The organism is Microbacterium sp. CH-015 (assembly GCF_049707015.1).
Taxonomy (GTDB): Bacteria; Actinomycetota; Actinomycetes; order Actinomycetales; family Microbacteriaceae; genus Microbacterium; species Microbacterium aurum.
In genome coordinates this window covers 1-41,900 of record NZ_JBNAFJ010000015.1, presented here as the reverse complement: position 1 = coordinate 41,900, position 41,900 = coordinate 1, and the positions used below count along the sequence as shown (strand labels likewise).

Genomic DNA, 41,900 nt, shown 5'->3' with positions numbered 1-41,900 from the left:
AGGCCGCGGGCGCAGGCGCCGTGGGCGCAGTCGCCGGGGGCGAGGCCACCGCGGGCGCCGCCGCGGGAGCCGCCGCCGCACCGGGCGCCGCCGTCGCCGTAGCCGCGGGAGCGACCGCGTCGGTGTGCGCGAGGACGCGCGCCACGAGCAGCTCGAGCTGCAGTCGGGGCGAGGTCGCTCCGGTCATGTCGTCGAGCGTGCCGACGACGAGGTCCGCGATGCGGGAGAGGCGGTCGGTGCCGAACGCCGAGGCCTGGCGCCCCATACGCTCGAGCTCATCGGCGGGGATGCCGCGCAGCACCGCACCCGCACCGGCACCGGTCGCCGCGACGATGATGAGGTCGCGGAGGCGCTCGAGCAGGTCGTCGACGAAACGGCGCGGGTCCTGTCCGGTCTGCACGACCCGGTCGACGGCGGCGAACGCCGCCGCGGCGTCGTGCGCGGAGAACGCCGTCACGACCTCGTCGAGGAGTTCGGCGTGGGTGTACCCGAGCAGCGACACCGCTCGCTCATACTTCACGATCGCCTGGTCGGAGCCGGTCGCCGGGTCGGAGCCGGCGATCAGCTGGTCGAGGAGGGACAGCGTGTCACGCGGCGAGCCGCCGCCGGCGCGGACCACGAGCGGCAGTACGCCGGCCTCGACCTGCACGCCCTCCTGGGCGCACAGCTGCTCGACGTACTCGAGCATGGCGGCGGGAGCGACGAGCCGGAACGGATAGTGGTGCGTGCGCGAGCGGATCGTGCCGATGACCTTCTCGGGCTCGGTCGTCGCGAAGATGAACTTGACGTGCTCCGGGGGCTCTTCGACGAGCTTCAGCAGAGCATTGAAGCCCTGCGCCGTGACCATGTGCGCTTCGTCGAGGATGAAGATCTTGAACCGGTCGCGCGCGGGAGCGAAGATGGCGCGTTCGCGCAGGTCGCGGGCGTCGTCGACGCCGTTGTGGGATGCCGCGTCGATCTCGACCACGTCGAGGGACCCCCCGCCGCCACGGCTCAACTCGACACAGCTGTCGCACACGCCGCAGGGGGTGTCGGTGGGGCCCTCGGCGCAGTTCAGGCAGCGGGCGAGGATGCGTGCCGACGTCGTCTTGCCGCAACCGCGCGGCCCGCTGAACAGGTACGCATGACCGACCCGGTCACTGCGCAGCGCCGTCATCAGCGGCTCGGTGACCTGGGCCTGCCCGATCATCTCGCCGAACGTCTCGGGACGGTAGCGGCGGTACAGGGCGGTGGTCACCAGAACAGACTACGGTGTGCTCCCGACATCGCGCCCTGGCATCCCACCCCTCCGCTCCCCGCCCCCTGCGCGCTCCCCCTCGCCCTGTCGCCGACCGGGCCTGTTCTCGCCGAGATCACCACCTGCAGACCGTCCGCAACGGGCGCGCTCGGCGAGAACGGGCGCACTCGGCGGGTGGGCGGGGCGGGGCGGGGGCGGGCTGGCGAGGCGAGGCGGGGCGAGGCGGGAACAGCGGGCGGGCGCGGGCGTTGCACAGGGTGTGGAAGCGCAGCCGGTCGACGTCGTCGTGATCGGCGCGGGGCAAGCGGGGCTGTCAGCGGCCTATCATCTGCGCCGACGCGGCTTCGTGCCGCGTCCCGCGCTCGACGGCGCGCCGGCATCGTCCGCGCGCGACGCGGATTCGCCCTCGTTCGTGGTGCTCGACGCGGAGGCGGCGCCGGGCGGCGCGTGGCAGCACCGGTGGGCGTCGCTGCGGATGGCGACGGTCAACGGCATCCACGAGCTCCCCGGTTTCCCGGTGCCGCCGGCCGATCCGGCCGCGCCGGCGCGCGAGGTGCTCCCCGCCTACTTCGCCGCGTACGAGCGCCGGTTCGACCTGCAGGTGCTGCGTCCCGTCCAGGTGCGGGCGGTCCGCCGCGCGCACGACGACCCGCACGGTCGGTTGACGGTCGAGACCGATCAGGGCGACTGGGCCGCGCACGATGTCATCAACGCGACCGGAACGTGGCGCCGGCCGTTCTGGCCGCATGTCAGCGGCGCGGAACGGTTCCGGGGACGTCAGCTGCACGTGCACGACTACGTCTCCGCCGACGAGTTCGCCGGTCAGCGCGTCGTCATCGTCGGCGCGGGCATCTCGGCGGTGCAGCTGCTCGAGGAGATCTCCCACGTCGCCGACACGTTCTGGGTGACCCGCCGCGAGGTGCGGTGGGATGCCGCGGAGTTCGACACGGCGGCGCGCGTCGCCGCCATCGCGGGCGTCGAGGAGCGCGTCCGCCGCGGTGAGCCGCCGGGGAGCGTCATCTCGGTCACCGGCCAGCACTGGACGCCGTGGGCGCGCGCCGCGCAGGCGCGCGGCGTTCTCGTCCGGCATCCGATGTTCACCGCCGTCGAGGAGCACGGGGTGCGCATGCCCGACGGCACGTTCGAGCCCGCCGACGTCATCCTGTGGGCCACCGGCTTCCGCGCCGACATCGCCCACCTCGCGCCGTTGCGGCTGCGGACGGCGGCCGGCGGCATCCGCGTCGCGAACGGCCGCGCGACCGACGAACCGCGACTGTTCCTCATCGGCTACGGGCCGTCGCAGTCCACCGTCGGCGCGAACCGTGCCGGCCGCGACGCCGTGCGCGCGATCGTCGCGGACCGTTCAGGTGGCGCAACACGCGGTCTCCCGACGGCGGATGCCGCGGAACGCGCCACCTGAACGCGCCACCTGAACGCGCGAGGGCGCCCCGCGGCCCCGGGTCAGGTGTCGATGCCCAGCACGGAATCGTCCCCGCCGACGACCGGCTGGCTGCCGGTGATGACCGGGATGCTGGTGGTCATCGTCGGGACCGACGCCGACAGCAGCGTGCCGTCCTCGCGCAGCGACTCGCCGATGTCGCTCAGCGTCGGCCGGCCGCTGAGCCGGGGGCCCTGGCCGTCCAGCGGCACCGTGACCGATCCGCCGGGCTCGACCGTCACGGACGCGCCCCGCACCGAGAAGGTCACCGGATCGCCACCGGCGGCATCCACCGTCATCGCGTCGCGCGTGATGCGGACCTTCAGCTCCGTCCCCCGCCAGTGCAGCGTGTACGACAGTGACGGCCAGGCCTCGGGCAGACGCGGGTCGAAGCTCAGTTCACCGTAGTGGTCGCGCATGCCGCCGAAGCCCGCGACCAGCGCGGTCCACACCCCGCCCGCGGAGGCGACGTGCACACCGTCGGCGGCGTTGTGGTGCAGATCGCCGAGGTCGACGAAGATCGACTGCGCGAAGTACTGCAGCGCCAGGTCCTGGTACCCGACCTCCGCCGCGAGGATCGCCTGCACGACCGCCGACAGGGTCGAATCCCCCGTCGTCAGCGGGTCGTAGTACTCGAAATCGGCGAGTTTCTCCTCGTCGGTGAAGTGGTTGCCCTGCAGGTACAGCGCGAGCACGACGTCGGCCTGCTTGAGCACCTGGTAGCGGTAGATGACGAGCGGATGGAAGTGCAGCAGCAGAGGGCGCTGCTCGGGCGGCGTGGACTCGAGGTCCCACACCTCCCGCTCCAGGAACACCGCGTCCTGGGGGTGGATGCCGAGACCCTCGCTGTAGGGGATGTGCATGGCCTCGGCCGCGGCATCCCACGCGTCGGGCTCGGCGGGGTCGAGGTCGAGCCGCTCCGCCATGAGGGCGTACGCCTCCGGCGCCGCCTCGGCCATCTCGCGCACCACCCGCGCCGCGAAGCGCAGGTTGAACCGGGCCATCACGTTCGTGAACAGGTTGTCGTTGACGACCGTCGTGTACTCGTCCGGGCCGGTCACGCCGTGGATGTGGAACACCTCGGGCTGACCGTCCTCGTTGTACCGCCAGAAGCCGAGCGTCGCCCACAGTCGCGCGGTCTCCACGGCGATGTCCACGCCCTCCCGGTAGAGGAAGTCGTCGTCGCCGGTCGCGCGCACGTACTTGCCGAGCGCGAAGCTCACGTCGGCGTTGATGTGGTACTGCGCGGTGCCGGCGGCGTAATACGCCGACGCCTCCTCGCCGCTGATCGTCCGCCACGGGAACAGGGCGCCCGCTTCGTTCAGCTGCGCCGCGCGCCGACGGGCGGCCGGCAGCATGAGGTACCGCATCCGCAGCGCGTTGCGCGCCCACTGCGGCGTCGTGTAGGTGAGGAACGGGAGCACGTAGATCTCGGTGTCCCAGAAGTAGTGGCCGCTGTAGCCCGACCCGGACACGCCCTTGGCCGGCACACCGAGGCCGTCGGCGCGGGCGGCGGCCTGCGCGAGCTGGAAGAGGCACCAGCGCGTCGCCTGCTGCAGATCGGCGTGACCTTCGATGACGACGTCGGAGCGGCGCCAGAATCCGTCGAGCCACTCCGCCTGCCGGTCGTACGCGGACTGCACGCCCTCCGCGGCGACCCGGTCGAGCGTCCGGCGCCCCCGGTCGACCAGTTCGCGCGTGGGGACCCCGCGGGAGGTGTGGTAGCTGACGAGCTTGGTGACGGTGACCGGCACGCCGGCCTTCGCCTGCACGCGGAACACGTTCTTCGCGATGTCCGGCTCCACCGAGGTGCGCGCCGAGTACTCGTTCTCGGTGTCGATGAGGTGGTCGGCCACGACGGCGATCGTCATGCCCGACTCGGTCACGCGGTACGACAGGGCGGTGCGTCCGCCGTCCTGCCAGTACTCCTGCGGTGCCAGCACGCGCTCGGCGATCTTCTCGGCCTTGCGCGGGTCGAAGCCGGCGCGCTGCTTGCCGGGGGCCGTGCCGCCGTACACGTCCTCGCCATCCTGCCGGTTCACCAGCTGGCAGACGATCGTGACCGGGGCGTCGGAGTTCAGCACCGTCACCGTCAGCCGCATCACCGCGAGGTGCTTCTCGTCGAACGAGACGAGCCGATCGACATCGATCTGGACGTCCTTGCCGGAGGGGGTCACCCACCGCAGATGACGCGTCAACACGCCGCGGCGCATGTCGAGCACCCGCTCGTACTCGCGGATGTCCGCGGTGTCGAAGTCGAGCGGCTCATCGTCGACGTACACGCGCATGACCTTGGCGTCCGGTGCGTTGATGATCGTCTGCCCGACCTCGGCGAACCCGTACGCCTGCTCGGCGTGACGGATCGGGAAGGTCTCGTGGAAGCCGTTGATGAACGTGCCGTGCTCGTGCGCGTGGCCACCCTCGGGGTGGTTGCCCCGCAGCCCCAGGTAGCCGTTGCCGAGCGTGAACAGCGTCTCGGTGACGCCGACGTCGTCGAGCGAGAACCTCTTCTCGATCAGACGCCACTCGTCGACGGGGAAACGGTCGCGATCCATCCTGTCCATCCCTTCGGTCGTGCCGTTCTCGGAGGTGCCGCGCATCATCGGACGAACGCCGCGAGGTCGTCCACGACGAGGGTCGCACCGAGATCGAGGAGTGCCTGGGCCCCCGCGCCGCGATCGACGCCGACGACGAGCGCGAAACCCGCCGCGGCAGCAGAGGCGACGCCCGAGTGCGCGTCCTCGACGGCGGCGCTGCGGGCCGGGTCGACGCCGAGCATCCGCGCCCCCTCGGCGAACATGTCGGGTGCCGGCTTGGAACGCAGCCGCTCGCGCTCGGCGACGACGCCGTCCATCACGACGGGGAAGAAGTCGCGGATGCCGGCGGCGCGCAGGACCTCGTCGGCGTTCTTCGAGCTCGAGACGACGCCGATCGGCGTGCCGGCCGCGCGGAGCTGCTCGATCAGGGCGAGCGACCCGGGGTAGGGCGCGATCCCCTCGCTGCGCAGGACGCGCGCGAACACCTCGTTCTTGCGGTTGCCGATGCCGCACACCGTGTCTGCCGTCGGCGGATCGGACGGATCGCCCCACGGGATCTCGACGTCACGCGAGCGCAGCAGGCTCGCGACGCCGTCGTAGCGCTGCTTGCCGTCGAGCCAGCGGAAGTAGTCGTCCTCGGTGTATGCCGGTTCGATCCCCCATGCCGTGAACAGCTCAGTGAACATCGTCTGCCACGCGTGCATGTGCACCTCGGCGGTCGGCGTGAGGACGCCGTCGAGGTCGAAGAGGACGCCGTCGAAGGTCGCGAGATCGGGAAGCTCGTTCGTCACTGTGCCAGCGTAGTCGCGGGGTGTGTCCGGCGCGTGACGTTCTCAGTCGCGCGCTCCGGCGGGGCTCGCGACCTCGAGCGTCTGGCGCGCGATCTCGAGCTCCTCGTTGGTGGGCACGACGAGGACCGTGACGGCGGAGTCATCGGTGGAGATGACGCGGATGCCGCGTTCCCGGCGCTCGTTGCGCTCGGGGTCGAGGCGGATGCCGAGGAACCCCAGCGTCGCCAGCGCCTGCGCCCGCACGAGGGGCGAGTTCTCGCCCACACCCGCCGTGAACGAGATGACGTCCACGCCGCCGAGCTGCGCGATGTACGCGCCGATGTAGGCGCGGATCCGGTGGATGTACACGTCGAAGGCGAGCATCGCGCCGCCGTCGCCCGCCTCGCGGCGCTGCTCGATGTCGCGCATGTCGCTGACGCCCGCGAGGCCCAGCAGGCCGCTGCGCTTGTTCAGCAGGGTGTCGAGCTCGCCCGGAGTCATCTCTTCGCGGCGCGCCAGCACGAGGAGCACCGAGGGGTCGAGGTCACCGGAGCGCGTCCCCATCACGAGGCCCTCTAGCGGAGTGAGCCCCATCGAGGTCTCGACCGAGTGCCCGCCGTCGATCGCCGTGATCGATGCGCCGTTGCCGAGGTGCAGGACGATCTGCGTGAGCTCGCGCAGCGGCTGGTCGACGAACCGGGCCGCCGCTTCGCTCACGAATTTGTGGCTCGTGCCGTGGAAGCCGTAGCGGCGGATGCGGTGCTTTCGCGCGAGGTTGCGATCGATCGCGTACGTGTAGGCCGCGGGCGGCAGCGTCTGGTGGAACGCGGTGTCGAAGACGGCGACATGCGGGATGTCGGGGAACGCGGCGCGGGCGGCGCGGATGCCCTGCACGGCGCCCGGGTTGTGCAGGGGCGCCAGCAGCGACAGTTCGTCGATGTTGATCTCGACGAGGTCGGTGATCAGGGTGGGGTGGAAGAAGCGCGCCCCGCCCTGCACGACGCGGTGGCCGACGGCGGCGAGCTGCGCCTCCGCGAGCGACGGACCGACGTCCTCGAAGGCCTGCAGCATGAGATCGAAACCCACCGCGTGATCCGGGATCGGCAGCTCGATCACGGTCTTGACGCCGCCGACCTCGTGCGTCGCGGCTCCAAGCGGCTCGCCGATGCGCTCGACGAGACCGGATGCCAGCGCCTCCTGCGTCTCGACATCGATGAGCTGGTACTTGAACGACGACGAGCCGCTGTTGATGACGAGGACGACGCTCATGCGGTGGGGTCCGTTCCCGCAGGCTGCGCCTGCGCCTGGATGGCGGTGATCGCGATGGTGTTGACGATGTCGTCCACGAGCGCGCCGCGGGAGAGATCGTTGATCGGCTTGTTGAGGCCCTGCAGCACCGGTCCCATGGCGATCGCGCCGGCGGAGCGCTGCACCGCCTTGTAGGTGTTGTTGCCGGTGTTCAGGTCGGGGAAGACGAAGACGGTGGCGCGCCCGGCGACCTGCGACTCGGGCATCTTGGTGCGCGCGACGGCGGCGTCGGCGGCCGCGTCGTACTGGATCGGGCCTTCCACCAGCAGCTCGGGCGCCCGTTCCCGCACGAGCGCGGTGGCCGCGCGGACCTTGTCGACGTCCTCGCCCGAGCCCGACTCGCCGGTCGAGTACGACAGCATCGCGATGCGCGGCTCGATGCCGAACTGGCGGGCGGTGGCGGCTGAGGAGATCGCGATGTCGGCGAGCTGCTCGGCCCGCGGGTCGGGGATGACGGCGCAGTCGCCGTAGACGAGGACGCGGTCGGCGAGCGCCATGAGGAAGACGCTCGAGACGACCGAGACACCGGGACGCGTCTTGATGATCTCGAACGCGGGCCGGATGGTGTGCGCCGTGGTGTGCGCGGCGCCGGAGACCATGCCGTCGGCGAGGCCCAGGTGCACCATCATCGTCCCGAAGTACGACACATCGGTGACCGTGTCGGCGGCCTTCTCGTACGTGACGCCCTTGTGCTTGCGCAGCTCGGCGTATTCGACGGCGAACCGGTCGACGGTGGCCGGGTCGAAGGGGCTCAGGACGTCGGCGGCGCTGAGGTCGAGGCCGAGTTCGACGGCGCGGCCGCGGACCTCGGCTTCGTCCCCCAGGATCGTGAGGTCGGCGATGCCGCGGGCGAGCACCGTGGCGGCGGCCTTCAGGACCCGGTCGTCCTTGCCCTCGGGCAGGACGATGCGCTTGCGCTCGGTGCGGGCGCGCTCCAGCAGCTGGTACTCGAACATCAACGGCGTGACGACGCCGGAGTGGGCGAGACCCAGCGCCCGGGTGAACTCCTCGGTGTCGACGTGCTGCTCGAAGAGGGCCAGCGCCGTGTCGAAGCGCCGCTGCGAGCCCGCGGCGAGCCGCCCGCGCGTGCCCATGACGCGCACCGCGGTGTCGTAGGTGTCGAGGTCGGTCTGGACGATCGGCAGCGACGAGTCCAAGCCCGCCATGAGGTCCTGCACGGCCGGCGGGAGGGGGAAGGGACCGTTGAGGATGATGCCGGCGATGGAGGGGAACGTGCCCGACGAATTGGCCAGCAGAAGGCCCAGCAGCACCTCGGTGCGGTCGGCGGGGACGATGACGATCGCGCTCTCGGTGAGGCGCGGCAGGATGTTGTTCAGCGACATCCCCGCCACGACGACATCGAGCACTTCCCGCGTCAGCAGCTCTTCGTCGCCGCGCAGCAGCGTGCCGCCGAGGCTCAGCATGATGTCGCGAACCGCGGGGGCCACGAGGAACACGTCCTCGGGGATCGACCACACGGCGACGTCGGCCTCGCGCTCGCCGTCGACGGCCGGAAGGTCGCGCACCACCTCCGCGATCGCGGCGTTGATCTCGTCGAGCTTCGACGGGTCGGCGCGGTTGGTGATGACGGCGAACAGCTCGGCGCGCTGATGGGTGATGTCCGTGAGCGCGAGCGAGGTCAGCTGCGCCAGCTGCTCGGGCGTGCGCGCCTCACTGATGCCGAGGCGGTCGCCCTGGCCGGCGCGGCCGTTGAGCACGACGAGCACGGGGGCGCCGAGGTTCGCGGCGATGCGGGCGTTGTAGCCGAGCTCGCTCGTGGACCCCACGTCGGTGAAGTCGCTGCCGACGACGACGACCGCGTCGCACTGGGCCTCGACCGCTTTGAACCGCTCCACGATCTTCGACAGCGCCGCATCCGGGTCGCGGCGGACTTCGTCGTAGGTGACCCCGACCGCCTCCTCGTAGTCGAGGTCGACGCCGATGTGATCCAAGAGCATCTCGAGGACGTAGTCGCGCTCCGCCGTCGAGCGCGCGATGGCGCGGAACACTCCCACGCGCGGCGTCGACCGGGTCAGTGCGTCCAACACCCCCAGGACGATCGTCGACTTGCCGGACAGGCCCTCCGTCGAGGTGATGTAGATGCTCTGCGCCACGTCGTCCAGCCTAGGTGCGGCCCGGAGACGGCGGCCAGGGACCGACCGTTCAAAAGTCGGGCGGGCAAAAGAAAGACTCTCCGCGAACCCGGCAGAGCCTGGTTACCCTTGCTACGTTTCCGTCCTGGGGGAGTTGGCCTGGATGCCGTCTCGCGGAGAGCTGTATGCGAGTTTACCCGACGTCCGGCCGCGGGGTCGCCGCCGCGGGATAGCATCGAGCAAGCACCGCCGCTGAGACAGGAACCCGCATGCCCGACAGTCCCCTCACCGCCGACGCATTCGCCCGTTCCACCGACGCCGTCCTCGCCTCCGTCAGCCGTGTGATCGACGGAAAACCCGCCGCGGTGCGCGCCGCCCTCGTCTGCCTGCTGGCGGAGGGGCACCTGCTCATCGAGGACGTCCCCGGCGTCGGCAAGACGATGCTCGCCCGGGCGCTCGCCGCGTCGATCGACGCGAGCGTGCGCCGCATCCAGTTCACGCCCGATCTGCTGCCGGGCGATGTCACCGGTGTCAGCGTCTACAACCCCGTCGACCGCGAGTTCGAGTTCAAGCCGGGAGCGATCTTCGCGCAGATCGTCATCGCCGACGAGATCAACCGCTCCTCCCCCAAGACGCAGTCCGCGCTTCTGGAGGCCATGGAGGAGCGCCAGGTCACCGCCGACGGCACGAGCCACCAGCTCGCGGACCCGTTCCTCGTCGTCGCGACGCAGAACCCGCTCGAGATGGAGGGCACCTACGCCCTCCCCGAGGCCCAGCGCGACCGATTCATGATGCGCATCTCGATGGGGTATCCGGATGCCGCCAGCGAAGCGGTCATGCTCCGTCAGCGCGACACCCGCAACCCGCTGGAGCAGCTGACGCCCGTCGTCGGCGCTGCGCAGGTGCGCGATCTCATCGCGTGGGCGCGCAGCGTGCACGTCTCCCCCGCGGTCGAGGAGTACTCCGTCGCGCTCGCCCGAGCCACCCGCGAACACCCCGACCTGCGCCTGGGGGCGAGCCCCCGGGCCACGCTGCAGCTGGTGCGCGCGGCGAAGGTGTGGGCGGCCCTGGACGGCCGCGAGTTCGTCATCCCCGACGACGTCGCCACGCTCGTCGAACCCGTCTTCGCGCACCGCATCATCGCGGTGCGCACCTCGCCGACCGCGCGGGCGCGCTCGGCAGCCGACACCATCAGCGCGATCCTGCGCAGCATCGTCGGCGCGGTCCGCGTGCCGCTGGCCACCCGCTGAGGATGCCGCCGTGTCGCCCTGGACGCGCTGGCCGCTGACCGCCCGCGGCACCGGCGCCGCGCTGCTGGCGGCGCTGTGCTTCGTACTGGCGCATCAGTTCGGCATCCCGGAACTGCTGTACCTGTCGCTGCTGCTCGCGCTGGGCGTGGGCGCGAGCATCGCCACGCTGTACTTCGTCCGCAGCGCCGAGCGGGTCTCCCGCGCGTTCTCCCCCGACATCGCCACCGTCGGGCAGGAGGTGCTCGTCCGGATGCGGGTCGACATCCGCTCCCCGCTGCCCGCCGGGCAGGGGCGCTGGCACGACCGGCTCCCCGACGGCGTGAGCGGCGACTCCGGCGGGGTCTTCCCGCAGACGCATTCGGGCATGCGGCAGGGCGGTCCGGCCGTGACTCTCGAGTACACCGCGACGGCGCTGCGCCGCGGCATCCGCCAGATCGGGCCGCTCGCGGTCGTCTCGACCGACCCGTTCGGCTTCGCGCAGCGTCGCCACATGGTCGGCGCCGCTGTCCCGCTGACGATCGCCCCGCTCATCGCGGACTTCGGCGCCCTCACCGACCAGCCCGGTGGGGCCGGCGGCAGCATGCACACCACGACCGATCGGCTGGGTCAGGGCACCGACAACCTCATCCCCCGCCACTACCTGCCGGGCGACTCGATGCGGCGCATCCACTGGCGCGCCAGCGCGCACCGCGACGAGCTGATGGTGCGGCAGGAGGAGCAGGAGACCACCCCCGAGGCGATCGTCGTGCTCGACCGCGGCGTGCGGCGCTGGGTCGTCGAGGCGGCGCGCGCGCCCGGCGTCGATCCGGGCTTCGAGACGGCTGTGTCGGCGTGCGTGTCGGCGGTGTCGCGGCTCGTGCAGGAGGGGTATCAGGTGACGCTCGTCGACATCGACGGCTCGCCGCTCGGCGACCCGATCGACGGAGGCGACACGACCGGCGTCGAGCTGCTGGCGATCGCGCTGGCCACCGTCACCGCGCGCCGCGACCTGCCAACGGAAGCGCTCGCCCGGCTGGTGTCGGGCACCTCGACGGGTCCGCTCGTGCTCGTGACCGGTGCGATCGACGACGCGGATGCCGCGGCACTCTCGCCGGTCCCCCACCACAGCTCCCTGCCTGTGCTCCTCAGCGTCTCGGCGCACCAGAGCGTGCTCGCCCACGCCGCCGAGACGGGCTGGCGCGTGGCCGCGATCCCGCCCGACGCGGATCTCGCGGCGGCGTGGAACGGCGTCGTGGACCGGAGAGGCACCCGTGTCGGCGCGTGAGGCGCAGAACGTGCGCGAAACACCGGTGGCGCCCGGCACCCCGCCGGCGCGGCCGGTGCGCCGCGGACGCCCGCGCGGCGAGTTCCGGCTGACCCTGGCGCTGTGGATCGGGCTCGTGATGACCCTGGTGCCGCTGACCCGCGTGGTCGCCCCCGGCCCCTGGATCCCCGGAGCGGCGGCCCTTTCCGCGGCGCTGCTGGCCCTCGGCTTCCTGCTGCGGCGGCTGCGGGTGCCGGCGGTGGGCGTGACGCTGAGCCTGCTGGCAGCGTGGACGGCCGTGGTCACCGGCGCCTTCTTCTCCGCCGACGCCCTGTTCGCCGTGATCCCGACCGGTGCGGTCTTCGGCGAAGCGGCACGGCTGGTGCAGGTCGCGTCGGCGGAGATCTCCGTCGGTGTCGCACCGCTGCCGGTCAGCCCCGCCCTCGCCTTCGTCATCGTCGCGGCGCTGTCGCTGCTGGCCGTCGCGCTCGACCACGTCGTGCTGACGGCGCGGATGCCTCTGTTGGCGGGCATCGCCCTCGTAGCGGTGTGGCTGATCCCCGCCATCGCCGTGCCGGCGGGGGTGGACGTCATCGCCTTCGCGCTGCTCGCGGCATCCGTCCTCTATCTCATCCGCGCCGAGACGCGCACCCGCGAGTCGGCGGCGACGGCCGCCCGGTCGGGCGGCGTGACCGCGGTAGCGATGACGATCGGCGCCGTCGCGATCGTCGGCGCACTGGTGGCCGGTCCCGTACTGCCCACCCCGGTCGCCGGGGCGGGCACCGGCGTCGCGGCGAGCATCGACCCCACGCTCAACCTCGGCGCCGATCTGCGCCGCCGCAGCGACGTCCCGGTGCTCACGATGCACGGCGACGCGACGACGCTCCCGTACCTGCGCGTGGCGACGCTGTCGCAGTTCGACGGGCAGGTGTGGATGCCGGACCGCACGCGCTCGGTCGCCCTGCCCGACGGCCTCGAACCGCTCGTGGTCGCACCCGACGTCGCGGTGACCGAGCGACGCACCTCGATCTCGGTGTCGGCGCTGTCGTCTTCGGCGCTGCCGGTGCCGTACGCCGCCGTCGAGATCACGGGCACCGACGACACGTGGCGCATATCGCCGTACAGCCGCACCGTGCTCAGCGGGCGCAGCAGCGCGCAGGGTCAGAACTACGAGGTGCTCTCGCAGCAGGCGACGCCCACACTGGAGCAGATCCAGTCGACGCGGGCCGTGACGGCGGAGACGAGCATCGACGTGACCTCGCTGCCGGAGGACACCCCCGCCGTCATCGGCGAGCTGGCGGCGCAGGTCACCGCCGGCGCGCAGTCCGACTACGACAAGCTGCTCGCGCTGCAGAGCTGGTTCCGCGGACCCGAGTTCGCGTATTCGCTCGACGCACCGGTGGAAGAGGGGTTCGACGATCAGGGCACGCTCGCCGTGGCGGAGTTCCTCGAGGTGAAGGAGGGGTACTGCGTGCACTTCGCGGGCGCGTTCGCGCTCATGGCGCGCGCCCTCGACATGCCCTCGCGCATCGTCGTCGGGTTTCTCCCGGGCGACCTCACGGGCGAGTCCGTCGACGGCGAACCGGTGTCGCAGGTCACGACGAGCCAGCTGCACGCGTGGCCCGAGGTGTACTTCGAGGGGATCGGCTGGGTCGCCTTCGAGCCGACCAAGAGCCTCGGCACACCGACGCGCTTCGCGAGCGCCGCCGACACCCCGGTGGGCAGCGGCGCCGACCCGGAGCGCCCGACCGACGCCGCCTCGCCCGCACCGAGTTCCACGGGCGGCCCCGCGGACCGTCCCGACCAGGGCTCGGTCGACGCGTCCGGTCCGGCGGTGCGCGTCATCGATCTGCGCCCGCTGCTGACCGTCGTCGGCGCCGTGCTGGTGATCGCGCTGCTCCCCGGCGCCGCCGGGGCGTTCCGGCGCTGGCTGCTGCGCCGCCGCGGTACCGCCGGTGCGGCGTGGCGATATCTGCAGGACACCGCCATTGACCTGGGGGTCTCGGTGTCGGCATCCGAGACGCCGCGCGCCTTCGGCACGCGCCTGAGCGCCGTCGCCGACGCGCCGCCCACCGAGACGGCACGGCTCGTGGGCGCCGTGGAGCGGGAGAGCTACGGCGGCGACCGGGCGCGCGACCGCGGTACCCGCGGGACGGAGGCGCGTCGTGCGATGGCGGATGCCGTCGCGATCCGTCAGGCGATGCTCGCGGCGCTGCCGCCGGCCGCCCGCGTCCGCGCGATCGCGGTGCCGCGGTCGCTCGTCATCCGCCCCGGGTCGGCGTTCGCCGACCGCGACGCGCCGGCCTGACCCGGCGCACCGCCGCCCCCGCCTGACCCGGCGCACCACCGCCGCAGACGGCGACGGGGCGGATGCCGCAGCATCCGCCCCGCCGGTGTCGTGCCTCAGGCGCGCGTGGGCGCCGCCTCGAGCTCGTCCTCGGGAGCGTCCGCCGAGTCGTCGGCGAACGGCTCGCCGTCGCGGGGCGCGTCATACAGTCCTCGGTCGAGGATGCCTTCGCGCTTGGCGACGATCGTCGGCACGAGCGCCTGACCGGCGACGTTGACCGCGGTGCGGCCCATGTCGAGGATCGGGTCGATCGCAAGCAGCAGGCCGACGCCCTCGAGGGGCAGGCCGAGCGTCGACAGCGTCAGGGTGAGCATGACCACGGCGCCGGTCGTGCCGGCCGTCGCGGCCGAGCCCACGACCGAGACGAGGGCGATCAGCAGGTACGAGACGATGTTCAGCTCGATGCCGTAGAACTGCGCGACGAAGATCGCGGCGATGGCGGGGTAGATCGCGGCGCAGCCGTCCATCTTCGTCGTGGCGCCCAGCGGCACCGCGAACGAGGCGTACTCGCGCGGTACGCCGAGGTTGCGCTCGGTCACGCGCTGGGTGAGCGGCAGCGTGCCGATCGACGAGCGTGACACGAACGCGAGCTGCACCGCCGGCCACACGCCCGAGAAGTACTGCCGGATCGACAGCCCGTGGGTCTTCACGAGGATCGGGTAGACGACGAACAGCACGAGCGCGAGCCCGACGTAGATGGCCACGGCGAACCAGATGAGGGTCGTGAGCTTCTCCCAGCCGTAGGTCACGACCGCCGAGCCGATGAGGCCGAGCGTGCCGAGCGGCGCGATGCGGATGATCCACCACAGCACGCGCTGCACGACCTTCAGCGACGACTCGGTGAAGGCGACGAACGGCTCGGCGCGCCTGCCGAGCTTCAGCGCGGCGATGCCCACGGCCACCGAGATCACGATGATCTGCAGCACGTTGAACGAGACGGACGTCGCGACTGCGCCGGTGTCGAGGTCAGCGGTGCCCGAGACGCTCAGGCCCAGGAAGTTCTGCGGGATGAGCCCCTTGAGGAAGTTCCACCAGGTGCCGACCGCGTACGGGTCGCCCTCGGTGAGGTCAGCGTGGTCGACGCGGTTGCCGGGCTGGATCGTCACACCCAGGATGATGCCGATCGTGACCGCGATCAGCGCGGTGATGCCGAACCACAGCAGGGTCTGGCCGGCCAGGCGCGCCGCGTTGGTGACCCGCCGCAGCTGCGTGATGCTCGCGACGATCGCGAGGAAGATCAGCGGGATGACCGCCGTCTTCAGGAGCGTCACATAGCCGTTGCCGATCGTGGTGAGCGTCGCGGACAGCCCGTTGGGGTTGCCCTCGGCATCCGGACCCAGATTGAGGGCGAGAATACCGAGCAGGATGCCGGCGATCAGCGCGATCGTGATCTGGAATCCGAAGGAGCGGTACAGCGGCTTCTTGGGCTTGGGGGCGACGGTGCCGGCGGGGGTGTGCGCGGGCGCGGGAGTGGAACTCACGAGGGTGTATCTCCTGGGGGGATCGGCGGATGCCGGTGGTGCGGTTCGTGCGGACGTGCCGGGGCCACGGGCGGCCCGCATCGACGCTACGGCGAACCGGGCCGGACGACGACGCATGTGACGGGGTGTGACAACGACGACCCCGCCGCCGGCATTCCCCGGACAGCGAACAAGCCCCGACCGGATTCGGTCGGGGCTTGTTCCGTGGCGGAAGTGACAGGATTTGAACCTGCGAGGCGAGTTACCCCGCCTACATGGATTCCAGCCATGCTCCTTAGGCCGCTCGGACACACTTCCAAGGGGAGATCCTATCATCGGCGGCGCGAGCCCCCGTCCGGCGGCGGGCTTCTCCAGCGGGAGGGCGTGTCAGGCGGGAAGGGCGATCTCTCGGGTGCGGTCCCACGGCTCGGTCCACCCGAGCCGGTCGAACAGCGCATCCAGCAGCAGCGCCGTGAACCCCCAGACGAGGTGCCCGTGCACCTCGAAGGCCGGCCCGCGCCACTCCTGTCCGCCGCGCCGGATGACGGTGACGCCGCGGTTCTGCGGGTGGAGCAGGTCGGCGACGGGCGCGCGGAAGACGTCGGCGGACTCAGCGACGTCGACGACCCGCACCGGCGACGGATGCCGCCACCACCCCAGCACGGGTGTGACGAGGTGGCCGGAGAATTCCAGCGGCACCTCGTCGAGCGTGCCGAGCACCTCCACTCCGGCGGGGTCGAGCCCGGTCTCCTCGGTCGCTTCGCGCAGCGCCGCGCCGACCGGTCCGTCGTCACCCGGGTCGAGCCGCCCGCCGGGGAACGCCACCTGCCCCGGGTGCGACCGCAGCGTCGTGGCGCGCGCCAGCAGCAGCACGTCGAGATCTCGCGACACCGCGGCATCCTGGGCCTCGTGCGCGCTCGGCAGCGCGTCGAGCACGCCGAACAGGATCAGCACCGCCGCGGGACGTGCGGCCGTGCCGCGCGGCAGGGTGCGCAGGGGCTCATCCCACGTCTGCGGCGATGTCGCCACCCGCAGCAGCTCGGCGCGCGCCCCGGCGACGGCGGAGGGATCGGAGGGCACCCGATCAGGCTACGCCCGCCCGCCGGTCACGGGCGTCGCCCCGATCCCCTGCCTCCGCCACCCGCGAACAGGGCGGCGAGCAGCGGCACGACGGATGCCACCATCAGCACGATCCCGAAGACGTCGTCGACGGGACGCAGCAAGATGCCGCCGATCAGCAGGCCCGCGAACAGGATCGCCGCCAGCATCCGGGCCGCGAGCCGCTCGAGGCCGTCGATGCGGCGCTCGAGGCGCGACAGGTCGACGGCGACCGTGCCCTCCTCGAAGCGCGTGATGATGCCGTCGATGCGCTGCGGCAGGCGCCACGCGGTGCTCATGGCGTCGCCGGTCTGCTGAAGGAGGTCGCCGACCATCCCGCGGCTCTCGTCGCGCAGGATCTGCGTCGCGAAGGGCTCGACGGCATCCCAGATGTTGAACTGCGGGTCCAGTGCGCTGCAGACGCCCGAGGTGAGGGACATCGCGCGCACGATCAGCAGGAAGTTCTCCGGCAGCTGGAACGGCAGCGCGCGCACGACGTCGCCGAACTCGACCGCGAAGTCGCGGAACTCCCGCGGGTCGACCTCCCGCAGCTGCGCGAACCCCATCCCGCCGAACCGCTGGAACAGCTGCGTGAACGCGCGCTCGAGGTCGGCCGTCCCGGCGCTCGGCAGCAGCGCGCCGACGGCCAGCATCCCCGCCACGAGCCCCGCGCCGTCGCGGGCGGCGACGGCGAGCAGGACTTTACGCAGCCCCGCCCGCAGCGTGTCGTCGACGGTGCCCATCATGCCGAAGTCGATGAAGGTCAGCGCGAACCGGCCACCGCCGCGGGGCGTGACGAAGACGTTGCCGGGGTGCGGGTCGGCGTGGAAGAAGCCGTGCGTGAACAGCTGCTCGAACATCGTCGACGCGAACGCCGCCGCGACGGCCGCCGGATCGATGCCCGCCGTCCGCAGTGCCGCCACGTCGGTGATCTTGATCGCGGTGACGTCCTGCAGCGTGAGGACGCGGCGGGTCGTCCGCTCCCACACGACCTCGGGAGCGGTGACGCGCTCGTCGCCGGCGACGTCGGCGGCGAACCGCTCTGCGCTCCCGGCCTCGTGCAGGTAGTCGATCTCCTCCCGGCTCGTCGTGGCGAACTCCTCCACGAGCGCGGGCATGTCGACGCGATCGGCGACGATGCGGATGCGCGCGAGCCACCCCGCGACGCGGCGGAGCGCCGCGAGGTCGACCGCGACGATCTCGTCGATGCCGGGCCGCTGCACCTTGACCACGACGGCCCCGAGCCCGGTCAGGTCGCTGTCGGCGGGCGTGAGGCGCGCGCGATGCGCCTGACCGAGGGATGCCGCGGCCACCGGCGTCTCGTCGAACCAGGCGTAGGCGCGTTCCAGCGGCATCCCCAATTCGGCCTCGGCGGCGCCGCGGATCTCGGCGAAGGCGACGGGCGGCACCTCGTCCTGCAGCCCCTCCAGCTCGCGGGTGATCTCCGGCGGCAGCACGTCCAGGCGCGACGACATGAACTGCCCGACCTTGATCATCAGTCCGCCGAGCTCGACGGCCAGCGCGTGGAAGCGCTCCGCGATGCGCTGCATGCGGGCGCTGCGGCTGCCCTCGCCGATGCGACGCAGCCCCACCCGCGGCAGGAACAGGTCGTACCACCACGTCTGCGCGAGGCAGAGCGCGGCGAACCGGAGGATGCGGCGGTATCGGGCGCGCGCGGCCGATGCCACCGTCAGTCCTGCGCGAGCAGGGCGTAGAGGCGCCGGCGGGCCTCGTCGAGGATCTCGACCGCCTGCTGCACCTGCTCCGGGGAGCCGGTGCGGCCGACCTGGGCGGCCGCCTGAGCGAGCTCGAACCCCGCCTTCGGCAGCGCGCTCATGCGTCCGCCGTCGCGCTGGCCGGGCGTCTCCCACGGGGCCGGCTTGTCGGCGGCGGCGTCGGCCTCGGCGCGTCCCGCCGCGGTGAGCGCGTACGTCTTGCGGCCGCCCGCCTCTTCGGCGGTGATCAGGCCCTCGTCGGCGAGCAGCTGCAGCGTCGGGTAGACCGATCCCGCGCTCGGCTTCCACGCTCCGCCGCTGCGCTGCTCGATCTCCTGGATGATCTGGTAGCCGTGCATCGACTGCTCGGCGAGCAGCGCGAGCACGGCGGCGCGGACGTCGCCGCGGCCCATGCGGGTGCCGGTGCGCTGCTCGAACGACGCGCGCAGGTTCTCCATCGCCTCCCACATGCCGCCGGGGCCGCGACCGCGCCCGCCGAATCCGCCGCTTCCGGGACCGGTGCCGAAGCCCGGTCCGGCAAAGCCGTGGCCGCCGAATCCTGCACCTGCGAATGAACCGTTCATGGTGACCTCCCGAGGTCGCGCCGCACGTCGGCGATAGTGAACGATATATCGTTAGGCTGGATCCTCGCCGTGAGTCTGCGCGCGCAGCAACGAGAGACAGGTCACAGCAGGTCGTCGACGGCGAGGGTGCGCAGCCCCCGGTCGTGCAGCACGAACTGCGCCCGCAACGCGACGCCCGCCTCCCGGCAGTCGCGCGCCATCGCCCGCGCCCACGCCAGATCTCCCGCGCGCAGCGCGCTGGTACCGCGACGCTCCCACACGAGCACGATCCGTTCGGCGTCGCACATCTCGGCGAAGGCGGCGAAGCGCGCCGCCAGCAGCCGCGAGTGGGTGCGGGTGCCCAGGTCGGCGGTGTCGCACTCCGCATCCGGATCGCTCGGGAAGTCCTCCAGCGGCATGAGCGGTCCGGTCACGCGGTCGTCGGCGCCGAGCATGATCAGCCAGACCTGCCGCATGTTGGCGCGTTCGAGAAGACGCGAGAGGAGATCGGCGAGGTCGTCGTCGGTGGCGAGAACGCGTTCGGGTGAGAGGAGAGGATCGATGTTCTTCATGCCCGCAACGATGGCCGCCGCCGGCCCGCCGTGGGAGCGCGACCCCGCCGATTGTGGACAACTCGCGCGCGCCCCCGCCTGGGGAGGAGGTGATGATCAGCCGAGGAACTGCGCCGGGTCGAACTCCTCGATAGGGATGACGCGCACGCGCGGCAGCACGGCATCGAAGGCGTGCACGTCGTACTCGAGGTCGAAGAACTCGATGCCCGGCACCGAGGCGAACTCTCCGCTGCGGAACTCGTGGAACCCCAGCATCCCCACGCGCCGGCCCGCCCCCGTGAGCGCCGCGAGATCGTCGACGAAGTCGCGATCGTGGCTGACCAGCACGACGTCGGCATCGCGGCCCTGCAGCGCCTGCAGCGTTCGCTGGATGGCGAGGTCGACGACCTTCGCCTCGGCGGGGCCCGACAGCGGGACCGGCGTGTACCCGAGGGCGAGCAGCGCCTGCACGAACGGCATCGGCAGGTGGGTCGTCGCGTTGAGGAAGAACAGCCCGCGCACGTCCTGGTGCCATCGCTCCTCGAGGAACGTCAGCAGCCGGTCCCAGCGCGGCCGCTCGTCCGGCTGCGGGCGGCGCCCGAGGATCGACCCGCCGAGCGTCGCGTCGATGTTCTCGCCGTCGACGAGGGTCCAGGTGATCCGCTCCGACACGGGGCCTCCTTCGGCATCCGTCGCGCTGCGCGACGCTCCGAACGCTATCAGGGGGCGGATGCCGGGGTCCCGGCATCCGTCGTGCTCAGTCGGCGCGCGAGGAGAACGCGCCGCGCAGCACGAGGAAGACCACGAGGGCCACCACCGCGACGACGGCGAGTTTGCCGATGAACCACAGCACGCTGAACAGCACGTCGACGAGGACCCAGGCGATCACCACCGCGACGATGACGCCGACGACGGTCCACAGCGTGCTCTTGTTCATGACTCCAGCCTAGAGGCGCCCGTACGATCGAACAGTGAGCACCGCGTCCCTCGTCCTCGTCGCGAACGCCGGCGACGGCTCCCTGTCGACCTTCCGCCTCTCCGACGACCGTCTCACCCGCCTCGCGGTGACAGACGGCCTCACCGGCTGTTCGACGTTCGCCGTCGACGCGTCGCGAGACCTCGTCTACGCGGCCGTGAAGGGTGAGCCGGCCGGCATCGTGACGCTGGCCCTCGACCGCGAGCGCGGAACGCTCACCCCGCACTCCCGCCTGGACCTCCCCGCCGGCGGCATGAACTACCTCGCCCTCACGCGCGACGGCACGGAACTGCTCGGCGCGAGCTACGGCGGCGGCTACGGCGTCAGCTGCCCCGTCGCCGACGGGACGGTGGGAGCCCCGGTCGCGCGGATCTCCTACCCGAACCTGCACTCGGTGCTGCCGAGCGCCGACGGCCGCTTCGCCTACTTCGTCTCCCTCGGCGCCGACCTCGTCGCGCAGTATGCCCTGGGCGATGCCCTCGAGCTCGAGCCGCTCGACCCGCCGACCGTCGCCGCGCCGGCCGGGAGCGGGCCGCGTCACCTCGTCCTCAGCGACGCCCAGGATGCCGTGTACGTCATGACCGAGTTCTCCGGTGAGGTGCTGCACTACGCGCGCGACACGCGCGAGGGAACGCTGGAGCTCGTCGGCGCCGCGACTGCGTACGACCGGTCGAAGGACTTGGGGCACAGCGTCTTCGGCGTCGACCCCCTCGCCCACCACTACATCTGGGGAGCGGACCTGCACTGGGGCGCAGCGGGCGCCGTGCTGTGGGCGTCCGAGCGCACCGAGAGCACGCTCGGGGCGGTCGCGGTGGCCGAGGACGGCACGGTGAAGGATGCCGAGGCGTTCACCGTCACCGAGCATCAGCCGCGCGGGTTCGCGCTGAGCCCCGACGGCCGGCATCTCGTCGCCGCGGGCGAGAAGTCGACGACGGTGTCGCTGTACACCGTCGACGGCGAGCGGCTGGAGCTGCGCCAGCGCACCGAGACCGGGCGCGGCGCGAACTGGGTCCGGTTCGTCTGAGCCGCGTGAGGCCCGGCGTCAGCCGAACACCTCGATCGCGCACCGCACGCCCGGCGCGCGGGCGAGCCGCGCATCGGCGGTGATGAGCGTCGCCCCGATGTGCTCCGCCAGGGCGACGTAACCGGCGTCGTACATCGACAGGTTGCTGCGCATCTCCCATGCGCGCTCCCCCAGCGCATCCCAGGCCCAGAGGTCGACCGGCATCCGCCCCGCCTGCTGCCGGGCCGCCATCGCCTCCCCTTCGGACAGGACACGCCCCGCGACGAGTCCGCGCAGGGCGGAGTCCACCTCGACCGGCAGGATATGCGGCGCGTGGAGGACCGCGTTCGTCAATCGGGCAGCCAGTCGGTCGCCCGCATCGTGGGAAGACGCGACGAGCAGCACGACCGCCGATGCGTCGACGACAACGAGGTCGTAGATGTGGCCGGGAGCCACGTCAGCGCCGCCCCGCGTGAACGGCGTCGGCGATCACGTCCCCGGCGGTCGCGGGATACGACAGCGCGTTCAGACGCGCGCGCGCCACGGCTTCGGCCGCGCTCGGAGTGCGCGCCAGGCGCGTGAGTTCTGCGCTCAGGTACTCCTGCAGCGAGCGCCCGGAACGCGCCGCGCGGGAAGCGAGCTCGTCTCGCACGTCATCGGGCACGTTGCGGACGGTGATGGCGACGGACATGCCTGCATTCTAGCTGCACCGACGGCACAGTGACAGCATCCCCTCGTGTCGGCGCCTCCTGGTAGACAGGGAGCATGACAGCGACAAGCGAGTGGCTTGCCGGCTACCTGACGGCCGGGCGCGCCGATTCGTGGAGTGGTACATGACCGTGCCCGACGACGACGACGCCGCCGGGGCGACCGGCGGCGACGTCACGTCCTGAGGGCGGGGCTCACGGCGACGGAATGCCGCCGTTGACGTTGAGCGTCTCGCCGAGCACGTAGCTCGACTCAGCCGAGGCGAGGAACACGTACGCCGGCGCGAGCTCCGCCGGCTGGCCCATGCGGCCGAGCGGGGTGTCCTTGCCGAACTCGTCGAGCTTCTCCTCGGGCTGCCCGTAGCTCGGCTGCAGCGGGGTCCAGATCGGCCCCGGCGCGACGGCGTTCACGCGGATCCCCTTCGGCGCGACCTGCTGCGCAAGCGCCTTGGTGAACGCGTTGATCGTCGCCTTGGTCGAGGCGTAGTCCACGAGGACATCGGACGGCTTGTACGCCTGGATCGACGTGGTGTTGATGATCGCCGAGCCCGGCTTCAGGTGCGGCAGGGCCGCCTTGGTGATCCAGAACATCGCGTAGACGTTTGTCTTGAAGGTGTCGTCGAACTGCTCGTCGTCGAGGGTGGTGAGGTCGTCGTTGAAGACCTGCTTGCCGCCGTTGTTGACGAGGATGTCAAGGCCGCCGAGACCGTCGACGGTCTTCGCCACCAGATCGCGGCAGTACCCGGCATCCTTCAGATCGCCCGGAAGCGTCAGCACCGTGACGCCCGCGTCGCGCAGGATGCCGGCGATGCGCTGCGCGTCCTGCTCCTCGTCGGGCAGGTACGAGATCGCGACGTCGGCGCCCTCCCGGGCGAAGGCGATCGCGGTGGCGGCGCCGATGCCGGAGTCGCCGCCGGTGATGAGGGCCTTGCGGCCGGTCAGCCGACCGGTGCCGCGGTAGGTCTCTTCGCCGAGGTCGGCCCGGGGGTCGAGCTTCGCGTCGAGGCCGGGCTCGGGCTGTCGCTGCGCGTGCGGCTCGATGTCGGCGTACAGCTTCGCGGGGTCGGTGAGGGTGTACTGGTCACGAGTCATACATCCAGTGTTCGCGCCCCCGCAGGTGCGCTGAAGCGGATTGACACCGTCGCGGGCTCCGTGTTACCCGCGCGGAGGCGCGCCTGGCGCTGTTCGCGCTTCTCCAGGGCGACGTTGACGCCGCCGAGTGCCAGCACCAGCGCCGCCGCGACCGCCGGCAGCGACATCGCCGCGGCGAGCCCCATCGCCTCGGCGATCCATCCGGTGACGGCGGCGGTGAGGGCCTGCGCGAGCGTCAGCGCCGAGCCGAGGAGGGTCATCGTGGTGGCGGCACGGCCGGCGGGAGCCCGCTCCCCCGCCAGGGAGAACAGGGTCACGAGCGTCGGCCCCACCCCGAGACCCATGACGAGCAGCCACACCGTGACCGGGCCGAGACCCGCCGCGGTGGCGTAGCCGACCGCGGCGGCGGCCAGCACGGCCGAGAACACCAGCCAGCGATGCCGCAGGGCGAAGCGCCGCGGCAGCAGCAACACGCCCAGCGCGAGCACGGCGGAGCCGATCCCCATGAGCCCGTACAGCAGCCCCGCCTGCGCCTCATCGCCATGTGCTTGCGCGAAGGCCGTGAGGGAGGTCAGCGTCGCGCCGAAGAAGGCGCCGACGCCGAACGTCGCCGCGACGAGCACGAGGATGCGTCCGCTCAGCACGGCTCGGAACGGCGCCCGGTCGGAACCGCCGTCGGGTCCACCGGGGGCGACGCGGGCGGTGGGGTGCAGGGCGAACGCCGTCACGAAGCCGAAGCTCAGCGCCGCGGCGATCGCGATCGGCGCCCAGGGCGCGATGAGCGCGGCGAGGATGCCGACGAGGAACGGCCCGATGACGAACGCCGTCTCGTCGGCGGCGGACTCGTACGACATGATCCGGTTCGTCGTCACCGCACGACGTTCGGGCGCCAGACGCCCCGCGATGATGGCGAGCAGCCGACTGCGCGACATGGCCGCCGCCTGCGGCGCGGTGAGCCCGATGAGCAGTGCGGTCGCCAGGACCACGCCCTCCGGCATCCGCCCCGTCACCACGAGCGGGAAGAGCGCGAGGAGGATGCCGTTGGCGAGCCCGACGGGGACGAGCACGCGCCGCTGGCCGTGACGGTCGACGAGGTCGCCGATGAGCGGCCCGACGACGACGACGCCGACCCCGACCGCCGCCGAGGTGAGACCGCCGAGGCGGACGGATCCAGTGACGGCCACGACGAGCATGAGCACGCCGACGGTCATCATCGCGAACGGCAGGCGCGCGATGAAAGCAATCGGCCAGTAGGCCCAGCCGGTGTGGCGGATCAGCGAGTGATCGGGTGTCATATCCCTTCCGGAGGAGTCGGCTCGTTGTTCACGTGCCGCCTTACCCTCCGGGGCCGACCGCGGGACGCGTGGCCGGATGAAGCAGGTAGATGCACCTCGACTCGCGCCGGACGGCGCGAGCACAGCATTTGATTCTACCGGAACGGGCCTGAGGCGCGGCAGGGCGAGCAGAATGGAGGGCATGACCGACGACGGCAGCATCACGCGCACACCTGGAACCGAGACCGCCATCCTCGCGGGCGGCTGCTTCTGGGGCATGGAAGACCTCATCCGCCGCCAGCCCGGCGTGCTCGACACCCGGGTCGGCTACACCGGCGGGCAGAACGACCACGCCACGTACCGCAACCACCCCGGCCACGCCGAGGCCGTCGAGATCGTGTTCGACCCGGCGGTGACGACGTACCGCGACATCCTGGCCTTCTTCTTCCAGATCCACGACCCGTCGACGCTGAACCGGCAGGGCAACGACATCGGGACGAGCTACCGTTCGGCGATCTTCCCGGTCACGCCGGAGCAGGAGCGCGTCGCCCGCGAGACGATCGCCGACGTCGACGCGTCGGGGCTGTGGCCCGCTCCGGCCGTCACCACGATCGAGCCGCTCGGGCCGTTCTGGGAGGCGGAGCCCGAGCACCAGGACTACCTGCAGCGCATCCCGAACGGGTACACGTGCCACTTCCCGCGCGCCGGGTGGGTCCTGCCGAAGCGCACCGAGGTCTGACGCGCACGCTGGCAGAGACTCCACGAATCCTGCTCTCCCACCCGCGGGGCGCTGCGGCGTTGCCGTGTTCGGACGCCGACGACGCACCGGCTCCGTGGAGTTTCCGGGGACGACTCAGTCCCGGATCGCCTCTGTGATGGGCGTCGAGCCGGCATTGAACCGGATCGTGCGACCGATCGTCGCCGGTTCGAGCACGGCGGCCGCGATCACGGCCGCGACGTCGGCGCGCGAGACGGACGCCGCCGCATCCGCCGTCGTGTCGATGCGCCCGGTCGGCTCATCGAGCGTCAGCGCGGACGGCGCGAGGATCGTGTAGTCCAGACCGCTGCCCCGCAGGTGGGCGTCGGCGGCGGCCTTCGCCTCGGCATACGCGTAGAAGCCGTCGCCGGGGTCGACGCCGTGGTCCGGCCCCGCGCCGAAGTACGACACCATGAGATAGCGGCGGAACCCCGCCGCGACGGCGGCGTCGATCGACCGGATCGCCGCGTCGCGGTCGACCGCGAAGGTCCGCTCCGGGTCGCCGCCGCCCGCCCCCGCCGACCAGACGACGACGTCGTTTCCGCTGACGAGGTTGGTCAGCTGCTCAGTGTCGAACGTCTCGACGTCCGCGACGAGCGGCTCGGCACCGGTCGCGCGGACGGCCGGTTCGTGCCGCGGATTGCGGATGACCGCCGTCACGTGATGTCCGGCCGCCACGAGCATCGGCTCGGACAGGAGCGCCACCTTGCCGTGACCGCCGATGAGCAGGATGCGTGCCATGGGATGCGCCTTTCGTCATGCGGGGGTGCGAGCCGCGGCCGGGATTGGCTGAGACCGTTGCTGTTCGCTGTTCGAGCCTACGGCGGGGTGGCGCGCCGAGGCGCGGGGTTGCACGGCGGGAGCGGATGTGTCATCCGCGGGCAGCCTGCGGCCGCTGGTGCGGTCAGGCGGCGAAGAACGCGCCCGCGACGCGGGCCAGCGCCGCGAGGTCGGCGGTGCCGGCGAGTTCGCGGGCCGAGTGCATCGACAGGATCGGGATGCCGACGTCTACCGTCCTGATCCCGAGGCGGGTCGCCGTGATCGGCCCGATCGTCGACCCGCACGGGACGGCGTTGTTCGAGACGAACTCCTGGCTCGTGACGGATGCCGCCGCGCACCAGCCGTGCCAGGCGGCGGCACCGGCGGCATCCGTCGCGTACCGCTGGTTGGCGTTGATCTTCAGGATCGGGCCGCGACCGAGCAGCGGCTGCACGACGGGGTCGTGCTTGTCGGGGTAGTTCGGGTGCACCGCGTGGCCGACGTCGCTGGAGACGCACCAGGATGCCGCGAGCGCCCGCAGCTGCTGCTCGCGGTCGGCGCCGAGGGCGAGCTGGATGCGCTCGATCACCTCGGCGAGGAACGGCCCGGCCGCGCCGGAGCGCGTCGCGGAACCGACCTCCTCGTGGTCGAACACGGCGAGCATCGCGATGTGGGGCGCATCGAGCCCCGCGTCGGCGAGTGCGACGAGGCCCGCGTGCACCGATGCGAGGTCATCCAGGCGCCCGCTCGCGAAGAACACGTCGTCGCGGCCGAACACCGCGCCGCGGGCCGCGTCGGCGGTGACGATGTCGTAGCCGCGGATGCGGGAGGCATCCACCCCTGCCGATGTCGCCAGCTCGGCGAGCAGATCGGCGGAGGCCGCCTCACCCAGACCCCACACCGGCTGCGTCTGAGTCTGCTTGTGCAGGGCGAGGTGGTCGTTGGCCTCGCGGTCGAGGTGGATGGCCAGTTGCGGCAGCCGCAGCAGCGGCCCGGTCGCGGCGAGCGCCTCGGTGCCGTCGTCGAGCACGAGGCGACCGGCGAGGCGCAGTTCGCGATCGAGCCAGGAGTTCAGCAGGGGTCCGCCGTAGATCTCCACCCCGGCCTGCAGCCAGCCCAGCCGCCCCGTCGTGGGCTTCGGCTTGAGCTTGAAGGCGGGCGAGTCGCTGTGGGCGCCGAAGATGTGGAACGGCGTCGAGGCATCAGCACCGCTCGGGACGACCCACGCGAGTACGGCGCCGTCGCGCACGACGAACTGCTTCGCGCCCGGGGCCACCTGCCACGCGGCGAGCTCGTCGAGCGCGGTGAACCCGACATCCGTCAACCGCCGGGCCACCTCGGCGGCGGCATGGAAGCTCGAGGGCGATGCAGCGACGAAGTCGGCGAGATCGTCGGCGTGAGTGAGAGCGGCGGGGGTGATCGTCGTGTCGGGCACGCGTCCAGCGTAGTTCGGGCGCCCGTGGCGCGCCGCGCCGCGGGGGATCAGCGGCGCGGGTCGAGGCCGACCCGCAGCGCCTCGCCGCCCGCGGCGGCGGCGAGCGCCTCGTCGGCGTCGGCGAGCGCGAACACGGGCTCGACGAGGTCCTCGAACGGATGCCGGCCCCACACGTCGCGCAGAAAGGACACCGTGTCGCGGAGATCCTCGCCGGTGTAGTTGTGGACGCCGGCGACGGTGACGAGACCCCGGACGATGCGCTCCGGGTCGACGGCAACCGTTCCACCGGGGAAGACGCTCCCGACGAGCACCACGGCTCCGCCGATGCCGACGGCCGCGAGCGCCGCGGCCACGGCCGCCGGCGACCCCGACGCTTCGATCGCGATGTCAACCTCGTCACGGCCGAGGGTGGCGAGGGCGCCGGCCAGCGCATCGCACTCCCGGGGGTCGATCGCGGCGCTCGCCCCGAACCGGCGGCTCAGCTTGCGTCGGCGCTTGTCGGAATCGGCGACGATCACCGTCGCGCCGCGGTCGGCGGCGAGCGCCGCGGCCGACAGGCCGACCATCCCCGCGCCCGACACGAGCACCACAGCGCCCGCAACCGGGACCTCGCGCTCGGCGCGGCGGAGGGCCGCCATGGCGGTGGCCGTCGCGCACGCGGCGGGTGCGGCGACGCGCGCCGGCATCCGCTCCCCCACGGTGACGATCGGGGTGCCGGCACGCACGTGGACGTGGCTGGCGAATCCGCCGCACAGCTCCCACCGGCTGCCGACGCGCTCGTGGCCGTATTTGCGCAGGTCACGGCACTTCTGCGGGATGCCGCGGCGACAGCGATCGCACGCGCCACAGCTCGCGCAGACCGACCAGACCACCCGGTCGCCCAGCTGCAGTCGGACGCCCGCGACGTCGTGAGCGCCGGCAGAGCCGATCGCGACGATCCGTCCGACGTACTCGTGCCCGAGGATCAGCGGCGTCGGCGCGGGCCGGTGCCCGAGCGCGGTGTGCACGTCGGACCCGCACACCGTCGCGAGCTCGACCGCGACGATGACGTCGCCCGCCCCGAGCACGACACCGGGCACCGCGATCGTCTCCAGCGGCTGCCCGACGGCGGTCCACACCTTCGCGACGGCCGCGGGGCGCAGCACCTCGTCACGGGCGCCGAGCGAGGCGGGAGGCGCCGACGGACCGGGTCCGCCGGGACGACCCGAGCGATCGACGCGGTCGGTGCGCCACGGGGCGCTCGGCCGTGCCGTGGCGCCGCTCGGACCAGGCGAGCCGCTCAGCCTCGTGACTGCGACGGCTCCGGAACCCTAGGCGCTATCGCTCTCGACGCTACCACCGGCGCGCGGCGCGTTCAGGGTGGATTGCCCTGGGCGTGGATTCAGGTGGCGCGTCCCGCGGAAATACTCGCGTCATTCCCGCGGTTTGCGCCACCTGAACGAAGAGGGCCGCGTCCTAGGACTCTTCGGCGCCGGGGCCGGGACCCGGGCGGACCGCCGCGGTGTCGGCGATGTCGATGCGCGTCACGCCGTCGTGCTCGCTGACCTCGATCCGCGGCGCCGCGTCGGCCTCGGTCGAGTGCTCCGCGCGCAGCAGCTGGTCACGGCGCTTTTCGTCGGGGGTCATGTCGGGGATCGCGTCAGCATCGGTCATGGCCCGATCCTCGCGCGACGGCGTCGCGCGGCGGAAGGGCTTGACACCGGAAGGATGCCGCGGTCCGCGCGTCAAGCGAAGGCGGACTCGCGGCCGTAGGCCTCGAGCCAGCGCAGCCACACCTCGCTGAGCGTGGGGTAGGCCGGAACCGCGTGCCACAGCCGGTGCAGCGGCACCTCGCCGACGACCGCGATCGTCGCCGCGTGGAGCATCTCCGCGGCATCCTCCCCCACGAACGTCGCCCCGACGAGCACACCGCGGTCCTCGTCGACGACGGCGCGCGCCTGGCCGCGGTAGTGCGCGGCTCGGGTGCTGGCGCCGGCGATCTGCGCGAGGTCGACATCGAGCGCGCGGGCGCGGATGCCGCGTTCCTCCGCCTGCGCCGCCGTGATCCCCACCGCGGCGACCTCCGGCGCGGTGAACACGACCTGCGGAACAGCGTCGTGGTCGGCGGTCGCGACGTGCGCGCCCCACGGCCGGTCGTCGATCTCGGAGCCGTGCGCGCGCGCCGCGATCACGTCGCCCGCCGCCCGCGCCTGGTACTTGCCCTGGTGCGTCAGCAGCGCCCGGTGCGTGACGTCGCCGACGCCGTAGAGCCACGCGGTGCCGCGCACGCGCAGCGTGTCGTCGACGTCGAGCCATGCACCCGGCTCGAGGCCCACGACCTCGAGTCCCAGGTCTCCGGTGCGCGGCACACGTCCCGTCGCGACCAGGATCTCGGATGCCGTGACGCTCGCCTCGCCGTCGAGGTCGACCCGCACGCGTCCATCGTCCTCGCGCGCGACCGCCGTGACCTGCGCATCGGCGCGCACATCGACGCCCGCCTCGCGGAGCGCCGCCGTCACCCGCTCCCCGGCGAACGGCTCCACCCCGCGCAGCAGCGCGGAGCGGGCGAGCACCGTCACGGCGACGCCGAACGAGGCGTACGCCGTGGCCATCTCGCACGCGACGACGCCGCCGCCGAGGATCACGAGCGACTCCGGCAGCTGCTGCACGGCCGTCGCCTCCCGCGACGTCCACGGCCGCGCGTCGGCGAGGCCGGGGATGTCCGGCAGCAGCGCCGCCGAGCCGGTGCAGACCGCGACCGCGTACCGGGCGCGGAGGCGTGCGGCATCCGCACCGTCGCGCGCGACCGTCACCTCGCGCTCGCCGGTCAACCGCCCGTGTCCGCGGACGAGCTCGATTCCGGCATCCTGCAGCCACTGCACCTGCCCGGCGTCATTCCACTCGTGCACGATCTCGTCGCGGCGGCGCAACACGGCCGCCACGTCGACGCGGCGCGCGCCGGATGCCGCCGGCAGTGCTCCCGGCGCGTCGACGGCCGCGGCGAGCGCCGCCCCGGCGCGCAGCAGCGTCTTGGACGGCATGCACGCCCAGTACGAGCACTCACCGCCGACGAGCTCGCTCTCCACGATCGCCACCGACAGCCCGCCCTGCACCGCCCGGTCGGCGACGTTCTCACCGACGGGGCCGGCTCCGATGACGATGAGGTCGTACTCTGCAGCATCCATGCGCCCAGCCTTACCCGACTATGACGGCGTGTGCCAACCCCCCTGGGCGATGTCGGGGGTGTGTGGTTGGGTGGAGAATCCGACCCGGAGGACGTATGGCGATCGAGTTCCGCTCCGTCACGAAGCGCTTCGCTGACGGCACCGTCGCGGTGGACGATTTCAGCCTCGTCCTGCCCGCCCACAAGACCACGGTGTTCGTGGGATCCTCAGGCTGCGGCAAGACGACGCTGCTGCGCATGATCAACCGGCTCATCGAGCCGACCTCCGGCGACATCACGATCGACGGCGAGTCGATCACGGGTCGCGACCCGGTGAAGCTGCGCCGCGGCATCGGCTATGTGCTGCAGAATGCCGGGCTGCTCCCGCACTTCAGCGTCATCGACAACGTCGCCACCGTCCCGGTGCTGAACGGGGTGCCCAAGAAGCAGGCCCGCCAGCGCGCCCTCGAGCTGCTCGACATCGTCGGGCTGGACCGCGCGCTCGCCGACCGGTACCCGCGGCAGCTCTCCGGAGGCCAGCAGCAGCGCGTCGGCGTCGCCCGCGGACTCGCCGCCGACCCCAACATCCTGTTGATGGACGAGCCGTTCGGTGCCGTCGACCCCATCGTCCGCAAAGAGCTGCAGGCCGAGACGCTGCGCCTGCAGCGCGAGCTCGACAAGACCGTCGTGTTCGTGACACACGACATCGACGAGGCGTTCCTGCTCGGCGACCAGGTCGTGATCCTCGAGAAGGGCGCGCACATCGCGCAGGTCGGTTCGCCGAACGAGATCCTCGAGAACCCGGCGAGCCCATTCGTCGCGGAGTTCATCGGCGCCGAGCGCGGCGCCCGAGCCCTCTCACTCAAGCGCACCGGCCACGGCACCGTCGTGGTGGATGCGACGGGTCGCGCACAGGGTGTGCTGACGGATGCCGGGGAATCCGCCGCGGAGGGCAGCGCGTGAGCTGGATCTGGGACAACCTCGACCTGATCTGGCGACTGAGCCTTCCGCATGTGCGGCAGAGCATCATCCCGATCGTCGTCGGGTTCGTCATCGCGCTGCCTCTGGGGTGGCTCGCGTTCCGCTACACGCGTTGGCGCGGCGCGATCCTGACGACCGTAGGCCTGTTGTACACGATCCCCTCGTTCGGCTTGTTCGCCGTCGTCGCGGCCGCGTTCGGGCTCAGCCTACGGTCTGAGACGACGCTCATCGTCGCACTCACGATCTACGCCGTCGCGATCATGACGCGCTCGACGACCGACGGGCTCGCGTCGGTCGACCCCGTGACGCGCGAAGCAGCGATCGCGGTCGGTTACGGCGCGTGGCGACGGTTCTGGACGGTCGACCTGCCGCTGGCGGGGCCCGTCCTGCTCGCGGGCCTGCGCGTGACGGCGACCTCGACGATCTCGCTCGTGACGGTCGGCGCGCTGATCGGCGTGCAGAACCTCGGTTACCTGTTCACCGACGGCTCGCAACGCCGCATCATCCCCGAGGTGCTCTCGGGCGTCATCGCGGTCGTCGTGATCGCCCTCGTCGTCGATGTCGTACTGATCGTCCTCGGACGCCTGCTCATGCCGTGGGCACCGCGGCGCGAGAGCCGCCGCGAGCGGCGGGCCATGCAGCGAGTTGCCGTGGAGGTGGTCGCATGAACCTCTTCCTCGACGCCTTCGCCTGGATCTTCTCCCCCGACCGGCTGACGGGGTCGCTGACCTTGCCGACCGCGATCTGGCAGCACCTCGCGTTCACGTTCGGGTCGATCGCGATCGCCGCGGTCATCGCGATCCCGGCGGGCTGGGCGATCGGTCACACCGGCCGCGGTCGCGAGTTCGCCGTCGCGCTCTCGGGTGCCGCCCGGGCGATCCCGACGCTCGGCCTCGTCGTGCTCCTCTACCTCCTGATCGGCGTCGTCTACAAGACGGAGGCGGCCGTCGTCGCGTTCGTCGTGCTCGCGATCCCGTCGATCCTCGCGGGCGCCTACGCCGGATTCGAGGCGATCGACCGCAGCGTCATCAGCGCCGGCCGCGCCGTCGGCATGACCGAGTGGCAGGTCCTCTGGCGCATCGAGGTGCCGCTCGGGCTGACGCTGCTCATCGGGGGCCTGCGCTCGGCGACCCTCCAGGTCGTCGCGACCGTCACGATCGCCGCGTACATCGGCCTCGGCGGCGTCGGCTTCTTCATCCTGCAGGGCATCCCGCTGCGCCGATTCGATCAGGTGCTCGGCGCCTCGATCGTCGTCGTGGTGCTCGCCCTCGTCCTCGACGGACTGTTCGCGCTCCTGCAGCGGTTCGTCGTCCCCCGAGGCGTCACCGCACGCGCGCGTCCCGCGCGCAAGACCCGCACCCGTCCCGCACCCGCCATCACTGCACCCTGAAAGGCATCACCATGACACGCATCCGCTCCCGCCTGACGCTCGCCGCCGGGCTCGCAGCCGTCGCCGCACTCACCCTCAGCGCCTGCGCGTCGGGCGACCCGCTCGACAGCGGTTCGGGCTCGACCGACACCGCGGCATCCGGCACGATCGTCGTCGGCAGCCAGGATTACTACTCGAACGAGATCATCGCCGAGATCTACGCGCAGGCTCTCGAGGGCGCCGGCTTCACGGTCGACCGCCAGTTCCGCATCGGCCAGCGCGACGCGTACATCCCGTCGCTCGAGGACGGCTCGATCCAGCTGTTCCCCGAGTACACCGGCAACCTGCTGCAGTTCTTCGATGAGGGCACGACCGCGAGGACCTCCGACGACGTGTACGCCGCGCTGAAGGATGCCCTGCCCGACGGCCTGACCGTGCTCGACCAGTCCACCGCGACCGACCAGGACTCGTACAACGTGACCGCCGACTTCGCCGCCGAGCACAACCTGACAAGCATCGGCGACCTCGCCGGCATCACGCCGCTCGTCCTCGGCGGTGCGCCTGAGCTCGAAGAGCGCCCCTACGGTCCGACGGGACTGAAGGAGAAGTACGGCGTCGACGTCACCTTCTCGGGGACGGCGGACACGACGGTCGACGAACTCGTCGCCGGCAACATCCAGGTCGCGAACGTCTACAGCGCCGACCCGCGCATCCAGACGCAAGACCTCGTGACGCTGGCAGACCCCGAGGGCCTCTTCTTGGCGTCGAACGTGGTCCCCGTCGTCAGCACGTCGGTCGCCGATGAGATCGCCGACGTGATCAACGCCGTGAGCGCCAAGCTCACGCCGCAGGGCCTCGTCGCGCTTAACGTCGAGTCGACCCAAGACGAGAAGTCGGCCGCAGACATCGCGGCCGGCTGGTTGGCAGACAACGGCCTCGCGGGCTGACACCCGTTCGAAAGCCCCGGCATCCCGCGTAGGCGGATGTCGGGGCTTTCGCGTGGGGGTGGGACCGGTGAAAGCGCCTCAGAACGCCTGGAGGTCGGCGCGCAGGCCCTGTCCGGTGTAGTCGCGACGCAGGATGCCGCGGCGACGAAGCACGGGCACGAGCTCGTCCAGGGTGCGGTGGATCGTCACGGGATGCAGGTCTCCCCACAGCAGCACTCCGTCGTTGCCCCACTCGCCGAGCTCCTCGATGAGGTCGGCGAACTCCTCGGCGGTGCCGACGAACCCGGAGCGGTCGGACATGCGCCCGAGCCGCGCGAGGGCGCTCAGGTGCTCCCGCAGCGGCGTCGTGGCCACGTCGCGGTCGCCGGTGAGCCGGCGGATGGACCCGTGCGAGACGTGGTCGCCGAAGATCCGGGCATCCAGAGGAGCGTCGAGGTCGAGCGCCGTCAGGTCGGTCTCGAGGTCGCTGGACTGCCGCTGCGCGATGAGGCGCAGCGTCGCGTCCGAGGGGGCGAGGGATGCCGCGACCACCCGATCGGCTTCCTCGGGCGACGCGACGATCACGGGCTGGATCGCGAACAGGATCTTGATGTCGTCGGGCCGGCGGCCGCGCTCGACCGCGGCGGCGTGGATCTTCGCGCGGTACTCGCGCACGCTCTTCTCGTGCAGCGGCGCCAGCGCGAGCTGGATGTCGGAGTTCGCCCCGGCGAACCCGAGGCCCCGGCCCGACCCTCCCGGCGACGCGATGACGGGCTCACCGGCGGTGAACGGCACGGCGTTCAGCGGTCCGTCGAACGCGAAGTACTCGCCGCGGTGGGCGGTCGCGTGCAGGCGCGAGCCGTCCGCGTACACGCCGGAGGCGGCATCCCGCACGAGCGCGCCCTCGTCCCACGACCGCCACAGGGCACGGATGCCGGCGAGCCACTCCTCGGCCCGGTCGTAGGCGGCGTCATGGCCCAGCTGCGGGGCGTCGCCGAAGTGGCGGGCGCTCGCGGTGTCGGTGACGACGTTGAGCCCCAGCCGGTGCCCGCTCAGGTGCTGCAGCGTCGCGAACTGGCGCGCCGCCGTGTACGGCAGGTACGCCGCGGGATTGACGGTCGGGATGACGCCCAGCGCGCGAGTCGCCTGGAAGAGGTAGGGCGCGAGCAGCAGGGGGTCGTGCTTGGGGCCGCCGAACGCGTGCCGCACCCGCAGGTCGATCGTCTGCGGCGAACCGAGCGAGGGCGCGTCCTCGATCAGGACGAAATCGAAGCCGGCCTGCTCGAGTTCGCGGGCGGACTGCTGGTACAGGTCCGGACGCGTCCAGTCCCAATCCCAGTCGAGGTACGGATGCCCCCACCCGTGCGGCCCGAACCCGCGCGCGAGGAACCAGCCGAAGTGCTGCAGCCGGGCACCACTCATGCCACGACCGCGACGGACACGTCGCTGGCCGCGGCCAGCGCGCGCGCGAGGTCGTCGATGAGGTCCGCGGCATCCTCGATCCCGATCGAGACCCGCAGGGTGCCGGGGTGCACGCCGACGGCCGCGCGCTCGGCGTCGCTGAGGAAGGCGTGGGAGGTGGATGCCGGGTGCAGCACGAGGGAGCGCACATCGCCGAGGTGGGTCATGTGGGTGAAGACCTCGAGCGCCTCGACGAACCGGCGCGCGGTGTCAGCGTCGCCCCGCAGGGTCAGGGTGAACACCGATCCGAAGCCGTCCGGCAGGTCGCGCACGGCGATGTCGTGGTCGGGGTGCGATGGCAGTCCCACGTAGTCGACGCTCTCGACCTCGGGGCGGTCCTGCAGCCACCCGGCGACGGCGAGGGCGTTGGCGCTCTGGCGTGCGACGCGCAGGCTCAGCGTCTCGATGCCCTGGCCGATGAGGAAGGCGTTCAGCGGCGACGGGGTGGGGCCGAAGCGCGCCGCGACGGCCTCCCGCGCGTACGCGATGCGCGCATCGCCGCCGGCGCGCTCGAGCAGACTGGGCGCGCCGCCTCGGCCGGGCGCAGCCAGATGCGGGAACAGCTCCGCAGCCCGGGCGGGATCGAGGCGGCCGCTGTCGACGACCGCCCCGCCGAGCACACTGCCGTGACCGGCGAGGAATTTGCTCGTCGAGTGGATGACCACGTCCGCACCCAGCTCCAGCGGGCGGATGAGGTACGGCGTCGCGAAGGTGTTGTCGATGACGAGAGGGATGCCGTGGCGTCGCGCGACGTCGGCGAGCGCGGTCGTGTCGATGAGGCGGTTGGCGGCGTTGGAGATGGATTCTGCGAACAGCACCCGGGTCTCGGGCCGGATGGCCGCCTCCCACGCGCCGAGGTCGCGGATGTCGTCGACGAACGTCGTCGAGATGCCGAGCCGTGACAGGTTGTCGCGCAGCAGGCCGCGGGTTCCCTCGTAGATGTGCGCCGACGACACGACGTGCTGCCCCGACTCGAGCAGAGCGAGCAGCGCGACGGACGTCGCCGCCTGGCCGGTCGCCAGCAGCAGCGCCTGCGAGCCGCCCTCCAGGGCGGCCAGAGTGTGCTCGACGGTTTCGATCGTGGGGTTGCCGATGCGCGTGTACGCGTAGCCCTCACCCTGGCCGAAGTGGGCGGCGGCCTGCTCGTACTCGTCGAACTCGAATCCGGCGGTCAGGTAGATCGGCGTCGCCCGGGGCGTCGCCGCCGCCTGCGGCGCGCGCTCGTGCAGCTGACGCGTCGTGAATCCTCGCCTGCCCATGGCACCCTCCTGTCGGTGTCGCGGCGGCATCCTCACGCCCGACTCGACCATCGTCGCCGGTGGGTCACCGGTCCGACGAATCCCGTGTCGCCGTATGACACGCGGGCAGGCGCTCAGCGCGTCGCGGCGAAGACGAGCGGCACGCCGAGCCACTCGGCGAGGTCCTGCACCTCGGCATCCACCATCTCGCGCTCCTCCGCCTCGAGGTCGGCGATCTCGTGGACGGCGGCGACGACGAGGTTCTCCTTCTTCTTGTCGAGCTCGGCGTCGAGCAGCCCCGCGAACCGGTCGCCGACGAGGATCGGGTGTGCGAAGTACCCGTACACGCGCTGCGCTTTCGGTTTGAACTGCTCGAGGACGTACTCGAAGCCGAACAGCTCGGCCAGCCGCGGGCGGTCGAACAGCATCCCGTCGTAGGGGTTCAGGATCGCGACGCGCCCGCCGGGATCGTCGTCGAGGCTCTCGAGCGCTGCGGGATCGACCCGCCACTTCCACGTCGATCCTTCGACGGATGCCGCGACGCCCGCCGTTCCGACGGGGGTCCACGGCGACTTCTGCCGGGCGATGCCGGCCGCCTGCAGCCGCCGTTCGTCCAGCACCCGCCCCGCCTCGTCGGCGTCGAGCACCGGAACGTCCGCGAAGACGCGCTCGCCGATCTCCCACACTCGCTGACGACCCTCGCGCCCGACGATGCCCACCTCGCCGAGGTACGACAGCAGCTCGAGCATGCGCGGCACCTGGTTCGAGCCGTACCAGCCGGCCTCGTTGCGGTGCGCCACCTGGCTCGTGTCGGGGATCTGCGCCGCGATCAGGGGGCCGTCGGCGCGCAGGCGCGCGAGCACGTCGGCGCGGAAGCGGGCGTTGGCGGCCATCCACTCCGACGCCTGCGCGCGGAAGACGCGGGCGCGCATGCGCGCCAGATGCGCGGGCAGCAGCGACACCGGCCGGACGTGGCCGTCGTACTCGAAGAGCAGCCGGTCCTGCTCGACGGCCTTGCGGAGCTGACCGGCCTCGTACGACCAGCCGATCCGGCTCCACGCGATGGTCTGCTCCGCCGGCGCGATCGTCGCCGTCGGGTCGATCTTGATCGCGCCGATCTGCTCGGCGACCTCGACGACATCTCCCGGGCGCTGCGCGTCGAGCAGCTGCGCCCGCACGGCGATCCGCCGGGCCTCGTCGCGGCTGAGCTCGACGACGGGTTCTGTGGCGGCGGCGCGGCTCATGGCCGCCAGGCTACGCCGTGGCCGTGGCGGCGGCGAGCGCGGCGAGGGCGTCGCCGCTGAGGCGCTGCGTGGTCCATTCGTCCATCGGCTCCGCGCCCAGCGATCGGTAGAACGCGATCGAGGGGGCGTTCCAGTCGAGCACCGTCCACTCGAAGCGCGCGTAGCCGCGTTCGACGCAGACGGCCGCGAGCGCGCGCATGAGCGCCGTACCGTGGCCGGCGCCGCGCTCGGCCTCGTCGACGTAGAGGTCTTCGAGCCAGATGCCGTGGCGGCCGGTCCACGTCGAGTACGTGAGGAACCAGATCGCGATCCCCACGATCCGCCCCTCCCGCTCGACGACGTGGGCGAAGGCCCGCGGCTCGGTGCCGAACAGGGTCGCGGCGAGCATCTCGGAGGTGTTCGCGACGGCATCCGGCTCACGCTCGTACACGGCGAGCGCGTGGATCAAGGCGAGGATGCCGTCCTCATCGCCCGGGCGCGCCTCGCGCAGCACCGCGCCCCCGGCGAGCTGCAGCGCGGTCACGATGCCACCCGCCGCGACAGGGGGACGACGGATTGGGAGGAGGAGAGCACGGGCACCGGCCCAGCCTATGCGGCGGGCCGGTGCCGGCGGGTTACTGCACCGACCAGCCGCCGTCGCTCGGGAGCACGACGCCGTTGAGGTTCACGCCGTCGTCCGAGAGCAGGAAGGTGATGGATGCCGCGAGCTGCTCCGCCGTGGCCTGGGTCGGGATCGAGGCCTGGAACGGCTGCAGCCGGGCCTGCCCGGCCTCGGACACGTGCGGCGGGAACGGGATGCCGGTGGCGACGCCGCCGGGGGCGACGGCGTTGACGCGGATGCCGTGGGGACCGTACATGAACGCCGCCGAGCGGGTGAGACCGATGACGGCGTGCTTGCTCGTCGTGTACGCGTTGCCCGAGGCCGAACCGCGCAGGCCCGCCTCGGACGCGATGTTGACGACGGAGCCGGCGCCCGCGGCCATCATCGCTGGCAGGACGGCGCGCGTCAGCTTGAACGCCCCCGTGACGTTGACGCCCATGACCCGGTCCCACATGGCAGGACGCCTGCCGGGCCTATGCCCGCAGCATGTGGCGAAGCCTCGTGGACGTCGGGCCGTGGCTGCCGTACTTCCGGTTCACGAGCCCCCGCGACCTCGCCATCGTCGGACCCGCCGACGTGATCGCCGAGCGCATGCTCGCGGCAGGATTCGCGCCGGTCACGGTGAGCCGGGCGATGCACCTGCTCGTGACGATCTGCCGCGGCTTCGCGCAGGATGCCGTGATCGGCTCCCGCGAGGGCGGCCACCCGCAGGTGGAGGATCTGCGGCAGGCGCTGATGAGCGAGCGCGAGGGCTACGCCGCGCTGCGGATGCTGATCGACGCGCGGGTGGACAACTACGGCGAGGAGCAGTTCGCGTTCGACATCGACGCGTTCCTCGCCGCGATGGAGCGCCTGCGGCCCTGACCCCGGTGCGTCTGCTGCCCTGAGCCTGTCGCCGAGTGCGCCCCTTGCGCGCGAGCGGGCCCGTTACACGCGCGCCAGAACGGGCGCGCTGGGCGGGAATGGGCGCACTCGGCGCTGGGCGGGGGCGCGGGGGCGCGGACGCGGCGCCGCGGCGGGGGCGGGTCAGCGGCGCGCGAGGATGTCGGCGTGGGGCATGAGCAGCCAGCCGTCGGGGTCGTCGGCGAAGTCCGCGTTGTCGATGCCGGCGGCGATACGCGCGGCATCCGCCTGCTCGACGACGTCGGATGCCGCATCGATCCCCCGCACGCGGCCAGGCGCGACCCGGCGCGCGAGGTCGAGCGCGATCGTGCCGGGGCCGGCGCCCACGTCGAGCACCGACATGCCGGGCCGCAGCTCGGGCAGGAGGTAGGCGGCCGAGTTCTCGGCCGTCCGCCAGCGGTGGGCGCGCAGCACGCTCTCGTGGTGCCCGTGGGTGTACTCGTCGGCCATGGCTCCATCATGGCCTCACCCCGCCGCCGACGCCGGGCCGGGGCATCACATGTCGGTGGGCGTCCACTCCGAGACGGCGTCGAACTCGGCGACCTCGTCGGCGGTGAGGTCGACGCGGCCGCCGTCGAGGAGGTCCGGAACCTGGGAGAGCTTCGACGCCGAGGCGATGGGGGCGATGACGGTGGGCTTGGCGCGTAGCCACGCGAGCGCCGTCGCGGCGATCGACACGTCGTGGGCTGCGCCGATGCGCTCGAGCACCTCGAGGATCTGCAGCCCCTGCGGCGTCGCGTACTGCGCGGCGGCCGCCGCGCGCGGCGAAGCCTCCCCCTCCGCCTCGGTGGAGCGGTACTTGCCGGTCAAGAAGCCCTTCGCGAGCGAGAAATACGGCACGAGGCCGAGACCCAGCTCTTCCGCGACCGGGACGATGTCGTCCTCGATCTCACGGTGGACGAGGTTGTAGTGCGGCTGGATCGCGACGGGGGCTGCGACGCCGAGGTCACGCGCGATGCGCACCCACTCGCGGATGCGGTCGGCGGAGTAGTTCGACACGGCCGTGTATCGCACGAGCCCGTCCGAGACGAGCTGGCCGAAGGCGGTGACGGTCTCCTCCAGCGGGGTCTCGGCATCGTCGAAGTGCGCGTAGTACAGGTCGATCGACTCGACACCGAGCCGCTCGAGCGAGGCTTCGGCCGCGGCGCGGACGTTCGCGGCCGCGAGGCCCGTGAACTGCGGATGCTGGCTGACCTTCGTCGCCACGGTGACGCCGTCGGGCTTGCGGTCGGCGAGCCAGGCGCCGATGATCCGCTCACTCTCGCCGCCGGAGTTCCCCGCCACCCAGGCACTGTACGAGTCGGCGGTGTCGATGAAGTTCCCGCCGCCGGCGTGGAACGCGTCGAGGATGCGGAAGGACTCGTCACGGTCGGCGGTCCAGCCGAACACGTTGCCGCCGAGGGCGAGGGGGAAGACGTCGAGGTCGGTGTGCGCGATGCGGGTCATGCTCCGATCCAAGCACGCGCCCGCGCCGGGTATTCCGGACGTGACGCCGCGCGTCGGCGCGTGGGCGGACGCCGAGGCGCACGCATGCGAGGCCGGATGCCGCGGCATCCATTCACCGGAATGAAACGCGGCGGCGTACGGTTGGCACCGACATGCAACGCTTCGGAACCCTCTCCTTCGGCCACTACGGCCCTCTCGGCGGCGGCCGGCAGCTCACGGCCGGCGACATGCTGCACCAGGCCATCGATCTCGCCCAGGGCATGGACGAGCTCGGCGCGAACGGCATCTACTTCCGCGTGCACCACTTCGCGCGGCAGCAGGCGTCGCCCATGCCGCTCCTCGCGGCGATCGCCGCCAAGACCGAGCGCATCGAGATGGGCACCGGCGTCGTCGACATGCGGTACGAGAATCCGCTCTACCTCGCCGAGGAGGCGGCCGCCGTCGACCTCATCTCCGACGGGCGGCTCGCGCTCGGCGTGAGCCGCGGCTCACCCGAGACCGTCGTCCGCGGCTACGAGAAGTTCGGCTACACCGCCGAGGACCCGCGCGGCGCAGACCTCGCCCGCGAGCACTTCGACCTGTTCTGGCGCGCGATCGGCGGCGAGGGCATCGCCGAGCGAGACGCGAACTCGCCCTTCGGAGGCGGGAGCGGGCTGCAGCGCATCGAGCCGCACTCCCCCGGCCTGCGTGACCGCATCTGGTGGGGCGCAGGAAGCCGCGAGACCGCGGAGTGGGCGGGGCGGATGGGGCTCAACCTGATGTCGTCGACTCTCGTCACCGAGGCCGACGGCCGTCCGTTCGACATCCTGCAGGCCGAACAGATCGATCGCTTCCGCGCGGCGTGGCAGGAGGCCGGACACCCCGGCACACCGCGCGTGTCGGTAAGCCGCTCGGTGTTCCCCCTGAGTCGTGCCATTTTAGTGCCCCACGCGCGGTCGTAGTGCGGTGAGGATTTCGGCGGCTTCGCCTTCGGCGG

37 protein-coding genes, 1 tRNA gene, 1 other RNA gene and 3 pseudogenes are annotated in these 41,900 nt (G+C 72.1%); 12 read left to right on the top strand and 30 right to left on the bottom strand.

What is annotated here, in order from left to right; translation table 11 throughout:
• Positions 1-1,237 (bottom strand): DNA polymerase III subunit gamma and tau (locus ACPYN4_RS14795; RefSeq protein WP_424446785.1); only part of this gene is annotated, 1,237 nt, incomplete at its 3' end.
• Positions 1,238-1,496: 259 nt separating this feature from the next.
• On the opposite strand from ACPYN4_RS14795, the gene ACPYN4_RS14790 reads away from it, so the two are divergent.
• Positions 1,497-2,657 carry an NAD(P)-binding domain-containing protein gene (locus ACPYN4_RS14790; RefSeq protein ID WP_424446784.1) on the top strand — a complete coding sequence of 387 codons (1,161 nt, stop codon included), beginning with the start codon at positions 1,497-1,499 and terminating at the stop codon, positions 2,655-2,657.
• Positions 2,658-2,698: 41 nt separating this feature from the next.
• Here ACPYN4_RS14790 and ACPYN4_RS14785 read toward each other — a convergent pair whose 3' ends face one another.
• The 5 genes from ACPYN4_RS14785 to ffs all read right to left on the bottom strand — a co-directional run bounded on the left by ACPYN4_RS14785 (position 2,699) and on the right by ffs (position 9,569).
• Positions 2,699-5,230, bottom strand: a complete 2,532-nt coding sequence (locus ACPYN4_RS14785) for a glycoside hydrolase family 65 protein (RefSeq protein WP_424446783.1) — start codon at positions 5,228-5,230, stop codon at positions 2,699-2,701.
• Between the two features lie 44 nt (positions 5,231-5,274).
• Positions 5,275-6,003 (bottom strand): HAD family hydrolase, encoded by a 729-nt coding sequence (locus tag ACPYN4_RS14780; RefSeq protein ID WP_239282554.1) that lies wholly within the window; start codon positions 6,001-6,003, stop codon positions 5,275-5,277.
• Positions 6,004-6,045: 42 nt separating this feature from the next.
• The gene (locus tag ACPYN4_RS14775) at positions 6,046-7,251 is read right to left on the bottom strand and encodes an acetate/propionate family kinase (RefSeq protein ID WP_239282552.1); all 1,206 of its coding nucleotides are present in this window, start codon (positions 7,249-7,251) and stop codon (positions 6,046-6,048) included.
• Positions 7,248-9,404 (bottom strand): phosphate acetyltransferase, encoded by a 2,157-nt coding sequence (gene pta, locus ACPYN4_RS14770; protein WP_424446782.1) that lies wholly within the window; start codon positions 9,402-9,404, stop codon positions 7,248-7,250. Before pta ends, ACPYN4_RS14775 begins: the two co-directional genes overlap by 4 nt.
• Before the next feature lie 68 nt (positions 9,405-9,472).
• Positions 9,473-9,569: signal recognition particle sRNA small type (ffs, locus tag ACPYN4_RS14765), an RNA gene on the bottom strand.
• Positions 9,570-9,652: 83 nt separating this feature from the next.
• Here ffs and ACPYN4_RS14760 point away from each other — a divergent pair.
• Genes ACPYN4_RS14760 through ACPYN4_RS14750 form a run of 3 tightly spaced genes read left to right on the top strand, consistent with a single transcriptional unit; the run spans position 9,653 to position 14,184 of the window.
• A complete protein-coding gene (locus tag ACPYN4_RS14760; protein WP_424446781.1) occupies positions 9,653-10,633 on the top strand; it encodes an AAA family ATPase in 981 nt (326 codons plus the stop codon).
• Positions 10,634-10,643: 10 nt separating this feature from the next.
• Positions 10,644-11,897 (top strand): DUF58 domain-containing protein, encoded by a 1,254-nt coding sequence (locus tag ACPYN4_RS14755; RefSeq protein ID WP_424446780.1) that lies wholly within the window; start codon positions 10,644-10,646, stop codon positions 11,895-11,897.
• A 10-nt stretch (positions 11,898-11,907) separates the two neighbouring features.
• Entirely contained in the window at positions 11,908-14,184 is a 2,277-nt protein-coding gene (locus tag ACPYN4_RS14750; protein WP_424446779.1) for a transglutaminaseTgpA domain-containing protein, read from the top strand.
• Positions 14,185-14,279: 95 nt separating this feature from the next.
• Here ACPYN4_RS14750 and ACPYN4_RS14745 read toward each other — a convergent pair whose 3' ends face one another.
• The 8 genes from ACPYN4_RS14745 to ACPYN4_RS14710 all read right to left on the bottom strand — a co-directional run bounded on the left by ACPYN4_RS14745 (position 14,280) and on the right by ACPYN4_RS14710 (position 20,547).
• Positions 14,280-15,704 (bottom strand): dicarboxylate/amino acid:cation symporter, encoded by a 1,425-nt coding sequence (locus tag ACPYN4_RS14745; RefSeq protein ID WP_424446778.1) that lies wholly within the window; start codon positions 15,702-15,704, stop codon positions 14,280-14,282.
• Between the two features lie 205 nt (positions 15,705-15,909).
• Positions 15,910-16,001 (bottom strand) — tRNA-Ser (locus ACPYN4_RS14740).
• A gap of 69 nt (positions 16,002-16,070) precedes the next feature.
• A complete protein-coding gene (locus tag ACPYN4_RS14735) occupies positions 16,071-16,763 on the bottom strand; it encodes an NUDIX hydrolase (RefSeq protein ID WP_424446777.1) in 693 nt (230 codons plus the stop codon).
• Positions 16,764-16,789: 26 nt separating this feature from the next.
• Positions 16,790-18,469, bottom strand: a complete 1,680-nt coding sequence (locus tag ACPYN4_RS14730; RefSeq protein WP_424446776.1) for an ABC1 kinase family protein — start codon at positions 18,467-18,469, stop codon at positions 16,790-16,792.
• 2 nt (positions 18,470-18,471) lie between these two features.
• Entirely contained in the window at positions 18,472-19,080 is a 609-nt protein-coding gene (locus ACPYN4_RS14725; RefSeq protein WP_076689861.1) for a PadR family transcriptional regulator, read from the bottom strand.
• Positions 19,081-19,181: 101 nt separating this feature from the next.
• Positions 19,182-19,631, bottom strand: coding sequence for a hypothetical protein (locus ACPYN4_RS14720; RefSeq protein WP_424446775.1), 450 nt, complete (start codon positions 19,629-19,631; stop codon positions 19,182-19,184).
• A gap of 96 nt (positions 19,632-19,727) precedes the next feature.
• Positions 19,728-20,282: an NYN domain-containing protein gene (locus ACPYN4_RS14715; protein ID WP_076689854.1), complete on the bottom strand. Its 555-nt coding sequence runs from the start codon at positions 20,280-20,282 to the stop codon at positions 19,728-19,730.
• A gap of 85 nt (positions 20,283-20,367) precedes the next feature.
• Entirely contained in the window at positions 20,368-20,547 is a 180-nt protein-coding gene (locus ACPYN4_RS14710; RefSeq protein ID WP_239282215.1) for a hypothetical protein, read from the bottom strand.
• 34 nt (positions 20,548-20,581) lie between these two features.
• Here ACPYN4_RS14710 and ACPYN4_RS14705 point away from each other — a divergent pair, with 34 nt between their 5' ends.
• Positions 20,582-21,610, top strand: coding sequence for a lactonase family protein (locus ACPYN4_RS14705; RefSeq protein ID WP_424446774.1), 1,029 nt, complete (start codon positions 20,582-20,584; stop codon positions 21,608-21,610).
• Positions 21,611-21,628: 18 nt separating this feature from the next.
• On the opposite strand, the gene ACPYN4_RS14700 is transcribed toward ACPYN4_RS14705, so the two are convergent.
• From ACPYN4_RS14700 to ACPYN4_RS14685, 4 genes are all read right to left on the bottom strand, one after another.
• Entirely contained in the window at positions 21,629-22,045 is a 417-nt protein-coding gene (locus ACPYN4_RS14700; RefSeq protein WP_424446773.1) for a type II toxin-antitoxin system VapC family toxin, read from the bottom strand.
• A gap of 1 nt (position 22,046) precedes the next feature.
• Positions 22,047-22,280 (bottom strand): FitA-like ribbon-helix-helix domain-containing protein, encoded by a 234-nt coding sequence (locus ACPYN4_RS14695; RefSeq protein WP_239282212.1) that lies wholly within the window; start codon positions 22,278-22,280, stop codon positions 22,047-22,049.
• Positions 22,281-22,491: 211 nt separating this feature from the next.
• Positions 22,492-23,388, bottom strand: a complete 897-nt coding sequence (locus ACPYN4_RS14690) for an SDR family oxidoreductase (protein WP_315551485.1) — start codon at positions 23,386-23,388, stop codon at positions 22,492-22,494.
• A complete protein-coding gene (locus ACPYN4_RS14685) occupies positions 23,385-24,683 on the bottom strand; it encodes an MFS transporter (protein WP_424446772.1) in 1,299 nt (432 codons plus the stop codon). The genes ACPYN4_RS14690 and ACPYN4_RS14685 overlap by 4 nt, the downstream gene beginning before the upstream one ends.
• Positions 24,684-24,864: 181 nt before the next feature.
• Between ACPYN4_RS14685 and msrA the strand changes: the two genes are divergently transcribed.
• A complete protein-coding gene (msrA, locus tag ACPYN4_RS14680) occupies positions 24,865-25,401 on the top strand; it encodes a peptide-methionine (S)-S-oxide reductase MsrA (RefSeq protein ID WP_239282209.1) in 537 nt (178 codons plus the stop codon).
• A gap of 114 nt (positions 25,402-25,515) precedes the next feature.
• Here msrA and ACPYN4_RS14675 read toward each other — a convergent pair whose 3' ends face one another.
• The 5 genes from ACPYN4_RS14675 to ACPYN4_RS14655 form a co-directional block, all read right to left on the bottom strand.
• Complete coding sequence (locus tag ACPYN4_RS14675) at positions 25,516-26,160, bottom strand: NAD(P)H-binding protein (protein WP_424446771.1); 645 nt, start codon at positions 26,158-26,160, stop codon at positions 25,516-25,518.
• A 163-nt stretch (positions 26,161-26,323) separates the two neighbouring features.
• Complete coding sequence (locus ACPYN4_RS14670; protein ID WP_239282207.1) at positions 26,324-27,613, bottom strand: M18 family aminopeptidase; 1,290 nt, start codon at positions 27,611-27,613, stop codon at positions 26,324-26,326.
• A gap of 47 nt (positions 27,614-27,660) precedes the next feature.
• Positions 27,661-28,758 carry a zinc-binding dehydrogenase gene (locus ACPYN4_RS14665; protein WP_287271731.1) on the bottom strand — a complete coding sequence of 366 codons (1,098 nt, stop codon included), beginning with the start codon at positions 28,756-28,758 and terminating at the stop codon, positions 27,661-27,663.
• A gap of 310 nt (positions 28,759-29,068) precedes the next feature.
• Entirely contained in the window at positions 29,069-29,266 is a 198-nt protein-coding gene (locus ACPYN4_RS14660; RefSeq protein ID WP_239282204.1) for a multidrug transporter, read from the bottom strand.
• A 71-nt stretch (positions 29,267-29,337) separates the two neighbouring features.
• The gene (locus tag ACPYN4_RS14655) at positions 29,338-30,777 is read right to left on the bottom strand and encodes a dihydrolipoyl dehydrogenase family protein (protein WP_424446770.1); all 1,440 of its coding nucleotides are present in this window, start codon (positions 30,775-30,777) and stop codon (positions 29,338-29,340) included.
• Between the two features lie 95 nt (positions 30,778-30,872).
• On the opposite strand from ACPYN4_RS14655, the gene ACPYN4_RS14650 reads away from it, so the two are divergent.
• Genes ACPYN4_RS14650 through ACPYN4_RS14635 form a run of 4 tightly spaced genes read left to right on the top strand, consistent with a single transcriptional unit; the run spans position 30,873 to position 34,052 of the window.
• A complete protein-coding gene (locus ACPYN4_RS14650) occupies positions 30,873-31,718 on the top strand; it encodes an ABC transporter ATP-binding protein (protein ID WP_287271729.1) in 846 nt (281 codons plus the stop codon).
• A complete protein-coding gene (locus ACPYN4_RS14645; RefSeq protein WP_287271728.1) occupies positions 31,715-32,404 on the top strand; it encodes an ABC transporter permease in 690 nt (229 codons plus the stop codon). Before ACPYN4_RS14650 ends, ACPYN4_RS14645 begins: the two co-directional genes overlap by 4 nt.
• On the top strand, positions 32,401-33,126 hold the full coding sequence (locus ACPYN4_RS14640) for an ABC transporter permease (protein WP_239282200.1): 726 nt from the start codon (positions 32,401-32,403) through the stop codon (positions 33,124-33,126). Before ACPYN4_RS14645 ends, ACPYN4_RS14640 begins: the two co-directional genes overlap by 4 nt.
• An 11-nt stretch (positions 33,127-33,137) precedes the next feature.
• Positions 33,138-34,052: an ABC transporter substrate-binding protein gene (locus ACPYN4_RS14635; RefSeq protein WP_287271727.1), complete on the top strand. Its 915-nt coding sequence runs from the start codon at positions 33,138-33,140 to the stop codon at positions 34,050-34,052.
• A 78-nt stretch (positions 34,053-34,130) separates the two neighbouring features.
• Here ACPYN4_RS14635 and ACPYN4_RS14630 read toward each other — a convergent pair whose 3' ends face one another.
• The 5 genes and pseudogenes from ACPYN4_RS14630 to ACPYN4_RS14610 all read right to left on the bottom strand — a co-directional run.
• Complete coding sequence (locus ACPYN4_RS14630; RefSeq protein WP_239282198.1) at positions 34,131-35,453, bottom strand: LLM class flavin-dependent oxidoreductase; 1,323 nt, start codon at positions 35,451-35,453, stop codon at positions 34,131-34,133.
• Complete coding sequence (locus tag ACPYN4_RS14625; RefSeq protein WP_287271726.1) at positions 35,450-36,751, bottom strand: O-acetylhomoserine aminocarboxypropyltransferase/cysteine synthase family protein; 1,302 nt, start codon at positions 36,749-36,751, stop codon at positions 35,450-35,452. The genes ACPYN4_RS14630 and ACPYN4_RS14625 overlap by 4 nt, the downstream gene beginning before the upstream one ends.
• Positions 36,752-36,864: 113 nt before the next feature.
• A complete protein-coding gene (locus ACPYN4_RS14620) occupies positions 36,865-37,974 on the bottom strand; it encodes a DNA glycosylase AlkZ-like family protein (RefSeq protein WP_287271725.1) in 1,110 nt (369 codons plus the stop codon).
• 10 nt (positions 37,975-37,984) lie between these two features.
• Positions 37,985-38,497: a GNAT family N-acetyltransferase gene (locus ACPYN4_RS14615; RefSeq protein ID WP_287271724.1), complete on the bottom strand. Its 513-nt coding sequence runs from the start codon at positions 38,495-38,497 to the stop codon at positions 37,985-37,987.
• 91 nt (positions 38,498-38,588) lie between these two features.
• Positions 38,589-39,032: pseudogene (locus ACPYN4_RS14610) on the bottom strand (SDR family NAD(P)-dependent oxidoreductase); the annotation flags it as partial.
• A 29-nt stretch (positions 39,033-39,061) separates the two neighbouring features.
• On the opposite strand from ACPYN4_RS14610, the gene ACPYN4_RS14605 reads away from it, so the two are divergent.
• Positions 39,062-39,439 (top strand): hypothetical protein, encoded by a 378-nt coding sequence (locus ACPYN4_RS14605; protein WP_287271723.1) that lies wholly within the window; start codon positions 39,062-39,064, stop codon positions 39,437-39,439.
• 222 nt (positions 39,440-39,661) lie between these two features.
• On the opposite strand, the pseudogene ACPYN4_RS14600 reads toward ACPYN4_RS14605, so the two are convergent.
• Together ACPYN4_RS14600 and ACPYN4_RS14595 are read right to left on the bottom strand one after the other, a co-directional pair.
• Positions 39,662-39,928: pseudogene (locus tag ACPYN4_RS14600) on the bottom strand (methyltransferase domain-containing protein); the annotation flags it as partial.
• 45 nt (positions 39,929-39,973) lie between these two features.
• The gene (locus ACPYN4_RS14595; RefSeq protein ID WP_424446769.1) at positions 39,974-40,924 is read right to left on the bottom strand and encodes an aldo/keto reductase; all 951 of its coding nucleotides are present in this window, start codon (positions 40,922-40,924) and stop codon (positions 39,974-39,976) included.
• A 152-nt stretch (positions 40,925-41,076) separates the two neighbouring features.
• Here ACPYN4_RS14595 and ACPYN4_RS14590 point away from each other — a divergent pair.
• Positions 41,077-41,838 (top strand): annotated as a pseudogene (locus ACPYN4_RS14590) (LLM class flavin-dependent oxidoreductase); the annotation flags it as partial.
• Positions 41,839-41,900: the final 62 nt, after the last annotated feature.

What these genes read in the sequence shown, in the direction of transcription:
- ACPYN4_RS14605 (WP_287271723.1), top strand. Translation starts at nt 39,062, where the DNA reads ATGTGGCGAAGCCTCGTGGACGTCGGGCCGTGGCTGCCGTACTTCCGG.
- ACPYN4_RS14620 (WP_287271725.1), bottom strand. Translation starts at nt 37,974, where the DNA reads ATGAGCCGCGCCGCCGCCACAGAACCCGTCGTCGAGCTCAGCCGCGAC.
- ACPYN4_RS14650 (WP_287271729.1), top strand. Translation starts at nt 30,873, where the DNA reads ATGGCGATCGAGTTCCGCTCCGTCACGAAGCGCTTCGCTGACGGCACC.
- ACPYN4_RS14630 (WP_239282198.1), bottom strand. Translation starts at nt 35,453, where the DNA reads ATGAGTGGTGCCCGGCTGCAGCACTTCGGCTGGTTCCTCGCGCGCGGG.
- ACPYN4_RS14725 (WP_076689861.1), bottom strand. Translation starts at nt 19,080, where the DNA reads ATGAACGGTTCATTCGCAGGTGCAGGATTCGGCGGCCACGGCTTTGCC.
- ACPYN4_RS14760 (WP_424446781.1), top strand. Translation starts at nt 9,653, where the DNA reads ATGCCCGACAGTCCCCTCACCGCCGACGCATTCGCCCGTTCCACCGAC.
- ACPYN4_RS14710 (WP_239282215.1), bottom strand. Translation starts at nt 20,547, where the DNA reads ATGAACAAGAGCACGCTGTGGACCGTCGTCGGCGTCATCGTCGCGGTG.
- ACPYN4_RS14785 (WP_424446783.1), bottom strand. Translation starts at nt 5,230, where the DNA reads ATGGATCGCGACCGTTTCCCCGTCGACGAGTGGCGTCTGATCGAGAAG.
- ACPYN4_RS14640 (WP_239282200.1), top strand. Translation starts at nt 32,401, where the DNA reads ATGAACCTCTTCCTCGACGCCTTCGCCTGGATCTTCTCCCCCGACCGG.
- ACPYN4_RS14635 (WP_287271727.1), top strand. Translation starts at nt 33,138, where the DNA reads ATGACACGCATCCGCTCCCGCCTGACGCTCGCCGCCGGGCTCGCAGCC.
- ACPYN4_RS14675 (WP_424446771.1), bottom strand. Translation starts at nt 26,160, where the DNA reads ATGGCACGCATCCTGCTCATCGGCGGTCACGGCAAGGTGGCGCTCCTG.
- ACPYN4_RS14775 (WP_239282552.1), bottom strand. Translation starts at nt 7,251, where the DNA reads ATGAGCGTCGTCCTCGTCATCAACAGCGGCTCGTCGTCGTTCAAGTAC.
- ACPYN4_RS14695 (WP_239282212.1), bottom strand. Translation starts at nt 22,280, where the DNA reads ATGTCCGTCGCCATCACCGTCCGCAACGTGCCCGATGACGTGCGAGAC.
- ACPYN4_RS14690 (WP_315551485.1), bottom strand. Translation starts at nt 23,388, where the DNA reads ATGACTCGTGACCAGTACACCCTCACCGACCCCGCGAAGCTGTACGCC.
- ACPYN4_RS14720 (WP_424446775.1), bottom strand. Translation starts at nt 19,631, where the DNA reads ATGAAGAACATCGATCCTCTCCTCTCACCCGAACGCGTTCTCGCCACC.
- msrA (WP_239282209.1), top strand. Translation starts at nt 24,865, where the DNA reads ATGACCGACGACGGCAGCATCACGCGCACACCTGGAACCGAGACCGCC.
- ACPYN4_RS14595 (WP_424446769.1), bottom strand. Translation starts at nt 40,924, where the DNA reads ATGACCCGCATCGCGCACACCGACCTCGACGTCTTCCCCCTCGCCCTC.
- ACPYN4_RS14685 (WP_424446772.1), bottom strand. Translation starts at nt 24,683, where the DNA reads ATGACACCCGATCACTCGCTGATCCGCCACACCGGCTGGGCCTACTGG.
- ACPYN4_RS14655 (WP_424446770.1), bottom strand. Translation starts at nt 30,777, where the DNA reads ATGGATGCTGCAGAGTACGACCTCATCGTCATCGGAGCCGGCCCCGTC.
- ACPYN4_RS14625 (WP_287271726.1), bottom strand. Translation starts at nt 36,751, where the DNA reads ATGGGCAGGCGAGGATTCACGACGCGTCAGCTGCACGAGCGCGCGCCG.
- ACPYN4_RS14660 (WP_239282204.1), bottom strand. Translation starts at nt 29,266, where the DNA reads ATGACCGATGCTGACGCGATCCCCGACATGACCCCCGACGAAAAGCGC.